The following is a 55,661-nucleotide window of genomic DNA, read 5'->3' as shown; positions in this document are numbered from 1 at the left end:
CGAGCCCGTGCTCGTTCCCGCTGCTGATGTTCAGTTCATGGATGTTTCCCCGCGCCAGATGGTGTCCGTGGCAACCGCCCTGATCCCGTTCCTTGAGCACGACGACGCCAACCGTGCACTCATGGGTGCCAACATGCAGCGCCAGGCTGTGCCGCTGGTCCGTTCCGAGGCCCCGTTCGTGGGTACCGGCATGGAGCGTGCTGCCGCCGTCGACGCAGGCGACGTCACCATCGCGAAGAAGGCCGGTGTGGTTACCGAGGTCTCCGCTGAGCTGGTCGTCATGCTCAACGACGACGGTACGGAAACCAACTACCGCATCAACAAGTTCGCCCGCTCCAACCAGGGCAACTGCTACAACAACCGTGTCCTGGTGAACGAAGGCCAGCGCCTGGAAGTTGGCGGCATCATCGCTGACGGCCCGGCAACGGACCAGGGCGAGCTCGCCCTCGGTAAGAACCTGCTCGTGGCATTCATGTCATGGGAAGGCCACAACTTCGAGGATGCCATCATCCTGTCCCAGCGCATCGTGGCAGAGGACGTCCTTTCCTCCATCCACATCGAGGAGCACGAGATCGATGCCCGCGACACCAAGCTCGGTGCTGAGGAAATCACCCGTGACATCCCCAACGTGTCCGAGGAAGTCCTGGCTGGCCTGGACGAGCGCGGCATCATTCACATCGGTGCCGAGGTTGAAGCCGGCGACATCCTGGTCGGAAAGGTCACCCCGAAGGGTGAAACCGAACTGACCCCGGAAGAGCGCCTGCTCCGCGCCATCTTCGGTGAGAAGTCCCGCGAAGTCCGCGACACCTCCCTGAAGGTTCCGCACGGCGAGTCCGGCACCGTCATCGGCGTGCGCGTCTTCGACCGCGACAACGACGACGAACTGCCCCCGGGCGTCAACCAGCTGGTCCGCGTCTACGTGGCTGCCAAGCGCAAGATCACCGACGGCGACAAGCTCGCCGGCCGCCACGGCAACAAGGGTGTTATCTCCAAGATCCTCCCGATCGAGGACATGCCCTTCCTTGCCGACGGTACCCCCGTTGACATCGTCCTGAACCCGCTGGGTGTTCCGGGCCGTATGAACGTCGGCCAGGTGCTGGAAACGCACCTCGGCTGGGTTGCCAAGACGGGCTGGAAGATCGAAGGCGAGCCGGAGTGGGCCAAGCAGCTGCCGAACCTGCCGCGCGAGAGTGGCCAGACCACTGTTGCAACGCCGGTCTTCGACGGCGCCCGCGAAGAGGAAATCACCGGGCTGCTGGACTCCACCAACCCGACCCGTGACGGCGAACGCCTGATCAACTCCTCGGGCAAGACGCGCCTGTTCGACGGCCGCTCCGGCGAGCCGTTCCCGGATCCGATCTCGGTCGGCTACATGTACATCCTGAAGCTCCACCACCTGGTGGACGACAAGATCCACGCCCGCTCCACCGGCCCGTACTCCATGATCACGCAGCAGCCGCTGGGTGGTAAGGCACAGTTCGGTGGCCAGCGATTCGGTGAAATGGAAGTGTGGGCGCTCGAAGCTTACGGCGCCGCCTACACGCTCCAGGAACTGCTCACGATCAAGTCCGATGACATCCACGGCCGTGTGAAGGTCTACGAGGCGATCGTCAAGGGCGAGAACATCCCTGAGCCGGGTGTTCCCGAATCCTTCAAGGTGTTGATCAAGGAAATGCAGTCGCTGTGCCTGAACGTGGAAGTGCTTTCCACGGACGGAACCACAATTGAAATGCGTGACTCTGATGACGCAGTCTTCACGGCTGCGGAAGAACTGGGCATCGATCTGTCTCGTGCAGAGCCCAGCTCCGTAGAAGAGGTCTAGCAGGGGTCCCGACGGCGGGTGGTGACCACCCGTCGTCGGCCTCTCGACCCTTTCCCGTAACCGGATACCGGTGGTTGAGCTTGTCGAAACCTCACCGAATCCAAGACTTCAGAATTTAGAGAACAAGAGAGAACAGGGACCATATGTCCAGCGAATCCTCCTTCGGCCTCATGCAGATCGGCCTCGCCACCGCGGAAGACATCCGCGGCTGGTCGTACGGCGAGGTTAAGAAGCCGGAAACCATCAACTACCGCACGCTCAAGCCCGAGAAGGACGGCCTCTTCTGCGAGAAGATCTTCGGCCCGTCCCGTGACTGGGAATGCTACTGCGGCAAGTACAAGCGCGTGCGCTTCAAGGGCATCATCTGTGAGCGGTGTGGCGTTGAGGTCACCCGCGCCAAGGTGCGCCGTGAGCGCATGGGCCACATTGAACTGGCTGCTCCCGTCACCCACATCTGGTACTTCAAGGGTGTTCCGTCCCGTCTGGGCTACCTCCTTGACCTGGCTCCGAAGGACCTCGAAAAGGTCATCTACTTCGCTGCCTACATGATCACCAGCGTCGACGAAGAAAACCGCCACGCGGAACTGCCCAACCTGCAGGTTGAGCACGACGTCGAGAAGAAGCAGCTGATCGACAACCGCGACTCCGACATCGCCGCGATCGCCCGCGACCTTGAGAACGAGCTTGCCCGTCTCGAGGGCGAGGGTGCCAAGGCTGCCGACAAGAAGAAGGCACGCGACTCCGCTGACCGCCAAATGGCGAACGTCCGCAAGCGTGCCGACGCCGAGATCGAGCGCCTCGAACAAGTCTGGGACCGCTTCAAGAACCTGAAGGTCGCCGACCTCGAAGGTGACGAGGGCCTGTACCGCGAACTGCGTGACCGCTACGGCATGTACTTCGAAGGCTCCATGGGTGCCGAGGCCATCAAGAAGCGTCTTGAGAACTTCGACATGCAGGCCGAGTCCGACAACCTGCGCGACATCATCGCCAACGGCAAGGGCCAGCGCAAGACCCGCGCCCTGAAGCGCCTGAAGGTGGTCAACGCGTTCCTGACCACCAACAACAGCCCGCTCGGCATGGTGCTGGACGCCGTCCCGGTGATCCCGCCGGAACTGCGCCCGATGGTCCAGCTGGACGGTGGCCGCTTCGCGACCTCCGACCTCAACGACCTCTACCGCCGCGTGATCAACCGCAACAACCGACTCAAGCGACTGCTTGACCTCGGTGCTCCGGAGATCATCGTCAACAACGAGAAGCGCATGCTTCAGGAAGCTGTTGACAGCCTCTTCGACAACGGCCGCCGCGGCCGTCCGGTCACCGGACCGGGCAACCGTCCGCTGAAGTCCCTGAGCGACATGCTCAAGGGCAAGCAGGGCCGTTTCCGCCAGAACCTCCTCGGCAAGCGCGTCGACTACTCCGGCCGTTCGGTCATCGTCGTCGGCCCGCAGCTGAAGCTGCACCAGTGTGGCCTGCCCAAGCAGATGGCTCTGGAGCTCTTCAAGCCGTTCGTGATGAAGCGCCTGGTTGACCTCAACCACGCCCAGAACATCAAGTCGGCCAAGCGCATGGTCGAGCGTTACCGTCCGCAGGTCTGGGACGTGCTCGAAGAGATCATCACCGAACACCCGGTGCTGCTCAACCGTGCACCTACCCTGCACCGCCTCGGCATCCAGGCATTCGAGCCGCAGCTTGTTGAAGGCAAGGCCATCCAGCTTCACCCGCTGGTTTGTGGCGCGTTCAACGCTGACTTCGACGGCGACCAGATGGCAGTCCACCTGCCGCTGAGCCCCGAAGCCCAGGCTGAGGCACGCATCCTGATGCTGTCGTCCAACAACATCCTGAAGCCGTCCGACGGCCGCCCGGTGACCCTGCCTTCGCAGGATATGATCATCGGCCTCTACCACCTGACCACCAAGCGCGTGGGTTCAGCCGGTGAAGGACGGATCTTCGGCTCCGTGTCCGAGGCCATCATGGCCTTCGACGCACACGAGCTGCACCTGAACTCCCAGGTCAAGATCCGCCTTGAGGGCTTTGTTCCTTACGCCGGCTGGGAAGCTCCGGAAGGCTGGGAGCAGGGTCAGCCCGCACTGGTGGACACCTCCCTGGGCCAGGTTCTCTTCAACGAGACCCTGCCCGAGGACTACCCGTGGGTTGAGGCTGTTGCCGACAAGGGCGAGCTGTCCCGCATCGTCAACGACCTCGCGGAGCGCTACCCGAAGGTTGTCACGGCCGCAACGCTGGACAACCTGAAGGATGCCGGTTTCTACTGGGCCACCCGCTCGGGCGTCACCGTCGCCATCTCCGACATCGAGGTTCCGGAGGCCAAGCCGGCCATCCTGGCCGGATACGAGGAGCGCGCCGCCAAGATCCAGGGACAGTACGACAAGGGCCTGATCGACGACGACGAGCGTCGCCAGGAACTGATCGAGATCTGGAACAAGGCAACCAACGAGATCGCCCAGGCCATGCGCGACAGCCTGTCGCCGATGAACACCATCAACCGCATGGTGTCCTCCGGTGCACGTGGTAACTGGATGCAGGTCCGTCAGATCGCGGGTATCCGTGGCCTGGTGGCCAACCCGAAGGGTGAAATCATCCCGCGTCCGATCAAGTCCTCCTACCGTGAGGGCCTGTCGGTGCTGGAATACTTCATCGCCACGCACGGTGCACGTAAGGGTCTTGCCGACACCGCGCTGCGTACCGCCAACTCGGGTTACCTGACCCGTCGTCTGGTGGACGTTTCGCAGGACGTCATCGTCCGTGAAGAGGACTGCGGCACCGAACGCGGCCTCGTCACGCCGATCGCCGTGGCTGACGCCAACGGTGAGCTGACCCTGGACGAGAACGTCGAGAACAGCGCCTACGCCCGTACGCTGGCCGTGGACGTCGTCGACTCCAAGGGCAACGTCCTGGCTCCGGCCGGCACAGACTGCGGTGACGTCGTGATCGCTGAGCTGTTCGCAGCCGGCATCACCGAGGTCAAGGTCCGCTCCGTGCTCACCTGTGAGTCCAGCGTCGGAACCTGTGCCCTGTGCTACGGCCGTTCGCTGGCCACCGGCAAGACCGTGGATATTGGTGAAGCCGTGGGCATCATCGCCGCACAGTCCATCGGTGAACCCGGCACCCAGCTGACCATGCGTACGTTCCACACCGGTGGTGCTGTTTCCGCCAGCGGTGGCGACGACATCACCCAGGGTCTGCCCCGTATCCAGGAGCTCTTCGAAGCCCGTACCCCGAAGGGTGTGGCGCCGATTGCGGAAGCAGCCGGACGCATCACCATCGAGGAATCCGAGCGTCAGATGCGCCTGGTGATCACTCCGGACGACGGTTCCGAAGAGATCGCCTACCCGGTCCTGCGCCGGTCGCGTCTCCTGATCGAGGACGGCCAGCACGTGTCGGTGGGCCAGAAGCTCATCAACGGTCCGGTCGACCCGAAGCAGGTCCTGCGCATCATGGGTCCGCGTGCCGCACAGAAGTTCCTCGTGGACGAAGTGCAGGGCGTGTACCGCAGCCAGGGCATTGGCATCCACGACAAGCACGTGGAAGTCATCGTCCGCCAGATGCTGCGCCGCGTCACGGTCATCGAATCCGGCGACTCCGACCTGCTCCCGGGTGAGCTGGCCGAGCGCAGCCGGTTCGAGGACGCCAACCGCCGCGTTGTATCCGAGGGCAAGACTCCGGCTTCCGGACGTCCCGAGCTCATGGGTATCACCAAGGCGTCGCTGGCCACCGAGTCCTGGCTGTCCGCAGCATCCTTCCAGGAGACCACCCGCGTCCTGACGCAGGCGGCCATGGAAGGCAAGAGCGATCCGCTGCTCGGCCTCAAGGAGAACGTCATCATCGGTAAGCTGATCCCGGCCGGCACGGGTCTCCCGCGCTACACCGAGATCACGGTGGAACCGACTGAGGAAGCAAAGGCCAACCTGTTCACCGGCCCGAGCGCATTCAGCGATTTCTCTTACGACACGCTGGGCGGTGACGGAGCTCCTGAGTTCCACGCCATCCCGCTGGATGACTACGACCTCGGCAACGACTTCCGGTAGCCACCGGTAATCACTGCCTGACGACGGATGGCCCCCACCGCAAGGTGTGGGGCCATTCCCGTTTAACCCATCGATTGTTCCGGTAACGCCCTTTTGGGGATCCTAAACGGCGTTACCGGAGCAATCGATGGGGGACTAGGGGCCGATTAAGGACTCAGGGCAGTCCGTGCTAGACTTGAGACCAATTGTTATTGTGGCAGTGGATGAGTGCGCCCGGTGTTAGCTAGAAGGCTGTATCAGCTGAAAAGCAGAACCGAGAGCGACGTTTCCGGTTTGCAGGGTTCTTGTGCAACGTATGCCACATTTTCGCATGCCTAGGGACAATTGCGGCCGCGAGCTGCAGCGTCCTCCTTATGCGAATCCGACATCAAGGCTTCGCCTCAGCTGCTCTGGAGACTTCTTCAAAGCTCGGGCGGCGAGGCAAAGAAACAGGAGAGCGGCTGTCAGAGGCCGCTCCGGATAAAACGGAGAACACGAAAGTGCCTACGATTAACCAGCTGGTCCGCAAGGGCCGCACGCCGAAGGTCTCAAAGACCAAGGCCCCCGCGCTTAAGGGCAGCCCGATGCGCCGCGGTGTTTGCACCCGCGTCTACACCACCACCCCGAAGAAGCCGAACTCGGCTCTGCGTAAGGTTGCACGTGTGCGCCTCAACGGTGGCATCGAAGTTACCGCCTACATCCCCGGTGTTGGCCACAACCTCCAGGAGCACTCCATTGTGCTCGTCCGTGGTGGTCGTGTGAAGGACCTTCCCGGCGTCCGCTACAAGATCGTCCGCGGTGCCCTCGATACCCAGGGTGTCAAGAACCGTAAGCAGGCACGCAGCCGCTACGGCGCAAAGATGGAGAAGAAGTAATATGCCTCGCAAGGGTCCGGCCCCCAAGCGGCCGCTCGTATCAGATCCCGTCTATGGCTCCCCGCTGGTCACCCAGCTGATCAACAAGGTGCTGGTTGACGGCAAGAAGTCCACCGCAGAGCGCATCGTTTACGGTGCCCTCGAAGGTGCACGCGCGAAGTCCGGCGGCGACCCCGTCGCAGCCCTGAAGAAGGCCATGGACAACGTCAAGCCTTCCCTCGAGGTCCGCTCCCGCCGTGTCGGTGGCGCCACCTACCAGGTTCCGGTTGAGGTCAAGCCGGGCCGCTCCACCGCCCTCGCCCTGCGTTGGCTGGTCGGCTACTCCAAGGCCCGCCGCGAAAAGACGATGACCGAGCGTCTCCAGAACGAAATCCTGGATGCCTCGAACGGTCTCGGTGCCGCTGTGAAGCGTCGCGAAGACACCCACAAGATGGCCGAGTCCAACAAGGCCTTCGCCCACTACCGCTGGTAAAACTTCCCGTACGCCGCCGGCTCAGACGAGCCGGCGGCGAACGCGTAGTCCATCCGAAAGGGAGACACCGTGGCACAGGACGTGCTTACAGACCTTAGTAAGGTCCGCAACATCGGCATCATGGCCCACATCGATGCCGGCAAGACCACCACCACCGAGCGCATTCTGTTCTACACAGGTGTGAACCACAAGATTGGCGAAACGCACGACGGCGCTTCGACCACCGACTGGATGGAACAGGAAAAGGAACGCGGCATCACCATCACGTCTGCCGCCGTGACCTGCTTCTGGGAAAACAACCAGATCAACATCATCGACACCCCGGGCCACGTGGACTTCACGGTTGAGGTTGAGCGCTCCCTGCGCGTCCTCGACGGTGCCGTTGCCGTCTTCGATGGCAAGGAAGGCGTTGAGCCGCAGTCTGAGACCGTATGGCGCCAGGCTGACAAGTACAACGTTCCGCGTATCTGCTTCGTCAACAAGATGGACAAGCTGGGCGCTGACTTCTACTTCACCGTAGACACCATCATCAGCCGCCTCGGTGCCAAGCCGCTGGTCATGCAGCTGCCCATCGGTGCCGAGAACGACTTCATCGGCGTCGTGGACCTGCTCTACATGCGCGCACTGGTGTGGCCCGGCGATGCCAAGGGTGACGTCACCATGGGCGCCAAGTACGAAATCCGCGAGATTCCGGAAGACCTCAAGGCCAAGGCCGAGGAATACCGTTCAACCCTCGTGGAGACCGTTGCAGAGGCCTCCGAAGAACTCATGGAGAAGTACCTCGAAGGTGAAGAACTCACCATCGACGAACTCAAGGCCGGCATCCGCAAGATGACGATCAACTCCGAGCTCTACCCGGTGTTCTGTGGTTCCGCGTTCAAGAACCGTGGCGTTCAGCCGATGCTCGATGCAGTCGTCGACTACCTGCCGAACCCGCTCGACGTCCCGCCGATGATCGGTCACGATCCCCGCGACGAAGAGAAGGAACTGACCCGCAAGCCGTCCGCCGAAGAGCCGTTCTCCGCTCTGGCGTTCAAGATTGCGGCGCACCCGTTCTTCGGCCAGCTCACCTTCATCCGCGTGTACTCCGGTCACGTGGAAGCAGGCGCGCAGGTGGTCAACTCCACCAAGGGCAAGAAGGAGCGCATCGGCAAGCTGTTCCAGATGCACGCCAACAAGGAAATGCCCGTTGAGGGCGCTACCGCCGGCCACATCTACGCAGCGATCGGTCTGAAGGACACCACCACGGGCGACACCCTGTGCGACTCCAGCAACCAGATCGTCCTCGAGTCCATGAGCTTCCCGGAGCCCGTGATCTCGGTTGCCATCGAACCCAACACCAAGGGTGACCAGGAGAAGCTCTCCACGGCCATCCAGAAGCTCTCCGCTGAGGACCCGACCTTCCAGGTCTCCCTCAACGAAGACACCGGCCAGACCATCATCGCCGGCATGGGCGAGCTCCACCTGGACATCCTGGTGGACCGCATGCGCCGCGAATTCAAGGTCGAGGCCAACGTTGGCAAGCCGCAGGTCGCTTACCGCGAAACCATCAAGCGTGCCGTTGAGCGTCACGACTACACGCACAAGAAGCAGACCGGTGGTTCCGGCCAGTTCGCAAAGATCCAGATCGCGATCGAGCCGCTGGACACTGCGGAAGGCGAGCTGTACGAGTTCGAGAACAAGGTCACTGGTGGCCGTGTTCCGCGCGAGTACATCCCGTCGGTGGACGCCGGTATCCAGGACGCACTGAACGACGGTGTCCTGGCCGGTTACCCGGTTGTTGGCATCAAGGCAACGCTGGTTGACGGCGCCTACCACGATGTTGACTCCTCGGAAATGGCGTTCAAGATCGCCGGCCGTATGGCTTTCAAGGAAGCCGCACGCAAGGCGAACCCTGTTCTGCTCGAACCGCTGATGGATGTCGAGGTCCGCACCCCTGAGGAATACATGGGTGAAGTTATCGGTGACCTCAACTCCCGCCGTGGCCAGATGCAGTCCATGGAGGATGCCCAGGGCGTCAAGGTTGTCCGCGCACACGTACCGCTGTCCGGCATGTTCGGCTACATCGGTGACCTGCGTTCGAAGACCCAGGGCCGCGCTGTGTACTCCATGACGTTCAACAGCTACGCCGAGGTCCCGAAGGCAGTTGCCGACGAGATCATCCAGAAGTCCCGCGGCGAATAGTCCACGCGACAAGCTGCGAAAAACCCGGTGCGTTTCCCCTGCGGAACACACTTAGTGCAGATGGCCGGAACGCTGGTTCCGGCCCGGTTCCGGCCATCAGCACGAACAGGCTCTAGGCACTAGTATTAGTTCCTGAATCTGCAATTTCACCAATCCAAAGCCCCCAAGTAGACTTACTGGAGTTTCTGCCGCGATAAGCGCGGTTGAAGGTAAGCCATTTGAAAAACGTTCTAGGAGGAACCTGTGGCAAAGGCAAAGTTCGAGCGGACTAAGCCGCACGTTAACATCGGTACCATCGGTCACGTTGACCACGGTAAGACGACGTTGACGGCCGCCATTTCCAAGGTGCTGTACGACAAGTACCCGACTCTCAACGAGAAGCGTGACTTCGCGTCGATTGACTCTGCTCCCGAAGAGCGTCAGCGCGGCATTACCATCAACATCTCCCACGTTGAGTACCAGACCGAGAAGCGCCACTACGCACACGTAGACGCTCCGGGTCACGCTGACTACATCAAGAACATGATCACCGGTGCTGCTCAGATGGACGGCGCGATCCTCGTGGTTGCCGCTACTGACGGTCCGATGGCTCAGACCCGCGAGCACGTTCTGCTCGCCCGCCAGGTTGGTGTTCCCTACCTGCTGGTCGCGCTGAACAAGGCAGACATGGTTGACGACGAGGAACTCCTCGACCTCGTTGAAATGGAAGTTCGTGAGCTCCTGAGCTCGCAGGGCTTCGACGGCGACGAAGCACCGGTTGTCCGCGTTTCCGGCCTGAAGGCCCTGGAAGGCGACCCGGAGTGGGTCAAGTCCGTTGAGGACCTGATGGCTGCTGTCGACGAGTCCGTTCCGGACCCCGTACGTGACCGCGACAAGCCGTTCCTGATGCCGATCGAAGACGTCTTCACGATCACCGGTCGTGGCACCGTCGTGACGGGTCGCGCCGAGCGCGGTACCCTCGCCATCAACTCTGAGGTCGAGATCGTTGGTATCCGCCCGGTCCAGAAGACCACGGTTACCGGTATCGAGATGTTCCACAAGCAGCTCGACGAAGCATGGGCCGGCGAGAACTGTGGCCTCCTGCTCCGCGGTCTGAAGCGCGACGACGTCGAGCGTGGCCAGGTTGTCGTCAAGCCGGGTTCCATCACCCCGCACACCGACTTCGAGGCCAACGTCTACATCCTCTCCAAGGACGAAGGCGGACGTCACAACCCGTTCTACTCGAACTACCGCCCGCAGTTCTACTTCCGTACCACGGACGTAACCGGCGTTATCACCCTGCCGGAAGGCACGGAAATGGTTATGCCCGGCGACAACACTGAGATGACCGTTGCGCTCATCCAGCCGATCGCTATGGAAGAGGGCCTCGGCTTCGCTATCCGTGAAGGCGGCCGCACCGTTGGTTCGGGACGTGTCACCAAGATCATCAAGTAACTCTTGCTGATTGCGGGTCGTCTATCGGCCTGATCTTCGAAAACAGCCCCGCTGCTCCTGGCAGCGGGGCTGTTTTTGTATCTGCAGTTCCTGCCTGCGGGGCGTGCCCTGCCCCCTGATATGGTTGGTGCTCGCGACAGATGACAAAGAGGGAGCATCATGGGTTGGCTAATTTTCCTGCTGGTGGTTGCCGCCGTGGTGGTGGGCGTGGTTTGGGCGAGGAAGCACTTCCGCCACGAGATTGAACGAGCCAAGCGGATCAACCGGGCGAACAAGAACCAGTAGCTCCGGCGCCCGCACGCGGCAGCACGGCCTCAGGCCGTGCGAGCCCGCGCCCGGCTGAGTGCCTGCAGCCAATAGAAGGACTTCTTGGGCGTCCGTTTTAAGGTCTCGAAGTCCACATGCACCAGGCCGAACCGCTGTGAATACCCGGCCGCCCATTCGAAGTTGTCCATGAACGTCCAGACGAAGTAGCCGAGGAGTTGCACGTCGTCTGCGATGCCGCCGGGCGCTGTGGCGTTCATCGCCTGGTCCAGATGATGCGCCAGGTAGTCGATCCGCCCCGAGTCGGCGATGGGGCCGGTGACATGCTCGGGCTCCGGAAAGCTTGCACCGCTCTCGGTGATGTAGACCGGCGGCAACGCCGCCCCGTACCTGTCCTTGAGCTCCCGCAGCAGGATACCCAGATGCTCCGGCGCCACCGGCCAGCCGAACCCGGTGGTGGCGTATTCGGGGAAGGCCGCGAGATGGAACGGTACCCTTGCCATGGCCTGCGCATTGCCTGCCGGGGTGTCCGTCGGTCCCTGGCCTGCGGCGACGCGCACGGGGTAGTAATAATTCACTCCGTAGAAGTCGAGCGGCTGGCTGATCAGGCGGAGGTCGTCGTCGGACGTCCGGGACAAAAACCTGAACCATGGGCGGGCGGCAAGCGGCGGGGCGGGGTAGCGCCCCAGGAGGATGGGATCGGCGTATATACGGTTGAGGACAAGGTCGCAGACCTTGGCCAGCAGCCGGTCCGCCAGCCGCCGGGTGGCAGGGCGGACAGGGGAGTGCAGGTTGGTAACGCCGATGGTTCCGGCCACGCCGGCCGCGCGCAGGGCCTGGACCGCGAGCCCGTGGCCGAGCAGCTGGTGGTGGACCGACGGGAGCGCCTTGAACAACAGGTCTCGGCCCGGTGCGTGGACGCCGAGTGCGTAGCCGTTCAGCGTAACGGACACGGGCTCGTTGAGCGTGACCCATTGCGCCCCGCGGTCGCCGAGCCGCTTGCCGGCGGCCGCCGCGTACTCGGCGAAGCGCTCGGCCGTTGCGCGGTTCATCCACCCGCCATGGCGCTCAAGGGGGAGGGGAGTGTCCCAGTGGTAGAGCGTGGCCATGGGGGAGATACCGGCCGCAAGCAGCAGGTCAACCAGCCGGTCGTAAAAGTCCAGGCCCCGCGGGTTGGCTGCGCCGTGGCCCTCCGGATGGATCCTGGGCCATGAGATCGAGAAGCGGTAGGAGTCAATGCCGAGTTCGTGCATCAGGGCAACGTCTTCCGGCACACGGTTATAGTGGTCGCAGGCCACCTCCGGCGAATGACCATTGAGTATGTTGCCCGGTGTGGCCGCAAAGGCGTCCCAGCCCGACGGCCCGCGGCCGTCCGCCGCCAGGGCGCCTTCGATCTGGAAGGCGGCGGCAGCAACGCCCAGCGTGAAATCCGGGCGCAGGCGTCCGGCGAGGTTTTGCACTGACGCGGCAAGGCCGGCGTCGGCGTTGTGCACGGCCATTTACCCATCATCCAACCGATGATTGCCGGAGGCAATGACGCTTGGGGCGGCGGAAACGGGACTGCAGGGGCCCCGATTCGCTTCCGCGGATAAATTCCGGCATACTAGTTGAGTTGTTCAAGCGCTTCTTCGCGTCCCGATCCGGATAATGCCGGGTGTCAGGGTCCAGGCTGAAGCCCAAACATAACCCAATTCCCCAAGGAACTGCGGGCTCGCGCGCTGTGCAAAGCGCGACACGCCCGACCGCGGGGGTCGGGTGCGCCGGCAGGTTGAGGAACCCGGATTCATCCGGATTCAGCTTGTGCGGCGGGTGGTAGTTACGACTTCAAATGCTTCGGCAGCCATACAACACGCAAGTAAACAGAGCAGCACTTACTGAAAGAGAGTCAGGCGACATGGCGGGACAAAAAATCCGCATCCGGCTGAAGTCATACGACCACGAGGTCATTGACGTTTCAGCACGGAAGATCGTTGAGACGGTCACGCGCGCAGGCGCAACGGTAGTCGGCCCCGTGCCGCTGCCCACGGAGAAGAACGTGTACTGCGTTATCCGCTCTCCGCACAAGTACAAGGACAGCCGCGAGCACTTTGAAATGCGCACGCACAAGCGTCTGATCGACATCATCGACCCCACGCCCAAGGCTGTTGACTCGCTCATGCGTCTCGACCTGCCGGCCGACGTGAACATCGAAATCAAGCTGTAGGGAGGTGCTGAGAGACTATGACCGCAACCCGTAACGTAAAGGGCCTGCTGGGCACGAAGCTCGGCATGACCCAGGTCTGGGACGAGAACAACAAGCTCATCCCCGTCACTGTTGTCCAGGCTGACTCGAACGTCATCACCCAGCTGCGCAACGCAGAGACTGATGGCTACGTCGCCGTTCAGATCGGCTACGGCCAGATCGATCCCCGCAAGGTCACCAAGCCGCTGGCTGGTCACTTTGAAAAGGCAGGCGTCACGCCTCGCCGCCACGTCGTAGAACTGCGCACTGCAGATGCTGACTCTTACGAGCTGGGCCAGGAGCTTTCTGTTGAGCTCTTCGAAGCCGGCCAGAAGATCGACGTCGTTGGCACCACCAAGGGTAAGGGCTTCGCCGGTGTTATGAAGCGTCACGGCTTCCACGGCGTTGGAGCTTCCCACGGTGCCCACAAGAACCACCGTAAGCCCGGTTCTATCGGTGGAGCATCCACCCCGAGCCGCGTCTTCAAGGGCATGAAAATGGCCGGCCGCATGGGCGCCGTTCGTCACACCACGCTGAACCTCACGGTCCACGCGGTTGACGTCGAGAAGTCGCTGCTCCTGATCAAGGGCGCCGTTCCCGGTGCCCGCGGCCAGGTCGTACTCGTACGCACCGCCGTGAAGGGAGCCTAGTTCAATGGCTAACACTGTCAAGGTTGACCTGCCTGCAGAGATCTTCGACGTTCAGACCAACGTGCCGCTGCTGCACCAGGTCGTCGTTGCCCAGCTCGCTGCTGCTCGCCAGGGTACCCACAAGACCAAGACCCGCGCCGAAGTTTCCGGTGCAGGCCGCAAGCCGTTCAAGCAGAAGGGTACCGGCCGCGCCCGTCAGGGTTCGATCCGTGCTCCGCACATGACCGGCGGTGGCGTTGTCCATGGGCCCACCCCGCGTGACTACAGCCAGCGGACCCCCAAGAAGATGATTGCTGCTGCACTGCGCGGCGCTCTCTCTGACCGCGCCCGCAACGGCCGCGTCCACGTCGTTTCTGAACTGGTTGCCGGCGACAAGCCGTCCTCCAAGGCAGCACTGGCAGTCCTGCGCGGAGTCTCCGAGCGCAAGAACCTGCTGGTCGTCATCGAGCGCGCGAACGACGTTGCTGCACTCTCCGTGCGCAACCTCGCCGAAGTCCACGTCCTGTACGTGGACCAGCTGAACACCTACGACGTGCTCGTTTCCGACGACGTAGTCTTCACCAAGGCTGCCTACGAAGCATTCGTTGCTGACAAGGCTGCAAAGAACGAGGAGGATGCCAAGTGAGCGCAGCCACCATCAAAGACCCGCGCGATGTTGTGCTTGCACCCGTCGTCTCGGAAAAGAGCTACGGCCTGATCGACGAGGGCAAGTACACCTTCCTGGTGGACCCCCGCTCGAACAAGACCGAGATCAAGCTGGCCGTGGAGAAGATCTTCTCCGTCAAGGTCGAATCGATCAACACCATCAACCGTGCCGGTAAGCGCAAGCGCACCAAATTCGGATGGGGTACCCGCAAGAGCACCAAGCGTGCCATTGTGACCCTCAAAGAAGGCACTATCGACATCTTCGGCGGTCCGCTCGCGTAGCGGAGACCACTTTAACGAGGAAATAAATTATGGGAATCCGTAAATACAAGCCGACTACGCCGGGCCGTCGTGGCTCGAGCGTAGCTGACTTCACCGAAATCACGCGGTCGACGCCGGAAAAGTCGTTGGTACGTCCGCTGCCCAAAAAGGGCGGCCGTAACAACACCGGTAAGATCACCACCCGTCACAAGGGTGGTGGACACAAGCGCCAGTACCGTCTGATCGACTTCCGTCGCCACGACAAGGACGGCGTCAACGCCCGCGTTGCCGAAATCGAGTACGATCCGAACCGCACGGCTCGCATCGCCCTCCTGCACTACGTTGATGGCACCAAGCGCTACATCATCGCCCCGAACAAGCTCTCCCAGGGCGACTTCGTGGAAGCCGGCGCCAACGCGGACATCAAGCCTGGCAACAACCTGCCCCTGCGCAACATCCCCGTGGGTACCGTTATCCACGCGGTTGAGCTGCGCCCGGGCGGCGGTGCCAAGATGGCACGTTCCGCCGGTGCTTCTGTTCAGCTCGTCGCCAAGGAAGGCCGTTTCGCCCAGCTGCGTCTGCCCTCCGGCGAAATCCGCAACGTTGACGTGCGCTGCCGCGCCACGATCGGCGAGGTCGGCAACGCCGAGCAGTCGAACATCAACTGGGGCAAGGCCGGCCGTATGCGGTGGAAGGGCGTTCGCCCGACTGTCCGTGGTGTCGCCATGAACCCGGTTGACCACCCGCACGGTGGTGGTGAAGGTAAGACCTCCGGTGGTCGTCACCCGGTCAACCCGAACGGTAAGCCTGAAGGCCGTACCCGCCGCCCCAACAAAGAGAGCGACAAGCTTATTGTTCGTCGCCGTCGTACTGGCAAGAACAAGCGATAGGAGCCTGGACACATGCCACGCAGCCTGAAAAAAGGTCCTTTCGTTGACCAGCACCTCTTTGTGAAGGTCGCAAGGGAAAACGAAAAGGGCACCAAGAACGTCATCAAGACCTGGTCCCGCCGCTCGATGATCATCCCCGACATGCTCGGGCACACGATCGCCGTGCACGACGGACGCAAGCACATCCCGGTGTTTGTCACCGAGTCGATGGTCGGGCACAAGCTCGGCGAATTCGCTCCCACGCGGACATTCCGCGGCCATGTCAAGGACGACCGTAAGGGCAAGCGCCGCTAGGCGCCTGCACTTACGTCAAAGACGAGAGAAGGAAAGCAATGGAAGCCAAGGCAATTGCGCGCCACATCCGCGTAACGCCTATGAAGGCCCGGCGCGTCGTCAACCTTGTTCGTGGTAAGCAAGCGAACGAGGCTCTGGCAATTCTGAAGTTTGCCCCCCAGGCAGCTTCGGAGCCGGTATTCAAGGTAGTTCAGTCGGCAATCTCCAACGCACGGGTCCTCGCGGACCGCGACGGTGTTGCGTTCGACGAAGGTGACCTCATCATCAGCGAAGCGTTTGTTGATGAAGGCCCGACCATGAAGCGGTTCCAGCCGCGTGCTCAGGGTCGTGCATTTCAGATCAAGAAGCGCACCAGCCACATCACCGTGGTAGTCGCTACCCCGGAGAAAGAGGAGGCTCGCTAAGTGGGACAGAAAGTAAACCCGCACGGGTTCCGACTCGGCATCACCACCGATCACGTATCGCACTGGTTCGCTGACAGCACCAAGTCCGGCCAGCGGTACAAGGACTTCGTTCGCGAAGACATCCGTATCCGCCAGCTCATGTCCACGGGCATGGAGCGCGCCGGCATCGCCAAGGTCGAGATCGAGCGCACCCGTGACCGTGTCCGCGTGGACATCCACACGGCGCGTCCGGGCATCGTCATCGGCCGCCGCGGCGCCGAGGCAGACCGCATTCGTGGCGAGCTCGAAAAGCTCACCGGCAAGCAGGTCCAGCTGAACATCCTCGAGGTCAAGAACCCCGAGATGGAAGCCCAGCTTGTTGCCCAGGGTGTTGCAGAGCAGCTGACTTCCCGCGTGGCATTCCGCCGTGCGATGAAGAAGGCCATGCAGTCCGCTCAGCGTGCCGGTGCCAAGGGTATCCGTATCGCTTGCTCGGGCCGTCTGGGTGGCGCAGAAATGTCCCGCTCGGAGTTCTACCGCGAAGGCCGTGTGCCCCTGCACACCCTCCGCGCGAACATCGACTACGGCTTCTACGAAGCCAAGACCACCTTCGGCCGCATCGGCGTGAAGGTCTGGATCTACAAAGGTGACGTCACCTCCAAGGAACTGGCTCAGCAGGCAGCTGCTGCTCCGTCCCGTGGCCGCTCCGGCGACCGTCCGGGCCGCCCGGGTGGCGCTGACCGTGGTGACCGCCGCCGTCGTAACGACCGTCCGGCCGCTGACGCAGCACCTGCTGCTGCAGCTCCGGCAGCCGAGGCAGCAGCACCGGCACAGGCAGCAGAAGGAGGACAGGCTTAAATGCTTATCCCACGTCGAGTCAAGCACCGTAAGCAGCACCACCCGGGTCGTTCCGGCGCTGCTACGGGCGGTACCAAGGTCTCCTTCGGTGAGTACGGCATCCAGGCACTGAGCCCGGCATACGTCACGAACCGTCAGATCGAATCTGCCCGTATCGCGATGACCCGCCACATCAAGCGTGGCGGTAAGGTCTGGATCAACATCTACCCGGACCGTCCGCTGACCAAGAAGCCTGCCGAAACCCGCATGGGTTCCGGTAAGGGTTCGCCGGAGTGGTGGGTCGCCAACGTCAAGCCGGGCCGGGTTCTCTTCGAACTCTCCGGTGTCAATGAAGAGGTAGCTCGCGAGGCCCTGCGCCTGGCAATCCACAAGCTGCCGTTGAAGGCACGCATTGTGCGTCGCGAAGGTGGTGAGTAGAAATGGCAGTAGGGTCGAAGGATCTCGCACCCGCACAGCTGGACGGTTTCGACAACGAGCGTCTCGTTGAAGAACTCCGCAAGTCCAAGGAAGAGCTGTTCAACCTGCGTTTCCAGTCCGCCACCGGACAGCTGGAGAACCACGGTCGTCTGCGTGCGGTAAAGAAGGACATCGCTCGCATCTACACCGTTCTCCGTGAGCGTGAACTGGGCATTCGTGCCGAGGTTGCCGCACCGGTTGTGGAAGCCAAGGAAGAAAAGAAGTCCAAGAAGTCTGCAGCTAAGAAGGCTGAAAAGCCGGCCGAGGCTGAGACCGAGGAGGACGCCAAGTGAGTGAAAAGGACGAGAACGTGACGGAAACTGCTACGGCAGCTACGGCTGAGCAGCGCGGTTACCGTAAGACGCGTCGCGGCTACGTGGTCTCTGACAAGATGGACAAGACCATCGTTGTTCAGGTTGAAGACCGCGTGAAGCACGCCCTGTACGGCAAGGTCATCCGCCGCACCTCCAAGGTCAAGGCACACGACGAGCAGAACACCGCCGGCATCGGCGACCTGGTTGTCATCGCCGAGACCCGGCCCCTGTCCGCCACCAAGAACTGGCGGCTCGTGGAAATCCTCGAAAAGGCCAAGTAACACCCGCAGCACCGCCTTTGGCGGCTGCACCGGAAACCCCCGTTCCCCTTGGGAGCGGGGGTTTCCGCATTCCTGCAGGAAATTGCTGCAGGAGTGCGTCACGCCAGGCATTCTTTTGGGGACCGTACGACGGCGGCGGGCCGGGATTGCGGGGGAGCGGCACCGGCGGTGCGCTAAAAGGCTGCCGTGCGTGACGCCGTCGTGGTTTAGCAGAGCACCAAGGGCTGTGATATGGGGCTGGCCCCCAACTGTGCTAGGATATTGAGTTTGTATGGCGCCTGTTGCGCGCCGACAGCAAACCTCGTAAACAATCGTGCCACGGCATAGTGCCCCCTTGCGCCTCCACGGGCTTGGGAAGCAACTGTTTGTGGCACGGGCGTTTAGGCCTGGTCTGGCAAAATCCAGTCAGGTCAAGAGACACCCCGATCAACCGTTCCGCAAGGCTCATTCCGTAGGAAGATTTTCGGTCTGAGAACCGGCGCGACGCAAGGAGTAAATAGTGATTCAGCAGGAGTCGCGACTCAAGGTCGCCGACAACACGGGTGCTAAGGAAATCCTTACCATTCGCGTTCTCGGTGGATCTGGCCGTCGCTACGCAGGCATTGGCGACGTGATCGTCGCAACCGTCAAGGATGCAATTCCGGGCGGCAACGTAAAGAAGGGCGACGTCGTCAAGGCTGTCATCGTCCGTACCAAGAAGGAACGCCGCCGTGCGGATGGTTCCTACATCAAGTTTGACGAGAACGCAGCCGTCATCCTGAAGAACGACGGTGACCCCCGCGGTACCCGTATCTTCGGACCGGTTGGTCGTGAACTCCGTGACAAGAAGTTCATGAAGATCGTTTCTCTGGCTCCGGAGGTGCTCTAGTCCATGGCTAAGATCAAGAAGGGTGACCTGGTACAGGTCATCACTGGCGCCAAGGCTGAGCGCGGCGGCGACCGTGGCAAGCAGGGCAAGGTTCTGCGCGTGTTCCCGGACACCAACCGCGTGCTGGTTGAGGGTATCAACCGCGTAACCAAGCACACCAAGGTCGGCCAGTCGCAGCGCGGCACCAAGACCGGCGGCATCGAGGTTGTCGAGGCTCCGATCCACGTTTCCAACGTGGCTCTCGTTGACCCGTCCACCAAGAAGCCGACCCGCGTTGGTTTCCGCCTCGACACCGTAGAGAAGGACGGCGTCAAGAAGACCGTCCGCATCCGCGTGGCCAAGAGCTCCGGGAAGGACATCTAATGACTGAGACTCTCGAGACTCCGGCAACGAAGATCGTTCCTCGTCTGAAGACCAAGTACGCCGATTCCATCAAGAGCGCGCTTCTTGAGGAATTCAAGTACGAGAACGTGAACCAGGTTCCCCGTCTGGTCAAGGTTGTAGTGAACATGGGTGTTGGAGATGCCGCCAAGGACTCCAAGCTGATCGACGGCGCTGTCCGCGACCTCACCCTGATCACCGGCCAGAAGCCGCAGGTCACCAAGGCCCGCAAGTCGATCGCCCAGTTCAAGCTGCGCGAAGGCATGCCCATTGGTGCACACGCAACCCTGCGTGGCGACCGCATGTGGGAATTCGTGGACCGTCTGGTCACGCTGGCTCTGCCCCGTATCCGCGACTTCCGCGGTCTGAGCGGCAAGCAGTTTGATGGCAACGGCAACTACACCTTCGGTCTGACCGAGCAGGTTATGTTCCACGAGATCGACCAGGACTCCATCGACCGCACCCGCGGTATGGACATCACGGTTGTGACCACCGCCAAGACCGACGACGAAGGCCGCGCGCTGCTCAAGGCGCTTGGTTTCCCGTTCAAAACCGAAGCTTAATTAACTACGTAAAAGGTCCGGCCGCTCTGGTCCCCCGGGGACGGAACGGCGGAAACCGTTACGAGGAAGGGCAAGTGCCCAAATGACAATGACAGATCCTGTCGCAGATATGCTTACGCGCCTGCGTAACGCAAACTCGGCATACCACGACTCCGTGTCTATGCCTTACAGCAAGCTCAAGGCCCGCGTTGCGGACATCCTCAAGGCCGAAGGTTTCATCGCCGGCTGGAAGGAAGAGGACGCCGAGGTCGGCAAGAAGCTGACCATCGACCTCAAGTTCGGTCCGAACCGCGAGCGTTCAATCGCTGGTGTCCGTCGCATCTCCAAGCCGGGTCTCCGCGTTTACGCGAAGTCCACCAACCTGCCGCACGTGCTGGGTGGCCTGGGTATCGCAATTCTGTCCACCTCTTCCGGCCTCCTGACTGACAAGCAGGCCGGCAAGAAGGGCGTGGGCGGCGAAGTCCTCGCTTACGTCTGGTAACGGGAAAGGAAGAGAATAATGTCACGTATTGGACGTCTCCCCATCACCGTTCCTGCCGGCGTTGAGGTCAAGGTTGACGGCTCTGTCGTCAGCGTCAAGGGTTCCAAGGGCGAGCTGAGCCACACTGTGGCCAGCCCGATCGAGGTTGCGCTGGAAGACAGCACCCTGACCGTCACCCGCCCGAACGACGAGCGCGCCTCCCGTTCGCTCCACGGCCTGACCCGCACCCTGATCGCCAACATGATCCAGGGCGTCACCGCAGGCTACGAGAAGAAGCTTGAAATCGTCGGTACCGGTTACCGCGTTCAGGCCAAGGGATCTGACCTTGAGTTCGCTCTCGGCTACAGCCACCCGGTCAGCGTTTCCGCTCCGGCCGGCATCACCTTTGCAGTAGAGGGGCCGACCAAGCTCTCTGTCTCAGGCATCAACAAGCAGCAGGTCGGCGAGGTTGCTGCCAACATTCGCAAGCTGCGCAAGCCTGACCCGTACAAGGGCAAGGGCATCCGCTACGCGGGCGAAGTCATCCGCCGCAAGGTCGGAAAGGCTGGTAAGTAACCATGGCCATCGCCATTAACAAGAAGCGTACGAACAAGAGCAAGTCTGCTTCGCGCAGCCGCCGCCAGCTTCGTATCCGCAAGCGCATCTCCGGAACGGCTGTACGTCCTCGCCTGGTCGTCAACCGCTCCGCACGCCACGTATTTGTCCAGGTTGTCGATGACACCATTGGCCAGACCGTAGCGAGCGCGTCCACTCTGGAAGCTGACCTTCGTGCATTCGACGGTGACAAGACCGCCAAGGCCAAGCGCGTTGGCGAGCTCGTTGCCGAGCGTGCCAAGGCTGCCGGCGTCGAAGCTGTTGTGTTCGACCGTGGTGGTAACAAGTACCACGGCCGGATCGCGGCCGTTGCTGACGGTGCACGCGAAGGTGGGCTGTCACTGTGACCGAAGCAAACAAGGAAAAGGACACTGTGTCTGCAGAAGAGAAGGCGACCGAAGCCGCAGCTGCTGAGACCACTGCCCCCGCCACCGAGGACCGCCGTGGTGGCGCCCGTCGCGGCGAGCGTGGAGACCGTGGCCAGGGCCGCGGCGACCGCGGTGGCCGTGGCGGCCGCGATGGCGGACGTGAAGCCGAGAAGAACCAGTACATCGAGCGCGTAGTGACCATCAACCGCGTTTCCAAGGTCGTCAAGGGTGGTCGTCGCTTCAGCTTCACCGCACTCGTCGTCGTTGGTGACGGCAACGGTCTGGTCGGCGTCGGTTACGGCAAGGCCAAGGAAGTTCCCGCTGCTATCGCCAAGGGCGTTGAAGAAGCCAAGAAGTCCTTCTTCCGCGTTCCCCGCGTTGGCAACTCCATCCCTCACCGCGTTCAGGGTGAAGCCGCTGCAGGCGTCGTTATGCTGCGTCCGGCTTCCGCCGGTACCGGTGTTATCGCCGGCGGTCCGGTCCGTGCAGTACTGGAGTGCGTGGGTATCCACGACATCCTCTCCAAGTCGCTCGGTTCCTCCAACGCCATCAACATCGTTCACGCGACCGTTGATGCCCTGAAGCGCCTCGAAGAGCCGGCAGCCGTGGCAGCACGCCGTGGCCTGCCGCTGGACGAGGTCGCCCCGGCGGCACTGGTGAAGGCTCTGATGAGCCAGAAGGCAGGTGTCTAAGTCATGGCGAAGAACCTGACTCCCTCCGACGCCAAGTTGGAGATCACCCAGATCAAGGGCGTCATTGGCGCCAAGCAGAACCAGCGCGACACCCTGCGGTCCCTCGGCCTGAAGCGGATCGGACACACCGTTGTCCGCACCGCCGACGCCGTGACCGTTGGAATGCTCAACACGGTTCCGCACCTCGTGAATGTTGAGGAGGCGAAGTAATGGCAGAGAAGAAAGCCGAGACCGCAGCTGCTGAGAAGCAGAGCGCTCTGAAGGTTCACCACCTGCGTCCCGCCCCGGGTGCCAAGACCGCCAAGACCCGTGTTGGTCGTGGTGAAGGCTCCAAGGGTAAGACCGCCGGTCGCGGTACCAAGGGTACGAAGGCCCGCTACCAGGTGAAGGCTGGCTTTGCCGGCGGCCAGCTGCCGCTGCACATGCGCCTGCCGAAGCTGCGCGGCTTCAAGAACCCGTTCCGGGTTGAGTTCCAGGTTGTGAACCTGGATAAGCTCAACGAGCTGTTCCCGGAAGGTGGCGCTGTCACCGTGGAGGACCTGGTTGCAAAGGGTGCTGTTCGCAAGAACCAGCCTGTGAAGGTGCTTGGCACCGGCGACATCACCGTCAAGGTTGACGTCACCGCCCACGCCTTCTCAGCCAGTGCCGCTGAAAAGATCGCTGCAGCCGGCGGCAGCACCACCGCGCTCTAAGGGATTCTGTCCCGGAGCCGGTGGGCGCTAGCCCGCTGCACAAACTCCCGGCACGGGGGCCGAGGCCCCTGTGCCGGGAGTTTTTTCATACCCATTGGGTCTTCCGGATTGTTCGCATGCCGCAAACACCGGTTAGACTCGGTTGTTGGGTTTATAGACCTGCATCTCGAGACTTATTAACTACTGAGGAGGACGCTTGCTAAGCGCATTCGGCCGGGCGTTTCGAACGCCTGATCTGCGACGCAAGTTGTTGTTCACGCTGGGAATCATCACAATCTTCCGCTTGGGAGCCTTTATCCCCTCGCCCGGTGTGAGCTACCAGAATGTCCAGCAATGCTTGTCGAACGGGCAGACCCAGGGCGGGATCTACCAGCTCGTCAATCTTTTCAGCGGCGGTGCATTGCTGCAGGTCTCCATCTTCGCCCTGGGCATCATGCCGTACATCACGGCGAGCATCATTGTGCAGCTGCTGCGGGTGGTCATCCCGCGTTTCCAGCAGCTGTATGAAGAGGGCGCCTCCGGGCAGTCCAAGCTGACGCAGTACACGCGGTACCTGACGATCGCCCTTGGGCTGCTGAACGCCACGACGCTGGTGTCGCTGGCGCGCTCCGGCCAGTTGCTGCCCGGCTGCAACCTGCCCATCATCCCGGACCAGGGCGTCATCACCACGATCCTCATCATCATCACGCTGACGGCCGGCACCGGCCTCATCATGTGGATGGGTGAGCTCGTGACCGAGAAGGGCGTCGGCAACGGCATGTCGTTGCTGATCTTCACGGCCATCGCTGCCGGCTTCCCCACCTCGCTGGGCGCCATCTGGTCCGCGCAGGGTCCGGGCACGTTCTTCATTGTGCTGGCCATCGGCCTGCTGACGGTTGCCCTGGTGGTCTTTGTGGAGCAGTCCCAGCGCCGCATCCCGGTGCAGTACGCCAAGCGGATGATCGGCCGCCGCACCGTGGGCGGCACCAGCACCTACATTCCCATCAAGGTGAACATGGCCGGCGTCATTCCCGTCATCTTCGCCTCCTCGATGCTCTACCTTCCGGCGCTGATCTCGCAGTTCAACCAGCCGAAGGCCGGGGAACCGATCCAGCCGTGGGTTGAGTGGATCAACAACAACCTCACCCGCGGGGACCACCCCATCTACATGGCGCTGTACTTCGCCATGATCGTTTTCTTTACCTACTTCTATGTCGCGATCACCTTCAACCCTGAAGAGGTCAGCGACAACATGAAGAAATACGGCGGCTTCATTCCGGGTATCCGTGCCGGCAAGCCGACCGCGGATTACCTGCAGTACGTCCTGTCGCGCATCACGCTGCCCGGAGCCATCTACCTCGGCTTCGTGGCACTGATACCGCTGGTGGCGCTCGTGCTGATCAACGCAAACCAGAACTTCCCGTTCGGTGGCACCTCGATCCTGATCATGGTGGGCGTTGGCCTGGAAACCGTCAAGCAAATTGACGCGCAGCTACAGCAGCGTCACTACGAAGGGCTATTGCGATGACCAGAATGTTGATTATCGGACCACCGGGTTCGGGCAAGGGCACGCAGGCGGAACGCATTTCAGAACGCCTCGGCGTCGTTGCGATCTCCACCGGCGACATCTTCCGCGCCAATGTGAAGGGCGAGACGCCGCTCGGCGTTGAGGCCAAGAAGTACATGGACAACGGGGACTTCGTCCCGGACAGCGTGACCAACAAGATGGTCCGCGACCGTCTCAGCGAAGGCGACGTCGAGGACGGCTTCCTGCTGGATGGCTACCCCCGTACCACCGCGCAGGTTGACTACCTGGACCAGATCCTGGCCGACGGCGACCAGAAGCTCGACGTGGTCCTGCAGCTCACAGCGGACGACGAGGAGCTCGTGTCCCGCCTGCTGGGCCGCGCGAAGGAAACCGGACGCAGCGACGACAACGAAGCCGTCATCCGCCACCGCCTGGACCTCTACCACGAGCAGACCGAGGCTGTTGTGGCCAAGTATGCCGAACGCGGCATCCTGACCCAGGTGGACGGCATCGGCCAGATCGACGAGGTTACCGACCGCGTCATGCAGGCCATCAAAGAGGCGCAGGCCGCCTGATACCAGTTCCAACGCTGCGAGGCTCCTCCCGGACCATGGGGAGGGGCCTCCGGCTTTTAGCCCTGGGGCCGCTACCAGTCGGGCCGAGGCACATTGAGAGGAAACACCGCTGATGGCATTCGGCCAGCCACGGATTGAATACAAGACCAATGCCCAGATGCGCACCATGCACGAGGCCGGGCTCGTCCTGAGCCGTGCCCTCGACGCAGCCGTGGCCGCAGCAGCGCCGGGTGTCACCACCCGGCAACTGGACGAGGTCTTCGCTGCGGTGCTGCTCGAGGCTGGCGCCAAGTCCAACTTCCTGGGCTACCACGGGTTCCCGGCCACGATCTGCACGTCGGTCAACGAGGAAGTGGTCCACGGCATCCCGGGCGACAAGGTCCTGCAGGACGGGGACATCATCTCGATCGACGGCGGCGCAATCGTCAACGGGTGGCACTCCGACTCCGCGCGGACAGTCATCGTGGGAACACCGGACCCGGAAGACCAGCGCCTCTCCGACGTCACCGAGACGGCCCTGTGGCATGGCATCGCCGCCCTGGCGAAGGGCAAGTTCGTAGGCGATGTCGGCGCGGCCATTGATGACTACGTTTCCTCGGTGCCGGGCAAGCCCCTGGGCATCCTCGAGGACTACGTGGGCCACGGCATCGGCTCCGAGATGCACATGGCCCCCGACGTGCTGAACTACCGCACCAGCCACCGCGGCCCGAAGATCCGGCCCGGCCTGTGCCTGGCCATCGAACCGATGCTGGTGCGCGGCGGCATCGAGACGGCTGTGCTGGAGGATGACTGGACCGTGGTCACCACCGACGGTCAGCGTTCGTGCCAGTGGGAGCACTCCGTGGCAGTCCACGAGAAGGGCATCTGGGTGCTCTCGGCGCCCGACGGCGGCGCGGCCAGGCTCGTGCCCCTTGGCGTGGTGCCGGTCCCGATTCCCTGAGGACACGCATTTAGCTGGGCGACGCGCAAAATCCCTGACGACACCGGAATCCCAGTGTCGCCAGGGATTTTGCGCGTCACGGGCAACTATCTGCGTCGCCATGTCAGCTCCCGGGGCAGAATGGGAGCCATGGGAGCGATGGGAGCGAGTGATGGAGCCGGCGCACAGGGAAAGATCACCGATGTGCCTGGCGTGCGTGTGGGGCACCAGCAAAAGTCCGACGGCGGGTGGTTGAGCGGGGTGACAGTGGTCCTGCCCCCTGTGGGGACAGTAGGTTCGGTGGACGTCCGCGGGGGAGGACCCGGCACCCACGAGACGGATGCGCTGGACCCCACCACCCTGGTCCGCACCGTGGACGCCGTGGTGCTCACCGGCGGCAGCGCCTTCGGCCTGGTTGCAGCACACGGTGCCCAGCGGTGGTGCGAGGAGCAGGGCCGCGGCTTCGCCGTAACGGGAGGGGTGGTGCCGATCGTTCCGGCGGCAGCCATCTTCGACCTCGGCCGCGGCGGCAACTTCAGTGCCCGCCCGGATGAGGCCATGGGCTACGCGGCCACTGCAGTTGCGGGGGCACAGACGGACGGGCACGACGTCGAACGCGGCAACGTGGGGGCCGGCACTGGAGCGGTCATCGGACGCGGGACATACAAAGGGGGAGTGGGCACAGCGTCGCTCACCCTGGAGAACGGCGTGGTGGTCGGTGCCCTGGCTGTGGTGAACGCGCTGGGCCTGCCGTTCACTCCGGTGGTTGAGCCTGTCGAAACCGAGGCTGTCGAAACCAAGCCTGTCGAAACCGCGCACGGTGATTACGCTCCCCACCCGCCCCCTAACCTCGCAAGCTCGGTTAGGGAACCCGGCGGTCGTGGCCCCAAGCTCAACCAGCAGTCCCTCAATACCACGCTCGTGGTCGTCGCCACGAATGCGGTGCTGGATGTGGCCGAGTGCAAACGGACCGCATCCGCCGCCCACGCGGGGCTGGCGCGGGCGCTGAATCCGAGCCACACCCTGGCCGACGGGGACACCGTGTTCTGCCTCGCCACCGGCAGCCAGGAGCTGGACAGGAGTACGGAAACTGCCCGGCAGATAAGTCTCATGACGCTCCAGAGTGCGGCAGCCGACGTCGTACGTTTGGCCATCCTGGACGGGGTCAGCAGCGCCCAGGCGGTGACAACTCCTGCGGGCGAATTTGGTGCATACCCGGGCAATGTGCGCTAACATAGCTGGATTTAACTTTCCGGTCCTAATGCCGTAGAGTTGCATGTTGGTTGTCTGCCCTGCCACGCCCATTTGCGGCCGGAGGGTGACGATCAATCAAATCAAAAACGTCCGCAGTCATGCCCGGCGCCAGCCGGAGGTCTGTGGCAAACAACAGTTAGCGGAGGATATGGCCAAGAAGGACGGGGTCATTGAGATCGAGGGCGTAGTGACTGAGGCGCTGCCCAACGCGATGTTTCGTGTTGAGCTCACCAATAAGCACGTCGTCCTGGCACACATCTCTGGAAAGATGCGCCAGCACTACATCAGGATTCTCCCTGAGGACCGCGTAGTGGTGGAGCTGAGCCCTTACGACCTGACACGTGGTCGTATCGTCTACCGCTACAAGTAAACGTTGGGCGGCCAAGGCATTTGCCTAAGGCCGCTCCATCGGCCCAACTGCTATCACGCAAAGGAACGCCATGAAGGTCAAGCCGAGCGTCAAGCAGATCTGCGAAAAGTGCAAAGTGATCCGCCGTAACGGCCGGGTCATGGTGATCTGCGAGAACCCGCGCCACAAGCAGCGCCAGGGCTAATTCCCGTCAGGGAATCCCTGGGTTGCTAACCCACGCAAGTAAATAAAGGCAGCACAAGCTGAACTGGGACGTATGGGCCCGGACAGCTAACCCCCGGTCGGAGGCTGGGGCCGCACTGAAAGTGCGGGTGTACTGCCTACGACCTCCGGTTTATTCAAGGAGTACCGCCACTATGGCTCGTCTCGCTGGCGTAGACATTCCCCGCGAAAAGCGGCTGGAAATTGCGCTTACTTACATCTACGGCGTGGGCAAGACCCGTGCACACGAAACCCTGGCTGCCACCGGCATCAGCGCTGACGTTCGGGTCAAGGACCTGACGGATGCGCAGCTGGTAGAGCTGCGTGACTACATTGAAGGCAACTACAAGGTTGAGGGTGACCTTCGCCGCGAAGTGGCAGCAGATATCCGCCGCAAGGTTGAAATCGGCAGCTACGAAGGCCTGCGTCACCGCAAGGGCCTGCCCGTACGCGGTCAGCGTACGAAGACCAACGCTCGTACCCGCAAGGGCCCGAAGCGTACCGTCGCCGGCAAGAAGAAGGCCCGCTAAACCGCATTTGCCTGATGGCAAATGTGGGATCAGCACGGCCTTCCCCCAAATAACTTTCTGTAGGAGAAGAAATGCCCCCGAAGACTCGTGGCGCGGTTCGCAAGCCGCGTAAGAAGGACAAGAAGAATATCGCGCTTGGCCAGGCGCACATCAAGAGCACGTTCAACAACACCATCGTGTCCATCACGGACCCGACCGGTGCTGTAATCTCCTGGGCTTCCGCCGGTGAGGTTGGATTCAAGGGCTCGCGTAAGTCCACCCCGTTCGCTGCGCAGATGGCTGCCGAAGCCGCCGCCAAGCGTGCACAGGAGCACGGCCTGAAGAAGGTTGACGTGTTCGTCAAGGGACCGGGTTCCGGACGCGAAACCGCCATCCGTTCGCTGCAGGCTGCTGGCCTTGAGGTTGGCTCCATCCAGGACGTCACCCCCGCCGCGCACAACGGCTGCCGTCCGCCGAAGCGCCGCCGCGTCTAAGTACTTTCCGCAGCCGGAGCTTGCCCGGGCCCGTTTCGGGTCCGGGCAAGCCCGCCGCGTTAAGTCCTCAGACCGATTTTCCACCACCTGTGTTGCGTCATATAGCGGATGCTCGCCGAAAGGAAACCTAAGTGCTCATTGCACAGCGCCCCACCCTCTCCGAAGAGGTCGTCTCCGAAAACCGCTCCCGGTTCATCATTGAACCGCTGGAGCCGGGCTTCGGTTACACCCTCGGAAACTCCCTCCGCCGTACCCTGCTCTCCTCCATCCCCGGTGCCGCTGTAACCAGCATCCGGATCGATGGTGTGCTGCACGAGTTCACGACGGTTCCGGGTGTCAAGGAAGATGTCACCGAGATCATCCTCAACATCAAGAACCTGTCCGTGTCTTCCGAGCACGACGAGCCGGTTGTTGCTTACCTGCGCAAGCAGGGCCCCGGAGTCGTCACCGCCGCGGACATCGCTCCGCCGGCCGGCGTCGAGTTCCACAACCCGGATCTGCACATTGCCACGCTGAACTCGAAGGGCAAGTTCGAACTCGAGCTGACCATCGAGCGCGGCCGCGGCTACGTTTCGGCAGCTCAGAACAAGTCCGGCGACGCAGAGATCGGCCGCATTCCGGTTGACTCCATCTACTCGCCGGTGCTGAAGGTTACTTTCCGCGTGGAAGCTACCCGTGTTGAGCAGCGCACCGACTTCGACAAGCTCATTGTCGACGTTGAGACCAAGCAGGCCATCGCCCCGCGCGATGCCGTTGCTTCCGCTGGCACAACCCTGGTGGAACTGTTCGGTCTGGCCCGCGAGCTGAACACCGCAGCTGAGGGTATCGAGATTGGCCCGTCGCCGACGGATGCTGCCCTGGCAGCAGACATGGCTCTGCCGATCGAGGATCTGGACCTCACCGTCCGTTCCTACAACTGCCTCAAGCGTGAGGGCATCCACACCGTGGGTGAACTCGTTGCCCGCTCCGAGGCTGACCTGATGGACATCCGCAACTTCGGCGCGAAGTCCATCGATGAGGTCAAGGCAAAGCTGGTTGAACTGGGTCTGTCCTTGAAGGACTCGCCTCCCGGTTTCGACCTTGCTGCCCGCGCCGCAGCCATCGAAGAGGACGACGCCGCGTTCAGCGACGACGAGCTCTAACAAGCAGATCTTGGCCGAGGGGCTGGCCAGCACCGCGTTGTGCGCAGCCTCCCGGCTTCCATATGAGGAGAAACAATTATGCCTACCCCCACTAAGGGTCCGCGCCTCGGAGGCGGCCCGGCTCACGAGCGTCTGATGCTCGCGAACCTGGCTTCCGCACTGTTCGAGCACAAGCGGATCACCACCACGGTCACCAAGGCCAAGCGCCTGAAGCCGTACGCAGAACGCCTGGTCACCTTCGCTAAGCGCGGCGACCTCGCTTCCCGCCGCCGCGTTCTCGGCCTGATCAGCAACAAGGGCGTCGTCCACGAGCTGTTCACCGACATCGCGCAGGCTGTGGAGAACCGCAACGGCGGCTACACCCGCATCACCAAGATCGGCAACCGCAAGGGCGACAACGCTCCCATGGCTGTCATCGAGCTGGTTCTTGAGCCGGTTTCCGCCAAGCAGGCTGTTGTAGCCGAGGCTACCCAGGCCGCTGCCGCTGCTGCTCCGGCCGCAGAGGAAGCACCCGAGGCAGAGGTCGTTGAGACCGAGGCTGCAACCGAAGAGGCCCCGGCCGCTGAGGAAGCTCCGGCTGAAGAAGCTGCTGCTGAAGAGGCTCCGGCCGAGGAAGCTGCCGCTGACGAGGCTGCTGCCGACGAGGCCAAGGACGCGAAGTAATTCGCTAAATCCTTCGCATAGACTTGAGTCTATGAACCACCAAAAACCCGCGGCCCCCGTTTTGGGGGGCGGCGGGTTTTTGCGTATCCGGCTCGATTTGGCGTACGACGGCGGTCCGTTCAGCGGGTGGGCAGTGCAGCCAGGGCTGCGGACCGTTCAGGGTGTCTTGGAAGGTGCACTGGAGCTGCTGATCCGCCGCCCGGTGCGCGTCACGGTCGCCGGGCGCACCGACGCCGGTGTGCATGCCCGCGGCCAGGTGGTCCACCTCGACCTGACGGAAGCCGAGTGGCTGGGACTGAGCCGAGGTGCCGCCGTCGATCCCGCCGTCGCCCTTCTGCGCCGCCTGCGGGGCACGCTCAGCCGCGGGCTGGGGGACCAGACCGGCTCCATTGTGGTGCACCACGCGGCGATTGCCCCTGAAGGCTTCGATGCCCGTTTCTCCGCGCTCTGGCGCCGCTACAGCTACCGGATCGGGGACGGTCCCGAGAAGTGGGACCCTCTCGGCCGGTACGACACACTGTGGCATAAGACGACCCTGGACGTGGACCTGCTGAACGAAGGCGCCGCGAAGCTGCTTGGCCTGCACAACTTCCTGTCCTTCTGCAAGCCACGGGAAGGTTCCACTACCGTCCGCGAGCTGCAGCGGTTCGAGTTTTCCCGCGGGCCGGACGGCGTCATTGTTGCCACCGTCCAGGCCGACGCCTTCTGCCACAACATGGTGCGCGCCCTGGTGGGCTCGGCGCTGTACGTGGGGGAGGGACAGGAGCCTCCGGAGTGGCTGCACGAGCGCCTGCTGGCACGGAAGCGGGACGCGCGTTCTGTGCTGGCCGCGCCGCATCCCCTGGTGTTCGAAGAAGTGGCGTACCCCTCCGATGAGGAACTGCTCGCCCGGGCAGAGCTCACGCGCGCGCTGCGGGAGTAACCCTGCCCCGCGACCTTGTGTTGCAAGGGCTCGTGCCTCGTTTCCGGGCGCGCGGCTAGTAGGCTGAGACGCAGTCTTTAGTCATGCGGTCCTTACGGGGGGTAAGGGATGAATGATCGTCGCATCGTTGTCGTCATCGACAGGGATGAGGAAGTCCGGTCCTTGTTGCGGGCTACGCTCCAAGAGGCCGGATTCGCGGTGCACTGCGCTACCACCGGCGAATCCGGGGTGGCGCTGGTGCGTGCCAAGCAGCCTGACACCGTCACGCTGGACCTGGTGCTTCCGGACACCGACGGCTACGACGTGCTGCGGCGCATCCGCGAGTTCAGCCACACGTACATCCTGATCATCACTGCGCGGAGTGACCTGCGGACCACCCTGAAGGGGTTCGACGCCGGGGCTGATGACTACATGGTCAAGCCCATCCGGCCTCGGGAGCTCCGGGCCCGCGTTGACGGCATGCTGCGAAGGCCCCGGCAGCTGACGGTCCCGCCGATCGTGACCCCGCGGGAACCACCGCTGGTGTCGCCTCGGCTGCGGACCTTCGCCACGGCAACGGCGACGGCGAAGACTGTGCAGGCACCGGACCCGGCCCAGGGACCTACGGCTGTCCGGGACCTTGCGGCAACGGGCTGTGCACCCGCCCGCGGCTATGAGCGCAGTTACGAGCACAAGGGGCTGGAGCTCGACTGCGCAACGCGGGCGGCCACCCTCGGAGGGCGCGCGCTGCAGCTGACCCGGACCGAGTTCGACCTGCTGCACATCCTGCTGCAGCGCGGCAGCGGCGTGGTCACCAAGGCGGAACTCGTCGGACTTCTGGGCCTCGTGAAGCGGGAAACTGACAACCCGGAAGTCGCGCCGGCCGGGGTACGGGACCCCGGCCGGATCATCGAGACCCACATAGGCAACCTGCGCCGCAAGCTGGGGGACGACGCGAGGAAACCGCGCTGGCTCAAGACGGTTCGCGGGGCTGGCTACACACTCGCGTAGCGGAATGCGTTGCTCTTTGCGTAGCGCAAAGCCGCGCGCCTCCGGTGCGCCCCTCTAAACGGGGGACACGCCGGGAATCAAACGGGGGACACGCCGGAAAGTTACAAGAAAATAACAAGGCGCCAGGCGCACAGTTGGAACATGAAATCACTTACAAGCGACGACGTCGTCGCAGTCCGTGGCGTTCTCACCGATACGCATCCGGTTGATTTCTACGCGCTAGGCGTCGCGGGGGCGATTGACCGTTTGGCCCTCCCGCTGCGCGAGCGCGGGATCACCGTGCACCTCGAGGCGCCCCATCATGGAATGGAAGTGGACAGGAAGTCCGCCACGCTGCTTTACCGGGCGGCGCAGGAGCTCCTGAGCAACATCCATAAATACGCCGACGCGTCCTCCGTGACAGTCCGGCTGTGCTGCGTCTGCCGCTCCGGCGACAACCACGCTGTCCAGCTCCGCGTGACCGACGACGGGAGCGGCTTCGACGTTGAGGCCGCCACGCACGGCAGGCACTCGGGCATGGGGCTGCGGCTCATGCGTCTGGCCGTCAGTTCAGCCGGCGGCCGGATGACAATGGAGTCGTCTCCTTCGGCGGGAACCTGCGTCACCGTGAACCTGCCGCTGGATTAGCACCTCACAAGGTTGGCGGGCCTTTCTACGCTGCAGTTGATGATGATGCCCAATCGGGCCAAGGATCCATGGGCAGTGGTGGTTCCGGGTCCGTGAGGGCGTCGGGGCCGACGAAACTGTCAGGGCCGATGACGCCCTCGGGATTGGCGGAGCCCACGAAGCCGGCGGCGGCGTCGGGCCAGTCGGGAGGTTCAGAGCAGTCTGGTGGTTCTGGGATGTCGGGAGGTTCAGAGCAGTCTGGTGGTTCTGGGATGTCGGGCGGTTCAGGCCAGGCCGGAGGCCCAGTGATCTCGGGCTCGGGGAAGCCGTTGGGAAGATCCTGCCATTCCGGTCGGCCTGGCATGGCCGGCGGCTCCGGCCAGTCGTGGCCGGGCGGCGGTTCCGGCCAGGTGGGTGGTTCCCAGTCCTGTTGTTCCGCTGGGTAGGACCGTCCCGCGGGTGAGATCCAGCCGGGCGGGCTCTCGCGGGTGGCATCGACCGGTCTCCACGCCGACGTGTGTTTCAGGCGGTGGTGCTTGGGGCAGGGCTGGCCCAGGTTGGTGATCCCGGTGGTCCCGCCGTCGGCCCAAGCCAGGATGTGGTCGGCGTCGTTGTCCAGGGAATGGTTGTTGCAGCTGGGGAACGTGCAGCGCGCGTCTCGGAGCCGGAGCCAGTGGCGCATCGGCTTCGTCAATCGGTAGCTGGTGCGTCCGATCTCCAGCGGTGCCCCGTCCCGAGGGTCGGTCAGGACCCGCAGGAAGGACGTGCAGCCGTCGGCGACGAGCCGGCGGGCCATGGACGGGGGGATCGGCCCGTACCCGTCCAGGATGGCCGGTTCCTCCGTCTGTCCGAGCAGCGAGAACACCGGAACCGTGACCAGGACCTGCGCCCGCGGGGACGGCACATGACCGGGAGGCGCTGAACCAGCGGATAGGGCGTCTGCCGGCAGGGAGCCAGCCGGCGCTCCGTCAACCCCAGGGGTCGGGTCCAGCAGCCATCCGGCGGCCACATCAGCCCGGAGCTGGGTCAGGGTCCGTGTTTCGGCAGGTCCCTGCAGGGCGCGGGCGGCGGCAGTGGTGCGGTCCCAGATCCCGGCGGCCTGGTCCGCGGGCAGGTACGCCGAGAGCCAGGCCATGCCGTCCCGGTCCGGGGCATACTCCAGCCGCCGGTCCTTCGCACACTTGCGGTGGCGGGCCTCGATACTCACCGGATGATGCCGTTCCCGCCAGGCACGTGCCCTGGCCCGAAACCTTGATGGAGTCAGCTCCCCGGCGGGGCAGCCGCGCGCCGGGCAGGGGGCATCGGGCTCCAGGAAGTGGGCTTCCAAGGCCGCGGCGGCTTCGGGATCGAGCCCGTCCGTTTCATCACACACCACCCGCGCATGCTGTAACGACAGCGTTCCTGACCCCATCCCGGCCAACGTCAACGGCAGGTCCGTGGTCAGCGTGGCGGATTCGGACAGAAACCGCGCAGCCGACCCTTCACTCACGGTCAGCGCACACGCCACCGACGCAGTCACGGACATCCGCAGGACAGATCGCTCCTGCGGCGACGCGTCCGGCGGCGTCATCGCCTCCTCCGCCTCAGCGAAACCGGCAGCGAGGTGCACCTTCACGGCCGCCAGCCGGGCCTCCATCCCGGCCACACCTGCCAGCCCGTCCAGGCACGCATCCGCCTGGTCCCGCAGCGGATCCGCGCCATCCGGCTGTGGATCCGCGCCATCCGGCTGTGGATCCGCGCCATCCGGCTGTGGATCCGCTCTGTCCGGTTGCGGATCTGCGCCCGTCGGGTCCGTGTCCGCGTCACCCGGCTGCGGGTCCGCGTCCGCCGTGCCCGGATCAGCCGCCCGGCGAAGCGCAGCAGCCAGCGAAAGAGCGGAGGCGCCGATGGCGTCCAACGTCTTCACAACTGCCGCCTGATCCATACCCACAGCATGCCACCGGCCTGTGACAGAAACGACCCTGCCCCGGGTCGTTGTGGAAAACCGGTCGTTGTGGAATTCCAAATCGTTGTGGAAAACCGGATCTGCCTTGAAACCGGATCTGCCTTAAACTCGCGTCAGGACCCGGGGGTTCCTTCGGCCGGCAGCGTGAGAGTGAAGGTTGTGCCGGCACCGGGCTTGCTCTCACAGGAGATGGCACCGCCGTGCCGCTCCACGATGGTCTTGGTGATGGACAGCCCGAGCCCAACACCGGGAATGGCCGCCTGGCGTGCGGCCTGGCTGCGGAAGAAGCGGGTGAAGACGCGCGATGTCTCCTCTTCGCTGATGCCCATGCCGGTGTCCTGGACCTTCAGCTGAACCCAGGAGTCCCTGCGCCGGGCACTCACGGTGACTTTGCCGCCGTCGGGAGAGTATTTGATGGCATTGGACACCAGGTTGTCCAGAGCCTGGCCGATGCGGAGCGGGTCGGCGTGCGCCCAGAGGGGCGCCGGTACGTCGGTGGTGAGGGAGACGTTGCTGGCGTCCGCCTGCGCCTGGACGGAGCCGATGCTGTTCTCGATCAAGCCGGCCAGATCCGTCCGGCGGGGATACACAGCCAGGACAGCGGACGCCGACACCAGAAGCTCGGATACGAGGGAGAGCAGCCGCTCGGCATTGCGCTGCACCACTTCCAGCCGGTGCACGGAATCAGGGGACAGGCGGTCCGCTGCATCCAGCACCAGGTCCACATTGCCCAGCACGGACATCAGCGGACTGCGGAATTCGTGCGAAACGTTGGATATCAGCTCTTCCTTGGCGGAGAGGGCTTCCACCAGACCCGTGACGTCACTGTAGACGATGACCGCCCCGCTGAACCCGCCGTCGTCGTTCTTGATGATTCGCGCAGCGGTGGAGACGGCCCTCTGCGTTGATCCCTCGCCCAGCCACACCAGGTAGTCCGCGAAAGTCTCGCCGGCAACGGCCCGGCGGATCGGGCGCTTATCCAGCGGAAGCGGGGTCACCCGGTCCTGGCCGAACATGAGCTGCTCGGCTTCCAGCGGCTGCTCCATTCCGACGGGTGCCGCCGCCTGTCGGAACGTTTTTTGCTGGTCGTTAACCAGCACCTTCTGGCCCTGGGCATCCACGGCCACGATGCCCACATCCGTGGTGTCGAGAATGGTTTTGAGCAGCCGTTCGCGGTTCCTGCTTTCAAGTAGCAGTTCGCGGAGCTCGGCATCCTTCTTCTCCAGCCTCTGGCGCTGCAGCCGCACATTGGCGCCGGCGAACCTGATTGCCACCGAGACCGCCACCATCATTAGCGGAAGCAGAATTGCCGTGGCAATGTCCGAAGGTGAAATTCTGGGAAACTTTAGGACCAGTGACGGAATGCCGATGAGGAGCGGGCCGAAAAAGCTCAGGAATACGGTGGTTCGCGGGTAGGCTTCGGAGCTGGAAAGCCAGATCACCGGAAATATTGCCAGGACGCCCAGCCCGGCCACCGCAGGAACGGCACCGTTGCGGGCCAGTCCGATCAACACCAGGTCGAGTATCGGAATTACCAGATATGCGTTGGGCGGTAGCCGTTCCCAAGGCACCAGAAAGCAGGCGAGAAACATCGCCACCATCAGGACGATGGACGCGATAAAAACACCGCTCTGGATCAGCGTTGGCCATACTGCGGGGGCGGCGATCGCCAGGGCGGCAAGAATGACCGTCACCGGAAGCTGGCAGAGGGCCACCTGGATGCGGGGCTGCAGCCGGCGGAAGAATCGGTCCGTGTCGTGGACCAGCACCTGCTCACCCAATGCTGCTGCGTCCGGTACTCGCCTGCGCTGCCGAATTCCCGGGCCACTCGTGGTTAAACGAAGACATGAAGCCCATTATGCACATCTATTCTTCGGTAATTGGAGGGGACGGCGCTGCTGTCCGTTGTGCGTCTAAAAGATATCGGCAATTTTCGGTCTTTCGGCTGCTCTACGTTGTAGCGTAGGTAATCTGGTAGCGCTTACCGCATTGCGCTGGGCTGTGCGGTGGTTTTACCTGGATAGAGGTAGTGGTGGGCGATCTTGGTGTTGCCGTGGTTATCGAGGACGATGTCGACGTTCGGAATCTCCTCGACGCGGTTTTGCAGCAGGCCGGTTTTGAGGTGCACTCGGCAGGGACCGGCCGTGACGGGGTTGATGTGGCCAGGCAGCGCCAGGCAAACGTGATAACCCTCGACGTCGGTCTTCCGGACATTGACGGGTTCGAGGTCCTTCGCCGCATTCGGCAGTTCAGCGATGCTTACGTGGTGATGCTCACCGGCCGCAACGAGGAGCTGGACACCATCACCGCGCTGCAGGGCGGTGCTGACGACTACATCGTCAAGCCCTTCCGGCCACGCGAACTGCGGGCCCGCATCTCGGCCATGCTGCGCCGGCCCAGGGTTGCTTCCGGTGAGGTCGCATCCTCGTCTGTTGCGGAGTCCGGGTCGCTTGGCCCATCCGGTTCCTCCGGTTCACGCCGGGGCCGCGTGCTGCTCCACAACGGGCTGGCTCTCGACACCGAAACCCGGACCGTGGCCCTGCGCGGCACGCCCCTGGGGCTGACCCGGAGCGAATTCGACCTGCTGCATGAGCTCTTGAAAGGAACGGGCGCCGTGCGCACCCGGGCTGACCTGGTGCGTGTGGTGCGGGGCGAGTACTACGGCGAGGACACCTACATCAGCGAAGCGGACGAGCGGGCCGTTGAGGTGCACATCGGCAACCTGCGCCGTAAGCTCCGGGAGGACCCGCAGGATCCCCGGTGGCTGGTGACGGTGCGCGGCGTTGGCTACCGGTTGGCGCCGAAACGGGCGGAGTAGGTTTCAGGCCTCCGGCGGGAGGTAACCCACCTTCAGGCCGCTGACCGTTTGTTCGCCGGTTAGCGCCACGAATGGCAGCAGTCGGCGTACAGCGGGCAGGTCGCCGCACTTGACGAGGCGTTCCAGCTGCACCGCCAGCTGGGCCAGCCGTGCGGCGCCAACCATCAGTGCTGAGTTCTTCAGGCTGAGGACGGCGTCCATGGCGGCCTCGGCGTCGTCGTCTGCGATTGACGCTTCAAGGTAAGTCCGGCGCTTGTCCCAGATCCTGATGTAGTCCCGGGCGAAGTTGTGCGCCACCCCGGTACTGCCCATGTCTTCTTCAAGTTCGTGAAGTACATCGAGGTCGAGGACGGGCAAGGTGGCACTCTCCGATTCGTTGTGAGCCCTGCCATCAGGGGCGCCGGACGCCGGGAAGCAGACGCCGTGGGCGCTGCTGTCGGCTGCTCCGGAACCTGAAATGGACATGACTTAAGGCTACTTTCTGAGGTTGGGAAAACCCTGATTGAGCTTGGATCCTGTGGAAACCCTGCGGGTACCTTGTGGTGGGGAGAACCCTGCGGAATTCTCCACCTTACTGGTTGGCGAAGGTCTCGATGGTGTTGATGACGGCAGGGCCCAGGATGGCAATGAAGAGGACCGGAAAGATGAAGAACAGGAGCGGAAACAGGATCATCACGGGCAGCTTCATGGCCTTTTCCTCGGCACGCTGGCGGCGCTTCACCCGCATCACCTTGGCCTGGACCCGCAGTACCCGGCTGATGGCAATGCCGTACGTGTCCGCCTGGACTACAGCCTGCACAAAGCTCCGCAGTTCCGGGATGTTGGTCCGTTCGGCCAGCGCGAGGTAGGACTCGCGGCGGCTCCGGCCCACCTGCATGTCCTGCAGGGTGCGGACCAGCTCCTCAGCGAGGGGTCCCTTCCCGTTCTCGCCGGCGCGGGACATGGCACCTTCGAAGCCGAGTCCCGCCTCGACAGAAATCAGCATCTGGTCGAGGGTATTGGCGAGCTCGAGCTGCATGGCCTTCTGGCGTTCCTGGCCCTTGCTGTAGAGCATCAGGTCCGGGATGAAGTACCCCAGGAACAGAACAAAGATGCCCACGAGCTTCATGATCGGCGTCGTCCCGATCGAGCTGATGTACAGCCCAAGGAGGCCGCCGGTCAGCCCTAGCGCCGGTTTCGCCGCCAGCAGCCTGCCAAGCGGCATGGACGCCGGGCGGCCGGCCAAAGCGAGCAGCCTGTCGAGCTTGTGTACGTAGCCGGCAGGGGTGAGACGGTAGCCGATCTTTTCGACCAGACCACTGTTGGGCTTCTTCTCCGCTTCCGCCCGGTGGATGCCCCGGGACAGGAGTGCGCGGGCGTTCGCCTCTCCTCTCCGGTCAACGGAGAGCAAGGACCACGCCAGGTAGGCGAGCGGAAGGCAGATGAGGAGCAACGCAAGGATGATGAGGGGACTCATGGCGGCCTTAGAATTTCAGGTTGATGATCTTGCGCATCCACAGACCGCCGACGGTCATGAGGATGATGGAGGCCACAATCATGATCCAGCCCAACGGATTGGTGAACATCTTGTTCATATACCCGGGATTGACCAGCGAGAGCATCACAACAATGCCTACGGGCAAGGCCATCAGGATATAGGCGGAGAACTTGCCCTCGGCCGCTAGTGCTTTGATATGGCCCTTGATCTCGCTGCGCTCGCGGATGGTCTCGTTCACCTGGTCGAGCACTTCTGCCAGGTTCCCGCCTACCTCGCGGTTGATCTGGATGGCCTGGGATATCCAGACGAAGTCCTCGCTCTTCATGCGGTCGGCAGTGTCGTTGAGCGACACCAGCAGGTCGCGCCCCAGGCTGGTCTCGGAGACGATACGGCGCATTTCTTCCGACGTCGGTGCTTGGGATTCGTTGGCGGCTGCGTCGATGGCGCGCAGGATGCTGTGGCCCGCCCGGAGGCTGCCAGACAGCAACTGCAGGGTATCGCCCAACTGCTCATCGAACTTGCCTCGCCTCTTGCCTGCCAGGAAGCCCAGCACCAGATGCCCTACGAAGGGGGCCGCAATGACCAGCAGGATCGCCAGCAGCGGCCCGGCGACGACGAGCCCAACGAGGGCTCCGACGAAAGCGCCCACGAGGATCAGCAGGATAAACTCGGCCTGGCTGAGCCGGAGGCCGGCGTTCTCCAGAGTTTCGCGGTTGAAGTAGCGGAGGTTCCGCTTGGCGAGAACGCGGTCGATGGACTGGACCACATTGCCGGCGAAGCGGGTGAGTTGAGAGTCCGCTTCCGTGCGGAAAGGACGACGCCGGTCCAGCGGCACCGTGGGCGTGCGCGGAATCAGCACCGCAACGCCGCCCAGCACCACCGAGGCAACTACAAGGACAACGCCCAGTGCCACGATCATCGGTCAGTACCTTTCTGAGGGAATTGGGGGCGCTCCAAAGACACCGGCCGAGACGTGAATGCCGAGGTCTTCAAAGCGGTCGATGAACCGAGGGCGGATGCCGGTGGGAACAGGCTTGCCCAGGAACTTTCCGTGCTGGTCGACTCCGGCCGAGTAGTCGAAGACGAAGGCGTCCTGGAGGGTGACGATGTCGCCCTCCATGCCCTGTACCTCCGTCACATGAGTGATGCGCCGGGTGCCATCCCGGAGCCGCGAGATCTGGACGATGAGGTTCACGGCAGAGGCGATCTGCTCGCGGATGGCGCGCAGCGGCAGGTCCATTCCCGCCATGAGGACCAGAGTCTCCAGACGGGCGATGGCATCGCGCGGTGAGTTGGAGTGCACGGTGGACAGGGAGCCGTCGTGGCCGGTGTTCATCGCTTGGAGCATGTCCAGGGATTCCCCGCCGCGGACCTCACCCACCACAATCCGGTCCGGACGCATACGCAGGGAGTTGCGGAGCAGTTCGCGGATGGTGACTTCACCTTTGCCCTCCGTGTTCGGCGGACGGCTCTCCAGCCGGACCACGTGTTCCTGCTGGATCTGGAGCTCCACAGCGTCCTCGATGGTCACGATGCGCTCGTCAGACGGAAGGAAGGAGGACAGGACGTTGAGCAGGGTTGTCTTGCCGGTACCCGTACCGCCGGAAACGATGATGTTGAGCTTGGCCTTGACGCAGGCGTTGAGCAGCTCAGCCATTTCCGGGGTGAGCGTCCCGAAATCGATGAGGTTCTGGACCGTAAGGGGTACCTTGCTGAATTTACGGATGGTCAGCGAGGAACCGCCGACGGCGAGCGGCGGGATGACGGCGTTGACACGGGAGCCGTCCTCCAGGCGCGCGTCGACCAGCGGTGAAGACTCATCAATGCGCCGGCCCACCTTCGACACGATGCGCTCGATCACCTTACGGAGGTGTTCTTCCGAGCTGAACCGCGAATCCGTCAGCGTCAGTGTTCCCTTGCGCTCCACATAGATCTGGTCCATCCGGTTCACCATGATTTCAGTGACGGCGGGGTCATCAAGGAGCCGCTGGAGCGGACCGTAACCGAGCACGTCGTCGGCAACGTCCGCAACAAGGCGCGTCCGCTCGTCCGCGGTCAATGGCACCTGTTCGGCGTCGATGATGCGGATGAGCTCTTCGCGGGCGGTCCTGCGGAGCTCCTGTTCCGTCAGGGTTGAATCGTTGAACCGCCCGCCCATGCGTTCAAACAGCGCCGTTGCGGCACGTTGCTTCAGGGCAGCAAAAACGTCCACCGGCTGCTGGGCCTTGGTTTTGAACGGCTCCGTCTGCGCTGTTCCGGCACCCTGGACTGCTGCGGCTTGCGCAGCCAGTCGGCGGACCTGAGCTGGCGTGCTTGGAGCACTGGCAACCGGCTTTGCGGGCTCGTCCACGGCACCCGGAGTGGGCGCAGCTGCCGCAGTGCGCGTGGTTTCGGCGGGCGACGTTGTTTGATCCTGAGCAGCCGCCGCTTGGGCAGCGGCCTCAGCTGCACGCCGTGCCGCACGTGTCTGGTAGGCGGCCACACCAGAGATAGGCCGGGAAGCAGTGCTGCTTATCGACGGCGCAACTGCGGTCTGAACCGGGGCTGGGGCAGCCCGCATGAGCACGGTTTCGGAAGCGACCTGCACAGCCGGGGCATGCATCGGCACAGGCGGAACATGCAACGGGGCACCGGGAACTTCAGACCTGAGCTGTGCGGCCTGGATGCGTTCGGAGAGTTTCATCTAGACCACCACCCGACGGTGGCTGTTCCGCTGCTCTTTCATGCGGGCGGCTGGGCCCAAACGGTCCACGAGCTGGCTGAGGCCTTTGGCGGCCGGATCCTTCTTAGCATCGAGCAATACCGGCACGCCGCGGTTGGTGGACAGGGCCACTGCCCGGGAACGGGGGACGCTGACATCCACGGGAGCTCCGATGGTGGACTCGATGTCCTGCACGGTGAGGCCGCATTTTGAGTCAGCCATGTTCAGGACCACGTGCCTGCCTTCCGGGAGGATCTCCAGCTGGCGCAGGATGTCCATGCCCGAACGGAGTCCGCGGACGCTGGGGATGTCCATGGCGCTGACCCAGACGACGTCCGTGCAGGCCTCCATCGCGGCCAGCCCGATTTCGGGCAGGCCGGGCGCCGTGTCCACCACGACGTACTGGAACTCCTCGGCCAACTGTTCGAGCAGACGCGTGACCTGCTCCGGCGTGATGTAGTCGGCCTCGACGGGGCTGACCGGCGCACACAATGCATAGATGCTGGCAGGGTGAACGGTGAGGAACGCTTTCAGCACCAAAGTGTCCTGGCTGGCAGCAGGAGAGACGGCGTCAGTGACCGTGTGCTCCGGATTCAGGTACAGGCCGGATGCCACATCGCCGAACTGCAGATCGAGGTCCACAAGCACCACACTCATGGGGGCCAGCTTTCCCAAACCAACGGCCAGGTTGGTGGCAATGGTCGTCTTGCCCACGCCGCCCTTGGGGGAGAAGACCCCGACAACCGCGCCCTTGTGGTTTTCCACGTGGCCTTGCTGGTCGGGCCGGTGGCGGCTGGCAAAGGACTGGCATGCGCGCTCCAGCAGCACCCGCAGCTGATTGGGATCGGCAGAGGGGCTGAGGACGTCCCGGACGCCTGCCCGCATGGCCTGCAGGATCAGTGTGGGGTCCGGTTCGCTGACCAGGAGCACCATCAAGCCGGGAACCTGTACATCGAGCACCGTAGCTAGGCGAAGTGCCTCTTCGATGGGCAGGTCCGGACCCAGAATAAGGACCTCCGGCTGTTCTTGGTTCAGCTGGGCGAACAGATCGTAGGGGCCAGCGGGAAGAATGTTGGTAAGGAAGGTCTGAACCCCGCCCTGGAGCCCGCCGGCCACGGCCTGCCGCAGCCGCCCGTCAAAGTCCGCGTTCGGAGTGATGAGGACGAAACGGCTCACTTGTACACCTCACTCCGCTGGATGATCCGGGGACCGCTGTCCTTGGCGTTGGTGGGCTCCTTGCTGAGCCACATCTTGGCGTATTCGGCAGCGAAGACAATCTTTGCCGCGTCCACGTCGCTGACAGCGACAGTCAGCATGAGGGAGCCGGTCGGAAGGGTGGTGTCCTGCGTATCGGCAGCGTTGGGATCCGCGCTCGCCGTCGGCGCCGCCTGCGCCGTGGCTGCCGGCTCGGGTGCGCGCTGCACAGCCGTGACCAGTGCCTTGCGGACGGTCAGCTTCGTTGTCTCGGCATCGGGCTTGTCATCCTGTCCACCTTTATCGAGGTTGACGAAGACGCCCACGTGGTCGCCGGGAGCCAGCCGTCCACCGACGACGCGATCCGGTTCGAGCTGGAAGGAAACTTCCTGCAGGCCAGCCGGAATTTGTACGGATCCTGAGACTTTGACGTCTTCGGGAGCCACCAGACGCTCGGTAACCAGCTGCTCGCCGGGAACCAGGTCCACGGCCGCGACTTTGCCTTTGGAAGCATCCAGCGACTTCAGCGACGACCCCGTCACTGCAGATGCAGGCACCTGTTCAGTGACCAGGGAAGCAGCCATGGACTCAACAGGAGTGCCGGCAGGAATCGCAGACTTGACGACGAGCACGTCAACAGGCTCGAGGTCTTTGACGGCACGCTGGTCTGCCCCCTGGGCGTAGGAGATAACCAGCATGGCGCCCACGAGGGCGAGAACTACCGCTGCCGCGCCTGCCAACAACCGAGACTTCACGAACTGCTCCTGAGGATCATTAATTCAATGGACTGCAGCACTGCAGAGGATTAGCTGGTCAGTTCGACGACAGTGGCACCGTTGGGGCTGACCGGGCCCAACTTGTAGCCGTCGGCCAGGGAAACGTACTTGACGAACTTGCCGATAATGCCGCGGCAGTTGCCTTGGCATTTAAGGCCCGGGGTTGCCGCGTTGTTATAGACCATGGGCAGTTTGTCTGCACCACTGAAAGCCCAGCCCTGAACGCTGAAGGCGACAAAGCTCGTCAGGTGATAGGCGCCTCCGGACCCCGTTCCCGTCGCGTCGTCGTAGACCGGGAGCAGGACTATGACAGGCCGGCCGGCTGCAAGGTCGCTGGCCCACATGTTCAGGATGGCGTCACAGTTTGACGGGCCATCGTTACCTGTATCGCTTCCACTTTGGTTGATGGCCAGATTCACTAGGCCGCCGCACTGTCCGGTGGCTTGGAGTGTCCAGGCAAAGCCACCCGGTACAGTCTTGCCGGCCGGACCCAGCGGGCAGTCTGCGTTGGCGTCGGCGGAGTGGTTCTGGAGCAGCTGGGCCGTCCCGCCTACCATGCCGGAGACCTGGCAGATCGAGAATGCCAACGGGAAAATGGTAGGTCCTTCGATAGGGCTGCCCCACCTAACACTGGAACTCGCTTTTACCTCGGCGCTCGGAATACCCAGGACACCGGCGAAAAACAGTGACACGGAATTCGCAGACGCACCGGATTCCTTGGCCCCAGCAGTTACCGTCACCGTGCGGTTTGTCTTATCTAGAGCAATGGACTTTACTTTGCTCAACCCGTCGATGGCGTTCTTATTCGCGAGTTCAGTGGCCAGTGGAGAGGTAGCGGAACATTCGGTGTCAGCATCATTCTTGGCACATTTTTGCGCCATCATGAGAGCGGCGGCATCCGAACCGTTCTGCAGCTGTGCCCGTTCTGTGTAAAGTTTGGCAACGTCGATGGCAAGCGCGGCAAAGCCGAGCATCACCACCATGAGCACGGCCACGATAACTGCAATTCCCCCGCGCTCCCGGTCGGTCGGGCATGCTAGCCGCCGCACAGCATGGTTCCTTTCCCTGACATAGCAAACGGGCCGGCGATCCCGGTCATCGTGCTGAGGTTGTAGCTGATAGTTACTGTCATCTGAGAGCCGATAGTGCAGGTAGCTGAGCTAAACGTGATGTTTCCATCAGCAAGGGCAGGGTTTAGCTGCCCGACGGCGGTCTTGGCAGCCGCCCTCGCGGTGGCCTGACTGTTATTGATTGCCATAGAACGAACGCCTTCGCGGGCGGCGTTGGTCAAGGTGGTTTGCACGTTATAAGCCCGCCCGAACTCCATGATGCCTAGGAGCAGCATGACGAGGACAGGCGCCAGAATCGCAAACTCGACCGCAACGGCTCCCCGCTCGGATGCCCTGGGCATTGTGGCACCTTTCGCAAAAGACAGATAGAAGAGGGTTACAGTCCAAGTGGCGGCGGCTGGGGTGCCGCCGCCACTTTGCTGGTTGATGTGCCCATGCACATCGGAGTGCGGAGTCGGGAGTTACGGGGCGCAGGTTCCGCCAGCTGACGTGGTGTTAGTCTGCTCGATTGCCGTCCAAGTGCCGCCGCCAACCTGGCACTTTACTTGCTGGAACATGGTGTTCAGCGAGCCGCCGAGCAGAGTCACGGCAACGATGATGACAACTGCGATGAGCGCGACCATGATGCCGTATTCGACGGCGGTGGCGCCCTTTTCGTCGCGACGGACACGGGCAGCAGCGTTAGAGAAGAAAGCAAGCATTTTTTACTCCTGAGCGAGTGTTGGAAAGCTGGTCCATCACCAGCTCTGAAAAAAAGTTAGCAACGGATTTCCGCCTCAAGGCCGGTCTTTGCAACATCCTGAGTCAACCCTGACCAACCTGCGCGTTTCCTGCGCGAGCATTGAGCCAACCTTGCATTTTGGTGCGGGCTGCACAGCAGAAAGCGCACATGAGAAGGACCCCTCGGGCAGGGGGGAAGCCCGAAGGGTCCAGTCTCAATAGGCGGTTCCGGCACTTATCGTCGGGAGCCGCCGTCGTCCATTCAATGGACGGATTCAATAAAGCTGGCCAGTAAACCCCTCCTAACCCGTGAATAGCGAAACAATGCTCATCACCGTCGGCCCGAGGACCACGATGAACAGCGTGGGCAGGATGAAGAAGATCAGCGGGAACAGCATCTTCACCGGCATCTTCATGGCGTGCTCCTCGGCGCGCTGCTTCCGCTTGATGCGCATATCCTCCGCCTGCGTTTTCAGAACGCCGGCAATGGCAACGCCGTACGCATCCGCCTGGACCACGGCCCGGATGAAGCTGCGGACGTCCGGCACATCAACCCGCTCTGCCATGGCGAGGTAGGCGTCTTTCCGTGACCGGCCCACTTGGATGTCCTGGAGGGTGCGGATCAGCTCCTCTGCCATTGGGCCTTTGCCGCTGGTGCCGGCGCGTCCCATCGCCGCTTCGAACCCGAGGCCGGCCTGGACAGAGATGAGCATGTGGTCCAGGGCGACCGGCAGCTCCAGCCGGATGGCTTCCCGCCGCTTCTGTGCACGATTGCGTACCAGCAGGTCAGGAGTGAAGTAGCAGAGCGCCGTCAGCCCGACCATGACGAGGAACCGTTGGGCCGACGGGCCGCCGGCAAAGAACAGGTAGCCGCCCACGGCGCCCGCAAGGGCGAGCAGCGGCTTGACCATGATGAGCCGGGCCAACGGCCAGTCCTTGGGCCGGCCGGCACCCGCGAGTTGCCTATCCAGCCACGCGACGTAGCCCTTCGGCATGATGCGCTGGCTGGCCAGGGTCAGCTTCTCGTTGATGCTGAGCGCCGGGCCCTTGGCCTTGGAGACCCGGCCGAGGTTTGCCTGGATGTTGCGGAGCCCCGCCCGGTCGCCGGTGAAGACGAACCATGTCATGACTGTCACGGGTGCGACCACTGCCAGGATCGCCGCATAAGCCACAGGCTGCATGATGACCACCTTCTTTCTAGAACTTGGGTTTGATGATCCGGCTGAGCCAGAAGCCGCCTGCGGTGAGCAGCACGACTGCCGCGGCAATCATGAGATAGCCAGGCAGCGTGGCGGTGAAGACCCGGGAGTAGAGGTCGTTGAACGTTGTGAGGCCAACGAACATCACGACCGGAAGAGCCATGAGCACGATCGCCGATATCCGGCCTTCAGCGCTCAGGGCCCGGATCTGGCCGCGGACCTGGTTGCGGTCGCGGACGGTGGCGCCAAGATGGTCCAGCACCTCCGCGAGGTCACCGCCCACCTCGCGGTGGATTTCGATGGCCTGCGAGATGGACAGGAAGTCCTCGCTCCGGGTGCGCCTGGCCACGTCCGCAAGTGACTCGCCGAGATCCCGGCCGATCCTGGTCTCGTTGACTATCCGGCCCAATTCCTCGGACATGGGCGGCTGACTTTCCTGCCCAGCCGCGTCCACGGCGCGGAGCAGGCTGTGGCCGGCCCGCAGGCCGCCGGAGAACATTTGCAGAGTGTCCGGAACCTGCTGGTCAAACTGCCGACGGCGGCGTCCAGCCAGAGCGTTCAGCAACAGGTGCAGTCCCAAGGGGGTTAGCAGAGTCAGGAGCACAGAGGCGAAGACGCCACCGAGGAAGAAGCCGACGACGGCGACCGTCAGGGTGGTCACCCCCGCCATGATCAGGTAATCGCCCGGTTCCTTCTTGAGCCCGCATTCATCCAAACGGTCCTGGGTAAGCAAGCCCGTTCCGCGACTCTTGAGACCCTTGTTGAGCGCACCCACGGCCTGGTCGGTCAGTCTGGTCAGGTGCGAGGTCTGCGTTGGGACATCAGGCCGGCGACGGGACATTGGAAGGCTCGAGTTCGGCCTGAGGGCCACGCCGAAGATCAGGAAGATGGCGAGGTACAGCAGGACCAGCGCCACCACGAAAATCGCGGAGTCGCGTGGCACTGTCACCGCCCCCTTGGCGGCGTAACGCCGATGAGGGATGCCCCGAAGACAGCCGGCGAGACCTCGATGCCAAGCTCGGCGAACCGGTCGGTAAACCGTGGCCGGACGCCCGTCGGGACGGGCTTCCCGAGGAAGCGTCCGTTGGCGTCCATGCCTGCCGAATAGTCGAACACGAAGGCGTCTTGCAACGTGACGATGTCGCCCTCCATGCCCTGCACCTCGGTGATGTGCGTGACGCGGCGTGAACCGTCGCGCAACCGGGTGATGTGCACCACCAGGTTGACGGCGGAGGCCAGTTGTTCACGCACGGCCCGCAGCGGAAGGTCCATTCCTGCCATGAGGACCAGGGTCTCCAGGCGGGCAATTGCGTCCCTCGGTGAGTTGGCGTGCACAGTGGAGATGGAACCGTCATGGCCGGTGTTCATGGCCTGCAGCATGTCGAGGCACTCGCCGCCGCGGACCTCACCAACCACTATCCTGTCCGGCCGCATGCGGAGCGAGTTACGGACCAAGTCCCGGATGGAAACCTCGCCTTTGCCCTCGATGTTCTGCGGGCGGCTTTCGAGCCGGATAACGTGCTCCTGCTGGAGCTGGAGCTCGACGGCGTCTTCAATGGTCACGATCCTGTCCTCCGGGGGGATGAACCCCGACAGCACATTCAGGAGGGTGGTCTTGCCCGTGCCGGTGCCGCCGGAAACGATGATGTTCAGCCGCGCCAGCACGCACGCGTGCAGGAGTTCTGCCATCTCGGGGGAGAGGCTGCCGAGGGAAATGAGATCGTGGACGGTCAGCGCTTCACGGCCGAATTTCCGGATGGTCAGGGCCGGCCCGTTGACGGCCAGCGGAGGGATGATGGCGTTAACACGTGAGCCGTCCGCGAGCCGTGCGTCCACCAGAGGCGAAGACTCGTCTATGCGGCGGCCCACCTTCGAAACGATGCGGTCGATCACCCGGCGAAGCGCTTCATCCGAGGTGAACTTCGTGTCCGTAGGCAAGATGCGGCCTTGCCGCTCCACATAGACCTGGTCATAGCGGTTCACCATCACTTCCGTGATGGACGGGTCGTCTAGGAAGCGCTGGATGGGTCCATGGCCCAGGACGTCATCGATGATGTCCCGAATGAGCCGCTGCCGCTCCGGGCCGGACAGCGGAACCTGCTCCTCGTCCACGACGATTTTCAGTTCGTCCCGGACAAACTGGTGAAGTTCCTCGTCCTCGAGCGTAGAGTCGGTGAGCCGTGAACCCAGCCGTTCAAAGAGCGTCTGCGTTGCCCGCTCCTTGAGGGCATTCAGGGCTTCGCTGGCAACGGAGGCGGCGGCTGGCATTTCCAGTGCTGCCGTGGCGCTCGCCGCCGAGCCCGCGGCCTGTTCCTCGTGCTTCTTGCCGAGGGTGGCGGCCGTTGGCTTGGGCTTGAAGACGTCTGCGGGCTGTGGCTTCCCGGGGCCGGGCTTGGGCTCGCCCCGGAGGTTCTGGAACCGGTCTGTGAGGTTCACTGGACTACCGCCCTTCTGTGCAGCTTTTTGTGGGGTCTTTCGTCCCAATTCGGTTTGAAGCGCTCCACCAGCTGGCGGAGCCCTTTGGCGGCCGAGTCCCGGCTGCCGTCTTGGAGGATGGGCACTCCCTTGTTAGTGGAGAAGGGCAGCGTCCTGGAGCGGGGGAGCGCAACATCCACCGGGGAGCCGATGGTGGCTTCGATGTCCTGCAGCGTGAGGCCCGCCCGGCGGTCCGTCATATTCAGCACCACGTGCCGCTTTTCCGGGAGGAGGCCGAGTTCGGCGAGGATCTGGAAGCCCGTCCTGAGGCCCCGGATACTGGGAATGTCCATGCCGCAGATCCAGACGGCATCGGTGGCCTGCTCCAGCGTCGCGAGGACGTGCTCGCCCAGGCCCGGTGCCGTGTCCACCACGATGTAGTGGAACTCCTCGCGCAGCTGGTTCAGGAGCTGGCTGACCTGTTCACCGGAAATTCGGTCCATCTCGACAGGATTCTTAGGCGCACAAAGAGCATAGATCCCGGCGGGGTGGACGGTGAGGTACGCCTTGAGGACCATGGAGTCCTGGCTGGCGGCGCCCACGACGGCATCGGTGATGGTGTGCTCCGGATCCAACATCAGGCCGCTGGCAACATCTCCGAACTGCAGGTCCAGATCAACGATCACCACACTCATCGGGGCGGCTTTGCCAAGGCCGACGGCGAGATTGGTTGCCACCGTGGTCTTGCCAACCCCGCCTTTGGGGGACATGACCGCGATGACCCGTCCGCCCTCGCCGTGGTCGGCGTGCTCCGAGGCGCCCGGGGCCAAGCCGCGACGGCGGCCCGCCGCCGCGAGGCTGGCCCGCTCCAGCAGGACGCGGATAGCGTCCGGGTCGGCGGCCGGATCGAGCAGGTCCCGTACTCCTGAACGCATGGCCTGGAGTACGACTTCCTTCGTTTCCGGCACCACTAAAACCACGCTGATCTCCGGATACTGGAGGTCCATGACCGATGCCAGCTTTAGCGAGCCATCGACCGGCAGGCCCGGTCCGAGGATCAGCACCTCAGGCGGCTCACCGACGAGCTGCCGGAGGAAATCCTGCGGACTCTCGGGAAGGTAGTCCGCCTGGAACACCCGCAGCGACCCGTGCATGCCGGACACGGCCAGCTGCATTCGGCGTTCGAACTCGGCTTCCGGGGTGATGAGGACGAAGCGGCTCATCGGAACAGCCTTCCGGTGTTCACTACGCCGGATGTGCCCTCCACCGCGGTCGCCGGTTCCTTCGAGAGGTAAACGCTGCCGAACTCGGTGGCGAAGATGATCCGCTCAGCGTCGGAGGAGTTGCGGGCCACAGTAATGAGGTAGGTGTCATCCGAGTTAGAGGACTTCTTTGAGTTCAGTGAACCCTTCGAAGAGTCCTCCTCGGTTACGGTGTCTTGGGATTTTGCAGTGCTGCCGTTGCTGAACTGGGCCGCCGTGACCAGAACCTTGTGAAAGGTCAGCTGGGTTTGGCCCGACTTTGCAGCGGTGTCGTCCACGGACAGGAAGACACCAACGGTGTCGCCTGCTGCCAGGGTGCCGCCAACAACCCGCTCGATGGGAAGCTTCAGCGTGATCTCCTGCATGCCCGCGGGAACCGGTACTCGGGCCGGCCCGAGGATGGAATTGGCGTCCACCATGCGGGTGGTGAGGAGCTGCTCGCCGGGCATCAGGTCCACGGCGGCGACTTTCTGGCCAACCTGGTTCAGATCGGTCACGGCGCCTGCAGCTACGGCCAGTTTGGGTACTTCTTTGCGAACGACGGCGCCGGCAGCCTTATCGATTCCTGTACCGGCCGATATGGTTTTCTCCACCACATAGACGGATTCGGTTTCAGTGTCGGCCAGGGCGCGCTTATCCGCATTCTGCACGTAATTGGCCAAAAGAACTGTCCCGATGATTGCCACCAAAAGCGCAGCAATACCTCCCACTAAACGAGCTTTCACTGGATTCCCCTTAAAGAAATGTCTATTTCGATTGTCTTTTGCATTGCCTTAATCGATGAGCTTGATGTTCACGGTTCCCAAATCCGCTCCTTCACCCGAACCCTCAAAGGCGTCAATTGACTCGAATTTGACGAACTGGCCGATAATGCAGCGGTTGTTGCCTGCCGAACAGGCCAGTGAGGCGTTCATACCAGGATCAGTCGCTGTGTTGCGGAACTCGTACTCGTGGTTATTGCCGAACTTCCAGCCCCAGATCTTGAACGTCGCATAGCCAATGATGTGGAACTGGCCGTTTTGTCCCTGGTTGGTGGCGTCATCGAAGATGGGAAAGGCGACCTTGACCTCCCCGCCGGCAAGGATGGTGCTCTTCCAGCCACCGAGGATGGCGGCGCAGCCGCTCGGGGGATTGTTGCCCGGGTCCGAACCGATCTGATTCGTGCCGGTTTCGGTGGTTGCCTCACATGGTGAACTCTGGTCCAGCCAGCCCCATCCGCCAGGAATCTGTGTGCCTGAAGGCCCGGTGCAGGTACCACCTGGCTTGTATGAAATTTTCTGGACCTCGCCGGTCGGACTTGCTTCCGAGAGATTGAAGCAGTTGTCGGAAATCGCCAGAGGGAAGCCTTTGCCGCCTGAGGGCGGTTCGGCCGAGGCTATCGCGAAGGCGCCCACAGAGGCCGGCGGTGCATTCAATACGGCAGCGAACAGCTTGCTGAGGAAGCTGTTGCTGCCGTTTTGAGTGGTGGTTCTGACGGTGACCTGGTCGGCTACGGACAAGTCAACTTCGGATACGTTGGACTGTCCGTCGTTGGAGTTGCCGTTTGCGAGTGGTTCCGCGATCGCTTCGGCCTCCGCCTGAGCACAGCCCGTGGCATGGCAGGCTTGGGCAACCGCAATCGCGCCCGCATCGGCGCCGTTCTGGAGTTGCGCCCGCTCGGCATAGATCTGCCCCACGTCCACGGCAAGGGCGCCGGCACCGATGATTACGAGCATCATCACCGCCACCAGCACGCCCGCCGCTCCACGTTCGCCGTCGGTGTGGTGTCGAGTCAGCCGCCGCATCGCATGGCTCCTACTCCAGTCACGGTGACGGAACTTCCGAAGATCCCCGTCAGGGTGGCCGCGGGGTAGGTGATGGTGACAGTCATGTTGTCGCCATCGGCGCAGGCGGCCGGGCTGAAAGAGTAGTCGAAGTCGCCGGTACTGAGCCCGGGCGCGCCGGCGGCCGCGGCGAGGGCAGCCGCGCCCTGGTCATCCTCGATTGCCATCTCCCTGGCCGCTTCCCGTGCCGCCTGAGTGACGGAAATCTGGAGGTTATAGGCGTGAGAGAACTCGACAATTCCCGCCACCAGGGCAAGAAGGATGGGGGCAACCAGAGCGAACTCGACGGCAACTGCGCCGCGATCACTCAGGACGTGTTTTCCCCTGATGGAGCATGAACTTCTGCGTTTCACTGGACCCCTCCGCGAATAGGGACAGCTGGAATGGGAAGCGTGCCGCGTCCGCTGGGGCGAACGCGGCACGCCGGGGGAATTGGAAACTGCGAAGTGGCAGCTAGTTGGCCCAGGCTGCGACGTGTCCGCCGAGCTCCGCGAACCAAGCGCTGAGGCCGTTGCCGAACGTTGTGACGCCGGCAACGATGATGAACGCGATGAATGCCACGAGCAGCGAATATTCGGTTGCGGTGGCGCCTTTTTCGGATTCCAGCCGGTCCTTGATTCCGGAAACGAAAGCGAGAACGGAGACCATGAGAGTAGTCATTGTATTTTCCTTAAAGTTGGTGGAATAAATGCTTCGAATTCCAGCCTCCCCCATACCGCGAAAGGGCTGGCGCTTCGATAGCTAAAGAATCCACCGAAAACCGGTTCGGCAACAATGCGTAGGCCTACCCGACTTTCCCCCCACGGAAATAAGTATTCCCCCCAAGCAGGTACTCAGGTTAGGAAAACTACAAGCACCGGGCTACTTGGATGGTCAAGAAATCATCAAGATCCTTATAGGAAATTCAACGTTTCAGCGGAAATCCTGGCCTTTACGATGCCAGTAAAACGGTGCCCAGCGCAGCGGCCAGCATCGAGGGTCCAAAGGCGACTTCCGAGCTCAAATTGGCGCGTTTTAGCCTGATCAAAACGACGGATAAAATCCCGCCCAGCACGAAGCCGAGGGCTCCGCCGTAGAACAGTTGGCTCCAGCCCAAGTAGCCCAAGTAAAGACCCACCGGGGCGGCAAGCTTGACGTCGCCCATGCCGATGCCGTTTGGCGAAATCAGGGCCAAAATCAGGAAAGTAACGAACAGGACGGCGGCTCCTGCCGCCGCGCGAAGCAGTTCGGCCCACTCTGCCGCGACGGAGCTGCTCAGAAAGAGGAGCGCCAGGCCGGCCGCCAGCAGCGTTAGCACGAGGGGATTCGGCAGCAAATGGTGAGCCAGGTCAATGCGGGCCAGCTGCACGCCGAGGACGGCCAGCAGAAGAAAAGCCGGCAGTGACCACTCAATCCCGAACCTCAGCGCAAGGGTGCCGCACAGCAATCCGGTGAGTGCCGCCGTCGTAATTCTTGTCCGTACGCCCGGCAATCCGCCCAGGCGGGGGAGGGTGCGGGCGATGAGGAGTTCAGCAAGCGGGCTCAGTAGAACGCCAAGGAGTCCAACGGCCACGGCAAAGAACGGGCCGGCACTGGCGGCGATACCTGCTGACGACACATGGACTCCTGGGTGGAAGGGCCCCGGCGCTGGCGCAGGACCCCAAGCCCCCGCCGCCGGATACCCCATTTTGACCCGGGCCCGCGGTTGGCGCTATTCTTGGTAGTCGTTGTGCGTGTCCTTTCTCGATGATGCGTGCCCGCTTGGGGATCCAGTTGCAGGGTCGCTACCCAACGGGCATTTTCGGGACTAGGGGATAACTGGTCCATAGAGCCCTCACCTCTGTTCCGGTCGCGCATAGATAGTAGGCGCACCCCGCGTGACGCCTAAAACAAGAACGCCAGAACAAGAACGAGGCAAACACCGTGCGTACGTACACCCCGAAGCCCGGCGATATCAACCGCCAGTGGCACGTCATTGACGCCACCGACGTTGTCCTGGGTCGTCTTGCCAGCCAGACCGCAACACTGCTGCGCGGAAAGCACAAGCCGACCTTTGCGTCCCACATGGACATGGGCGACTTCGTCATCATCATCAACGCTGAAAAGGTTGCCCTCACCGGCGCCAAGCTGGAGCAGAAGCGCGCATACCGCCACTCCGGTTACCCGGGCGGCCTGACCTCCGTCAACTACGCGGAACTGCTTGAGTCCAACCCGGTCCGCGCCGTTGAGAAGGCCATCAAGGGCATGCTCCCGAAGAACTCCCTCGCTGCCCAGCAGCTGAGCAAGCTGAAGGTCTACCGTGGCGCCGAGCACCCCCACGCAGCCCAGCAGCCCAAGACTTTCGAAATCACCCAGGTCGCCCAGTAGTCCTGGCCACCAACACTTTTATCTACAAGGAGAACCGTGGCTCAGAACGATGAACTGACCACCGAAGCCGTTGAGGCTGAGGAAAACCTGACCAGCTACACCTCGGAAAGCGGCGCTGCTGAAGCTGCCCCGAAGAAGGAGCGCCCGGCACTGACCGTTGCCGGCGCAGCTGTTGGCCGCCGCAAGGAAGCCGTTGCACGCGTTCGCGTTGTGCCGGGCTCCGGCAAGTGGACCATCAACGGCCGCGAGCTGGATAACTACTTCCCGAACAAGCTGCACCAGCAGGACGTCAACGAGCCCTTCAAGATCCTGGATCTCGAAGGCGCGTACGACGTCATTGCCCGCATCCACGGCGGTGGCCCCTCCGGCCAGGCCGGTGCACTGCGCCTCGGCATCGCCCGTTCGCTGAACGAGATCGACGTCGAGAACAACCGCGCCACGCTGAAGAAGGCAGGCTACCTCACCCGTGACGCCCGCGTCATCGAGCGTAAGAAGGCCGGTCTCAAGAAGGCACGCAAGGCTCAGCAGTACTCCAAGCGCTAAATTCGCTTGTCGAGGCGATTTCGCCTCGTTCAGAAGCCCGTTCCGCCGATTGGCGGGGCGGGCTTCTGCCGTTAAGCCCGGTTACCGCACGGGCAGTGGCGGTGAGCAGGGGAAACGTCCGCAACACCCTTCACGGACGCCGCTCCGGGTGGGTTCAAGGCAGGGACGGGCACCTGAATCGTCTAAACTTGACCCCGATGTCTACATTATTTGGAACAGACGGTGTCCGGGGCCTGGCGAATGGCCTGCTGACTG

Annotated in this window: 65 protein-coding genes (2 of these 65 running past the window's edge); 44 read left to right on the top strand and 21 right to left on the bottom strand. The window is 63.0% G+C overall.

Features of this window, described 5'->3' with window-relative positions; genetic code table 11:
* The 7 genes from rpoB to ABRP34_RS07470 all read left to right on the top strand — a co-directional run.
* Nucleotides 1–1,822: the 3' portion of a DNA-directed RNA polymerase subunit beta gene (rpoB, locus tag ABRP34_RS07500; protein WP_307104323.1), read on the top strand. 1,685 nt of this gene lie to the left of the window's left edge; 1,822 of the gene's 3,507 nt are visible here — the last part of the coding sequence; the start codon falls outside the window, past its left edge; its stop codon occupies nt 1,820–1,822.
* 143 nt (nt 1,823–1,965) lie between these two features.
* On the top strand, nt 1,966–5,865 hold the full coding sequence (locus ABRP34_RS07495; protein WP_003803831.1) for a DNA-directed RNA polymerase subunit beta': 3,900 nt from the start codon (nt 1,966–1,968) through the stop codon (nt 5,863–5,865).
* A gap of 479 nt (nt 5,866–6,344) precedes the next feature.
* Nucleotides 6,345–6,719, top strand: coding sequence for a 30S ribosomal protein S12 (gene rpsL / locus ABRP34_RS07490; RefSeq protein WP_003803830.1), 375 nt, complete (start codon nt 6,345–6,347; stop codon nt 6,717–6,719).
* Between the two features lies 1 nt (nt 6,720).
* Entirely contained in the window at nt 6,721–7,191 is a 471-nt protein-coding gene (gene rpsG, locus ABRP34_RS07485) for a 30S ribosomal protein S7 (protein WP_003803829.1), read from the top strand.
* Nucleotides 7,192–7,260: 69 nt separating this feature from the next.
* Nucleotides 7,261–9,375 (top strand): elongation factor G, encoded by a 2,115-nt coding sequence (gene fusA, locus ABRP34_RS07480; protein WP_003803828.1) that lies wholly within the window; start codon nt 7,261–7,263, stop codon nt 9,373–9,375.
* Between the two features lie 243 nt (nt 9,376–9,618).
* Nucleotides 9,619–10,809, top strand: coding sequence for an elongation factor Tu (tuf, locus tag ABRP34_RS07475; RefSeq protein ID WP_003803827.1), 1,191 nt, complete (start codon nt 9,619–9,621; stop codon nt 10,807–10,809).
* Nucleotides 10,810–10,968: 159 nt separating this feature from the next.
* Nucleotides 10,969–11,094, top strand: a complete 126-nt coding sequence (locus ABRP34_RS07470) for a hypothetical protein (RefSeq protein ID WP_280959913.1) — start codon at nt 10,969–10,971, stop codon at nt 11,092–11,094.
* Nucleotides 11,095–11,123: 29 nt separating this feature from the next.
* Here ABRP34_RS07470 and ABRP34_RS07465 read toward each other — a convergent pair whose 3' ends face one another.
* Complete coding sequence (locus ABRP34_RS07465; protein ID WP_353712735.1) at nt 11,124–12,572, bottom strand: GH1 family beta-glucosidase; 1,449 nt, start codon at nt 12,570–12,572, stop codon at nt 11,124–11,126.
* A gap of 395 nt (nt 12,573–12,967) precedes the next feature.
* On the opposite strand from ABRP34_RS07465, the gene rpsJ reads away from it, so the two are divergent.
* The 33 genes from rpsJ to ABRP34_RS07300 all read left to right on the top strand — a co-directional run bounded on the left by rpsJ (nt 12,968) and on the right by ABRP34_RS07300 (nt 33,138).
* On the top strand, nt 12,968–13,276 hold the full coding sequence (gene rpsJ / locus ABRP34_RS07460) for a 30S ribosomal protein S10 (RefSeq protein WP_003803825.1): 309 nt from the start codon (nt 12,968–12,970) through the stop codon (nt 13,274–13,276).
* Between the two features lie 17 nt (nt 13,277–13,293).
* Nucleotides 13,294–13,944: a 50S ribosomal protein L3 gene (gene rplC / locus ABRP34_RS07455; protein ID WP_003803812.1), complete on the top strand. Its 651-nt coding sequence runs from the start codon at nt 13,294–13,296 to the stop codon at nt 13,942–13,944.
* Nucleotides 13,945–13,948: 4 nt separating this feature from the next.
* Nucleotides 13,949–14,569: a 50S ribosomal protein L4 gene (gene rplD, locus ABRP34_RS07450; protein ID WP_003803809.1), complete on the top strand. Its 621-nt coding sequence runs from the start codon at nt 13,949–13,951 to the stop codon at nt 14,567–14,569.
* Nucleotides 14,566–14,871, top strand: coding sequence for a 50S ribosomal protein L23 (gene rplW / locus ABRP34_RS07445; protein WP_003803807.1), 306 nt, complete (start codon nt 14,566–14,568; stop codon nt 14,869–14,871). Before rplD ends, rplW begins: the two co-directional genes overlap by 4 nt.
* 29 nt (nt 14,872–14,900) lie before the next feature.
* On the top strand, nt 14,901–15,740 hold the full coding sequence (gene rplB / locus ABRP34_RS07440; RefSeq protein ID WP_003803804.1) for a 50S ribosomal protein L2: 840 nt from the start codon (nt 14,901–14,903) through the stop codon (nt 15,738–15,740).
* 12 nt (nt 15,741–15,752) lie between these two features.
* Nucleotides 15,753–16,034: a 30S ribosomal protein S19 gene (gene rpsS, locus ABRP34_RS07435; protein WP_003803803.1), complete on the top strand. Its 282-nt coding sequence runs from the start codon at nt 15,753–15,755 to the stop codon at nt 16,032–16,034.
* Between the two features lie 38 nt (nt 16,035–16,072).
* Nucleotides 16,073–16,438 carry a 50S ribosomal protein L22 gene (gene rplV / locus ABRP34_RS07430; RefSeq protein WP_003803798.1) on the top strand — a complete coding sequence of 122 codons (366 nt, stop codon included), beginning with the start codon at nt 16,073–16,075 and terminating at the stop codon, nt 16,436–16,438.
* Nucleotides 16,439–17,275: a 30S ribosomal protein S3 gene (gene rpsC, locus ABRP34_RS07425; RefSeq protein WP_003803796.1), complete on the top strand. Its 837-nt coding sequence runs from the start codon at nt 16,439–16,441 to the stop codon at nt 17,273–17,275.
* Nucleotides 17,276–17,692: a 50S ribosomal protein L16 gene (rplP, locus tag ABRP34_RS07420; RefSeq protein WP_003803795.1), complete on the top strand. Its 417-nt coding sequence runs from the start codon at nt 17,276–17,278 to the stop codon at nt 17,690–17,692.
* A gap of 2 nt (nt 17,693–17,694) precedes the next feature.
* Entirely contained in the window at nt 17,695–18,024 is a 330-nt protein-coding gene (gene rpmC, locus ABRP34_RS07415) for a 50S ribosomal protein L29 (RefSeq protein WP_003803792.1), read from the top strand.
* Nucleotides 18,021–18,326 (top strand): 30S ribosomal protein S17, encoded by a 306-nt coding sequence (rpsQ, locus tag ABRP34_RS07410; RefSeq protein ID WP_076801234.1) that lies wholly within the window; start codon nt 18,021–18,023, stop codon nt 18,324–18,326. Before rpmC ends, rpsQ begins: the two co-directional genes overlap by 4 nt.
* A gap of 499 nt (nt 18,327–18,825) precedes the next feature.
* On the top strand, nt 18,826–19,194 hold the full coding sequence (gene rplN, locus ABRP34_RS07405; protein ID WP_003803789.1) for a 50S ribosomal protein L14: 369 nt from the start codon (nt 18,826–18,828) through the stop codon (nt 19,192–19,194).
* A gap of 3 nt (nt 19,195–19,197) precedes the next feature.
* Nucleotides 19,198–19,557 carry a 50S ribosomal protein L24 gene (gene rplX, locus ABRP34_RS07400; protein WP_003803770.1) on the top strand — a complete coding sequence of 120 codons (360 nt, stop codon included), beginning with the start codon at nt 19,198–19,200 and terminating at the stop codon, nt 19,555–19,557.
* Nucleotides 19,557–20,138 carry a 50S ribosomal protein L5 gene (gene rplE / locus ABRP34_RS07395; RefSeq protein ID WP_003803769.1) on the top strand — a complete coding sequence of 194 codons (582 nt, stop codon included), beginning with the start codon at nt 19,557–19,559 and terminating at the stop codon, nt 20,136–20,138. Before rplX ends, rplE begins: the two co-directional genes overlap by 1 nt.
* Before the next feature lie 82 nt (nt 20,139–20,220).
* Nucleotides 20,221–20,619, top strand: a complete 399-nt coding sequence (gene rpsH / locus ABRP34_RS07390) for a 30S ribosomal protein S8 (RefSeq protein WP_003803767.1) — start codon at nt 20,221–20,223, stop codon at nt 20,617–20,619.
* A gap of 18 nt (nt 20,620–20,637) precedes the next feature.
* Nucleotides 20,638–21,174: a 50S ribosomal protein L6 gene (gene rplF / locus ABRP34_RS07385; RefSeq protein WP_003803764.1), complete on the top strand. Its 537-nt coding sequence runs from the start codon at nt 20,638–20,640 to the stop codon at nt 21,172–21,174.
* A gap of 2 nt (nt 21,175–21,176) precedes the next feature.
* Nucleotides 21,177–21,560 carry a 50S ribosomal protein L18 gene (gene rplR / locus ABRP34_RS07380; protein ID WP_003803763.1) on the top strand — a complete coding sequence of 128 codons (384 nt, stop codon included), beginning with the start codon at nt 21,177–21,179 and terminating at the stop codon, nt 21,558–21,560.
* Nucleotides 21,557–22,273, top strand: coding sequence for a 30S ribosomal protein S5 (rpsE, locus tag ABRP34_RS07375; protein ID WP_003803760.1), 717 nt, complete (start codon nt 21,557–21,559; stop codon nt 22,271–22,273). Before rplR ends, rpsE begins: the two co-directional genes overlap by 4 nt.
* Before the next feature lie 3 nt (nt 22,274–22,276).
* Complete coding sequence (gene rpmD / locus ABRP34_RS07370) at nt 22,277–22,483, top strand: 50S ribosomal protein L30 (RefSeq protein WP_003803757.1); 207 nt, start codon at nt 22,277–22,279, stop codon at nt 22,481–22,483.
* Nucleotides 22,483–22,965, top strand: a complete 483-nt coding sequence (gene rplO / locus ABRP34_RS07365) for a 50S ribosomal protein L15 (RefSeq protein WP_003803756.1) — start codon at nt 22,483–22,485, stop codon at nt 22,963–22,965. Before rpmD ends, rplO begins: the two co-directional genes overlap by 1 nt.
* A 196-nt stretch (nt 22,966–23,161) precedes the next feature.
* Nucleotides 23,162–24,472, top strand: a complete 1,311-nt coding sequence (gene secY / locus ABRP34_RS07360) for a preprotein translocase subunit SecY (protein ID WP_003803753.1) — start codon at nt 23,162–23,164, stop codon at nt 24,470–24,472.
* Nucleotides 24,473–24,477: 5 nt separating this feature from the next.
* A complete protein-coding gene (locus ABRP34_RS07355) occupies nt 24,478–25,047 on the top strand; it encodes an adenylate kinase (protein ID WP_175304999.1) in 570 nt (189 codons plus the stop codon).
* Nucleotides 25,048–25,159: 112 nt separating this feature from the next.
* Nucleotides 25,160–25,987 (top strand): type I methionyl aminopeptidase, encoded by an 828-nt coding sequence (gene map / locus ABRP34_RS07350; protein WP_003803750.1) that lies wholly within the window; start codon nt 25,160–25,162, stop codon nt 25,985–25,987.
* Nucleotides 25,988–26,125: 138 nt separating this feature from the next.
* Nucleotides 26,126–27,199 (top strand): P1 family peptidase, encoded by a 1,074-nt coding sequence (locus tag ABRP34_RS07345; protein WP_353713329.1) that lies wholly within the window; start codon nt 26,126–26,128, stop codon nt 27,197–27,199.
* A 169-nt stretch (nt 27,200–27,368) separates the two neighbouring features.
* Nucleotides 27,369–27,590: a translation initiation factor IF-1 gene (gene infA, locus ABRP34_RS07340; protein WP_011775571.1), complete on the top strand. Its 222-nt coding sequence runs from the start codon at nt 27,369–27,371 to the stop codon at nt 27,588–27,590.
* Between the two features lie 70 nt (nt 27,591–27,660).
* The gene (rpmJ, locus tag ABRP34_RS07335) at nt 27,661–27,774 is read left to right on the top strand and encodes a 50S ribosomal protein L36 (RefSeq protein WP_009358722.1); all 114 of its coding nucleotides are present in this window, start codon (nt 27,661–27,663) and stop codon (nt 27,772–27,774) included.
* Nucleotides 27,775–27,946: 172 nt separating this feature from the next.
* Nucleotides 27,947–28,321 carry a 30S ribosomal protein S13 gene (gene rpsM / locus ABRP34_RS07330; RefSeq protein WP_003803743.1) on the top strand — a complete coding sequence of 125 codons (375 nt, stop codon included), beginning with the start codon at nt 27,947–27,949 and terminating at the stop codon, nt 28,319–28,321.
* A 71-nt stretch (nt 28,322–28,392) separates the two neighbouring features.
* Nucleotides 28,393–28,794, top strand: coding sequence for a 30S ribosomal protein S11 (gene rpsK / locus ABRP34_RS07325; protein WP_003803734.1), 402 nt, complete (start codon nt 28,393–28,395; stop codon nt 28,792–28,794).
* A 131-nt stretch (nt 28,795–28,925) separates the two neighbouring features.
* Nucleotides 28,926–29,936: a DNA-directed RNA polymerase subunit alpha gene (locus ABRP34_RS07320; RefSeq protein ID WP_003803733.1), complete on the top strand. Its 1,011-nt coding sequence runs from the start codon at nt 28,926–28,928 to the stop codon at nt 29,934–29,936.
* A 78-nt stretch (nt 29,937–30,014) separates the two neighbouring features.
* Nucleotides 30,015–30,599 (top strand): 50S ribosomal protein L17, encoded by a 585-nt coding sequence (gene rplQ, locus ABRP34_RS07315; protein WP_003803731.1) that lies wholly within the window; start codon nt 30,015–30,017, stop codon nt 30,597–30,599.
* A gap of 31 nt (nt 30,600–30,630) precedes the next feature.
* Nucleotides 30,631–31,521: a tRNA pseudouridine(38-40) synthase TruA gene (gene truA, locus ABRP34_RS07310; protein WP_003803730.1), complete on the top strand. Its 891-nt coding sequence runs from the start codon at nt 30,631–30,633 to the stop codon at nt 31,519–31,521.
* A gap of 108 nt (nt 31,522–31,629) precedes the next feature.
* Complete coding sequence (locus tag ABRP34_RS07305) at nt 31,630–32,511, top strand: response regulator transcription factor (RefSeq protein ID WP_353712734.1); 882 nt, start codon at nt 31,630–31,632, stop codon at nt 32,509–32,511.
* 141 nt (nt 32,512–32,652) lie between these two features.
* Nucleotides 32,653–33,138, top strand: a complete 486-nt coding sequence (locus ABRP34_RS07300; RefSeq protein WP_353712733.1) for an ATP-binding protein — start codon at nt 32,653–32,655, stop codon at nt 33,136–33,138.
* Nucleotides 33,139–33,163: 25 nt separating this feature from the next.
* Here the strand turns inward: ABRP34_RS07300 and ABRP34_RS07295 are convergent, their stop codons facing one another.
* Together ABRP34_RS07295 and ABRP34_RS07290 are read right to left on the bottom strand one after the other, a co-directional pair.
* Entirely contained in the window at nt 33,164–35,041 is a 1,878-nt protein-coding gene (locus ABRP34_RS07295; RefSeq protein WP_353712732.1) for a DUF222 domain-containing protein, read from the bottom strand.
* Between the two features lie 134 nt (nt 35,042–35,175).
* A complete protein-coding gene (locus ABRP34_RS07290; RefSeq protein WP_353712731.1) occupies nt 35,176–36,843 on the bottom strand; it encodes a HAMP domain-containing sensor histidine kinase in 1,668 nt (555 codons plus the stop codon).
* A 251-nt stretch (nt 36,844–37,094) separates the two neighbouring features.
* On the opposite strand from ABRP34_RS07290, the gene ABRP34_RS07285 reads away from it, so the two are divergent.
* The gene (locus ABRP34_RS07285; protein ID WP_043419282.1) at nt 37,095–37,880 is read left to right on the top strand and encodes a response regulator transcription factor; all 786 of its coding nucleotides are present in this window, start codon (nt 37,095–37,097) and stop codon (nt 37,878–37,880) included.
* A 3-nt stretch (nt 37,881–37,883) separates the two neighbouring features.
* Here the strand turns inward: ABRP34_RS07285 and ABRP34_RS07280 are convergent, their stop codons facing one another.
* The 18 genes from ABRP34_RS07280 to ABRP34_RS07195 form a co-directional block, all read right to left on the bottom strand.
* The gene (locus ABRP34_RS07280) at nt 37,884–38,345 is read right to left on the bottom strand and encodes an Hpt domain-containing protein (protein WP_353712730.1); all 462 of its coding nucleotides are present in this window, start codon (nt 38,343–38,345) and stop codon (nt 37,884–37,886) included.
* 106 nt (nt 38,346–38,451) lie between these two features.
* Nucleotides 38,452–39,336 (bottom strand): type II secretion system F family protein, encoded by an 885-nt coding sequence (locus ABRP34_RS07275; RefSeq protein WP_353712729.1) that lies wholly within the window; start codon nt 39,334–39,336, stop codon nt 38,452–38,454.
* A gap of 7 nt (nt 39,337–39,343) precedes the next feature.
* Nucleotides 39,344–40,276, bottom strand: coding sequence for a type II secretion system F family protein (locus ABRP34_RS07270; protein WP_353712728.1), 933 nt, complete (start codon nt 40,274–40,276; stop codon nt 39,344–39,346).
* 3 nt (nt 40,277–40,279) lie between these two features.
* On the bottom strand, nt 40,280–41,569 hold the full coding sequence (locus ABRP34_RS07265; protein ID WP_353713328.1) for a CpaF family protein: 1,290 nt from the start codon (nt 41,567–41,569) through the stop codon (nt 40,280–40,282).
* Nucleotides 41,570–42,040: 471 nt separating this feature from the next.
* The gene (locus ABRP34_RS07260; RefSeq protein ID WP_353712727.1) at nt 42,041–43,234 is read right to left on the bottom strand and encodes an AAA family ATPase; all 1,194 of its coding nucleotides are present in this window, start codon (nt 43,232–43,234) and stop codon (nt 42,041–42,043) included.
* Complete coding sequence (cpaB, locus tag ABRP34_RS07255) at nt 43,231–44,007, bottom strand: Flp pilus assembly protein CpaB (RefSeq protein WP_353712726.1); 777 nt, start codon at nt 44,005–44,007, stop codon at nt 43,231–43,233. Before cpaB ends, ABRP34_RS07260 begins: the two co-directional genes overlap by 4 nt.
* Nucleotides 44,008–44,057: 50 nt before the next feature.
* Nucleotides 44,058–45,023 carry a pilus assembly protein TadG-related protein gene (locus ABRP34_RS07250; protein WP_353712725.1) on the bottom strand — a complete coding sequence of 322 codons (966 nt, stop codon included), beginning with the start codon at nt 45,021–45,023 and terminating at the stop codon, nt 44,058–44,060.
* Between the two features lie 41 nt (nt 45,024–45,064).
* Nucleotides 45,065–45,439, bottom strand: a complete 375-nt coding sequence (locus ABRP34_RS07245) for a TadE/TadG family type IV pilus assembly protein (RefSeq protein ID WP_353712724.1) — start codon at nt 45,437–45,439, stop codon at nt 45,065–45,067.
* 120 nt (nt 45,440–45,559) lie between these two features.
* Nucleotides 45,560–45,799: a Flp family type IVb pilin gene (locus ABRP34_RS07240; protein WP_353712723.1), complete on the bottom strand. Its 240-nt coding sequence runs from the start codon at nt 45,797–45,799 to the stop codon at nt 45,560–45,562.
* A 321-nt stretch (nt 45,800–46,120) separates the two neighbouring features.
* Complete coding sequence (locus tag ABRP34_RS07235; RefSeq protein ID WP_353712722.1) at nt 46,121–46,999, bottom strand: type II secretion system F family protein; 879 nt, start codon at nt 46,997–46,999, stop codon at nt 46,121–46,123.
* A 16-nt stretch (nt 47,000–47,015) separates the two neighbouring features.
* Entirely contained in the window at nt 47,016–47,960 is a 945-nt protein-coding gene (locus ABRP34_RS07230; protein WP_353712721.1) for a type II secretion system F family protein, read from the bottom strand.
* Nucleotides 47,961–47,962: 2 nt separating this feature from the next.
* Complete coding sequence (locus ABRP34_RS07225; protein ID WP_353713327.1) at nt 47,963–49,285, bottom strand: CpaF family protein; 1,323 nt, start codon at nt 49,283–49,285, stop codon at nt 47,963–47,965.
* Between the two features lie 164 nt (nt 49,286–49,449).
* Nucleotides 49,450–50,655 carry an AAA family ATPase gene (locus ABRP34_RS07220; protein WP_353712720.1) on the bottom strand — a complete coding sequence of 402 codons (1,206 nt, stop codon included), beginning with the start codon at nt 50,653–50,655 and terminating at the stop codon, nt 49,450–49,452.
* Complete coding sequence (locus ABRP34_RS07215) at nt 50,652–51,419, bottom strand: RcpC/CpaB family pilus assembly protein (RefSeq protein ID WP_353712719.1); 768 nt, start codon at nt 51,417–51,419, stop codon at nt 50,652–50,654. Before ABRP34_RS07215 ends, ABRP34_RS07220 begins: the two co-directional genes overlap by 4 nt.
* A gap of 48 nt (nt 51,420–51,467) precedes the next feature.
* Entirely contained in the window at nt 51,468–52,478 is a 1,011-nt protein-coding gene (locus ABRP34_RS07210) for a Tad domain-containing protein (RefSeq protein ID WP_003805356.1), read from the bottom strand.
* Nucleotides 52,466–52,870 (bottom strand): TadE/TadG family type IV pilus assembly protein, encoded by a 405-nt coding sequence (locus tag ABRP34_RS07205; protein WP_050934404.1) that lies wholly within the window; start codon nt 52,868–52,870, stop codon nt 52,466–52,468. The genes ABRP34_RS07210 and ABRP34_RS07205 overlap by 13 nt, the downstream gene beginning before the upstream one ends.
* A gap of 100 nt (nt 52,871–52,970) precedes the next feature.
* Nucleotides 52,971–53,177 carry a Flp family type IVb pilin gene (locus tag ABRP34_RS07200; RefSeq protein ID WP_003805354.1) on the bottom strand — a complete coding sequence of 69 codons (207 nt, stop codon included), beginning with the start codon at nt 53,175–53,177 and terminating at the stop codon, nt 52,971–52,973.
* A gap of 271 nt (nt 53,178–53,448) precedes the next feature.
* The gene (locus ABRP34_RS07195) at nt 53,449–54,114 is read right to left on the bottom strand and encodes an A24 family peptidase (protein WP_353712718.1); all 666 of its coding nucleotides are present in this window, start codon (nt 54,112–54,114) and stop codon (nt 53,449–53,451) included.
* Nucleotides 54,115–54,419: 305 nt separating this feature from the next.
* On the opposite strand from ABRP34_RS07195, the gene rplM reads away from it, so the two are divergent.
* The 3 genes from rplM to glmM all read left to right on the top strand — a co-directional run.
* A complete protein-coding gene (gene rplM, locus ABRP34_RS07190) occupies nt 54,420–54,863 on the top strand; it encodes a 50S ribosomal protein L13 (RefSeq protein WP_003805351.1) in 444 nt (147 codons plus the stop codon).
* Nucleotides 54,864–54,899: 36 nt separating this feature from the next.
* A complete protein-coding gene (rpsI, locus tag ABRP34_RS07185; RefSeq protein WP_003805350.1) occupies nt 54,900–55,406 on the top strand; it encodes a 30S ribosomal protein S9 in 507 nt (168 codons plus the stop codon).
* Nucleotides 55,407–55,603: 197 nt separating this feature from the next.
* On the top strand, nt 55,604–55,661 hold the 5' portion of the coding sequence (gene glmM / locus ABRP34_RS07180) for a phosphoglucosamine mutase (RefSeq protein WP_353712717.1). 1,301 nt of this gene lie beyond the right edge of the window; only the first 58 of its 1,359 coding nucleotides appear in the window; it begins with the start codon at nt 55,604–55,606; the stop codon falls past the right edge of the window.

The sequence above is a fragment of the Arthrobacter sp. K5 genome, assembly GCF_040448525.1.
In the GTDB taxonomy this organism is placed as follows: domain Bacteria; phylum Actinomycetota; class Actinomycetes; order Actinomycetales; family Micrococcaceae; genus Arthrobacter; species Arthrobacter globiformis.
This window is presented reverse-complemented; position numbering and strand designations above follow the sequence as displayed.

Excerpts from the sequence above, each read along its gene's own strand:
- ABRP34_RS07495 (WP_003803831.1), top strand. The coding sequence starts at position 1,966 with ATGTCCAGCGAATCCTCCTTCGGCCTCATGCAGATCGGCCTCGCCACC.
- rpsG (WP_003803829.1), top strand. The coding sequence starts at position 6,721 with ATGCCTCGCAAGGGTCCGGCCCCCAAGCGGCCGCTCGTATCAGATCCC.
- ABRP34_RS07470 (WP_280959913.1), top strand. The coding sequence starts at position 10,969 with ATGGGTTGGCTAATTTTCCTGCTGGTGGTTGCCGCCGTGGTGGTGGGC.
- ABRP34_RS07465 (WP_353712735.1), bottom strand. The coding sequence starts at position 12,572 with ATGGCCGTGCACAACGCCGACGCCGGCCTTGCCGCGTCAGTGCAAAAC.
- rpsJ (WP_003803825.1), top strand. The coding sequence starts at position 12,968 with ATGGCGGGACAAAAAATCCGCATCCGGCTGAAGTCATACGACCACGAG.
- rplC (WP_003803812.1), top strand. The coding sequence starts at position 13,294 with ATGACCGCAACCCGTAACGTAAAGGGCCTGCTGGGCACGAAGCTCGGC.
- rplD (WP_003803809.1), top strand. The coding sequence starts at position 13,949 with ATGGCTAACACTGTCAAGGTTGACCTGCCTGCAGAGATCTTCGACGTT.
- rplB (WP_003803804.1), top strand. The coding sequence starts at position 14,901 with ATGGGAATCCGTAAATACAAGCCGACTACGCCGGGCCGTCGTGGCTCG.
- rpsS (WP_003803803.1), top strand. The coding sequence starts at position 15,753 with ATGCCACGCAGCCTGAAAAAAGGTCCTTTCGTTGACCAGCACCTCTTT.
- rplV (WP_003803798.1), top strand. The coding sequence starts at position 16,073 with ATGGAAGCCAAGGCAATTGCGCGCCACATCCGCGTAACGCCTATGAAG.
- rplP (WP_003803795.1), top strand. The coding sequence starts at position 17,276 with ATGCTTATCCCACGTCGAGTCAAGCACCGTAAGCAGCACCACCCGGGT.
- rpmC (WP_003803792.1), top strand. The coding sequence starts at position 17,695 with ATGGCAGTAGGGTCGAAGGATCTCGCACCCGCACAGCTGGACGGTTTC.
- rplX (WP_003803770.1), top strand. The coding sequence starts at position 19,198 with ATGGCTAAGATCAAGAAGGGTGACCTGGTACAGGTCATCACTGGCGCC.
- rplE (WP_003803769.1), top strand. The coding sequence starts at position 19,557 with ATGACTGAGACTCTCGAGACTCCGGCAACGAAGATCGTTCCTCGTCTG.
- rpsH (WP_003803767.1), top strand. The coding sequence starts at position 20,221 with ATGACAATGACAGATCCTGTCGCAGATATGCTTACGCGCCTGCGTAAC.
- rplF (WP_003803764.1), top strand. The coding sequence starts at position 20,638 with ATGTCACGTATTGGACGTCTCCCCATCACCGTTCCTGCCGGCGTTGAG.
- rplR (WP_003803763.1), top strand. The coding sequence starts at position 21,177 with ATGGCCATCGCCATTAACAAGAAGCGTACGAACAAGAGCAAGTCTGCT.
- rpmD (WP_003803757.1), top strand. The coding sequence starts at position 22,277 with ATGGCGAAGAACCTGACTCCCTCCGACGCCAAGTTGGAGATCACCCAG.
- rplO (WP_003803756.1), top strand. The coding sequence starts at position 22,483 with ATGGCAGAGAAGAAAGCCGAGACCGCAGCTGCTGAGAAGCAGAGCGCT.
- ABRP34_RS07355 (WP_175304999.1), top strand. The coding sequence starts at position 24,478 with ATGTTGATTATCGGACCACCGGGTTCGGGCAAGGGCACGCAGGCGGAA.
- map (WP_003803750.1), top strand. The coding sequence starts at position 25,160 with ATGGCATTCGGCCAGCCACGGATTGAATACAAGACCAATGCCCAGATG.
- ABRP34_RS07345 (WP_353713329.1), top strand. The coding sequence starts at position 26,126 with ATGGGAGCGAGTGATGGAGCCGGCGCACAGGGAAAGATCACCGATGTG.
- infA (WP_011775571.1), top strand. The coding sequence starts at position 27,369 with ATGGCCAAGAAGGACGGGGTCATTGAGATCGAGGGCGTAGTGACTGAG.
- rpmJ (WP_009358722.1), top strand. The coding sequence starts at position 27,661 with ATGAAGGTCAAGCCGAGCGTCAAGCAGATCTGCGAAAAGTGCAAAGTG.
- rpsM (WP_003803743.1), top strand. The coding sequence starts at position 27,947 with ATGGCTCGTCTCGCTGGCGTAGACATTCCCCGCGAAAAGCGGCTGGAA.
- rpsK (WP_003803734.1), top strand. The coding sequence starts at position 28,393 with ATGCCCCCGAAGACTCGTGGCGCGGTTCGCAAGCCGCGTAAGAAGGAC.
- rplQ (WP_003803731.1), top strand. The coding sequence starts at position 30,015 with ATGCCTACCCCCACTAAGGGTCCGCGCCTCGGAGGCGGCCCGGCTCAC.
- truA (WP_003803730.1), top strand. The coding sequence starts at position 30,631 with ATGAACCACCAAAAACCCGCGGCCCCCGTTTTGGGGGGCGGCGGGTTT.
- ABRP34_RS07305 (WP_353712734.1), top strand. The coding sequence starts at position 31,630 with ATGAATGATCGTCGCATCGTTGTCGTCATCGACAGGGATGAGGAAGTC.
- ABRP34_RS07300 (WP_353712733.1), top strand. The coding sequence starts at position 32,653 with ATGAAATCACTTACAAGCGACGACGTCGTCGCAGTCCGTGGCGTTCTC.
- ABRP34_RS07295 (WP_353712732.1), bottom strand. The coding sequence starts at position 35,041 with ATGGATCAGGCGGCAGTTGTGAAGACGTTGGACGCCATCGGCGCCTCC.
- ABRP34_RS07280 (WP_353712730.1), bottom strand. The coding sequence starts at position 38,345 with ATGTCCATTTCAGGTTCCGGAGCAGCCGACAGCAGCGCCCACGGCGTC.
- ABRP34_RS07275 (WP_353712729.1), bottom strand. The coding sequence starts at position 39,336 with ATGAGTCCCCTCATCATCCTTGCGTTGCTCCTCATCTGCCTTCCGCTC.
- ABRP34_RS07270 (WP_353712728.1), bottom strand. The coding sequence starts at position 40,276 with ATGATCGTGGCACTGGGCGTTGTCCTTGTAGTTGCCTCGGTGGTGCTG.
- ABRP34_RS07245 (WP_353712724.1), bottom strand. The coding sequence starts at position 45,439 with ATGCCCAGGGCATCCGAGCGGGGAGCCGTTGCGGTCGAGTTTGCGATT.
- ABRP34_RS07240 (WP_353712723.1), bottom strand. The coding sequence starts at position 45,799 with ATGCTTGCTTTCTTCTCTAACGCTGCTGCCCGTGTCCGTCGCGACGAA.
- ABRP34_RS07235 (WP_353712722.1), bottom strand. The coding sequence starts at position 46,999 with ATGCAGCCTGTGGCTTATGCGGCGATCCTGGCAGTGGTCGCACCCGTG.
- ABRP34_RS07225 (WP_353713327.1), bottom strand. The coding sequence starts at position 49,285 with ATGCCAGCCGCCGCCTCCGTTGCCAGCGAAGCCCTGAATGCCCTCAAG.
- ABRP34_RS07220 (WP_353712720.1), bottom strand. The coding sequence starts at position 50,655 with ATGAGCCGCTTCGTCCTCATCACCCCGGAAGCCGAGTTCGAACGCCGA.
- ABRP34_RS07210 (WP_003805356.1), bottom strand. The coding sequence starts at position 52,478 with ATGCGGCGGCTGACTCGACACCACACCGACGGCGAACGTGGAGCGGCG.
- ABRP34_RS07200 (WP_003805354.1), bottom strand. The coding sequence starts at position 53,177 with ATGACTACTCTCATGGTCTCCGTTCTCGCTTTCGTTTCCGGAATCAAG.